Raw genomic sequence first — 57,671 nt, forward strand, 5'->3', positions numbered from 1 at the left:
CCGAAAATATGTTATACTGGAAATGTAAACGCATTTATTTCAAAAATAAAGAGAGATAAATTTAATTAACATTACGTTATTTTTCATACAGGGGGCTGGGCTAATTATGGTAACAAAAGAGCAGGTAGTGGAAGCATTGGAAGGGATTGTAGATCCGTTTATACATAAAACGTTAAAAGAAACAAATGCAATTAAAGAGGTAACAGTCAAGCCTGAGAAGGAACATGTAAGTGTTAAAATTGCAATTGTAAAGACAGGTACAGCGGAACAAATGCAGTTGCAGTCTGGAATTGTAAAGTTAGTAAAAGAACTTGGAGCAACAACAGTTGGACTTCGTTTTGCAGAATTTACAGAAGAGGAATTAGCTCAGTTTGCACCAACGCAAGAGGAAGAGAAAAGTGAATCCTTATTATCACCGAACTCAAATACAACATTTTTAGCAGTAGCAAGTGGAAAAGGTGGAGTAGGGAAATCGACTGTTTCAGTTAACCTTGCAATTGCTTTAGCTCGTTTAGGAAAAAAGGTTGGTATCATTGATGCGGATATTTATGGTTTTAGTGTACCGGATATGATGGGTATAGAAAAACGCCCAATCGTAAGAGGTGATAAGATAATACCAGTGGAGCGTCTAGGTGTGAAAGTAATCTCAATGGGATTCTTTGTAGAAGATAACGCACCTGTTATTTGGAGAGGACCGATGCTTGGGAAAATGTTAAATCACTTTTTCACAGAAGTAGAATGGGGTGATTTAGATTACTTAGTATTGGATCTACCACCAGGTACGGGTGATGTTGCTTTAGATGTGCATTCGATGTTGCCGGCTTGTAAAGAGATTATTGTAACAACGCCGCATCCAACAGCGGCATTTGTAGCAGCGCGCGCTGGAGCCATGGCTTTACGTACAGAACATAGTATTCTTGGTGTTGTTGAAAATATGGCGTATTTTGAAAGTAAAGCAACTGGTGAAAAAGAGTATGTGTTTGGAAGAGGTGGAGGAGATAAACTAGCTACGGAACTCCAAACGGATGTACTTGGCCGAATTCCACTTCAACAACCTGATTGGAATAAAGAGGACTTTGCGCCGTCAGTATATGAAGATACACATACAACGGGTCTTATTTATCGTACGATAGCTGAGACAGTTATTGATAAAACAGCTGTTACACAAAAATAAAGTAGTAATGAGTGGACAATATATACATTGTCCGCTCATTACTATAATTTTTATTGTTGTTCTTTGTTCCCATCTTGAGAACCGCCTTCACCACCTGCGCCTTTCTTATCAGACCCACCTTTTTCGGCTTTTTGTACACCTTTACTAATAATGTCAATCATCTTAGCTTGGAAGAGTGGACTTTCGGCAGTTTCGGTTAGTACTTGCTGTAAATATTGACGATATTCTTTACTCTTCATTGTTTGTAACATAATTTTCTCTACTTCAGGATTTTTCATAATCTCTATAACACCTGATTGGTATTCAGGATCTTTTAGTAAAGTTTTCATTAAGTTCGTTTGTTCTTTTCCCATACTTTTAGCAAATTTCGATGAGAACTCAGGGTCTTTAAAGAGCTTTTCCCAGAATTGTTGCCCTTTTTCAGATACCATCGCATCTTCAATCGTTTTCTTTACTACTGTTTCATCTAGTATGAGGGCTTGTTTCATTTTTTCATCAGTTAATACATCTTGGATCGCCTTTTTTCCTTGGTCGGTTTTTAAAATATCAACAATCATTTTTTTTGTTTGATCATAATCAAGTTCGGATTTTGCTTCTTTTTCTTGTGCACATGCCACTAGTGCTATAAATAGAAAAGAAGAAATCAAAACGAGCAGCATCCGTTTCATAAGTTGGAGCTCCTTTCAGCAAAGTTCTCTTTTTTTAATATAAATCTCTTTAAGGAATTTATACATTAACATGGCTAGCTTTTTGAAATTGTCATTGATACAATTCAATTAGAAATATAAGAATAATGGGGGATGTGTTGTGAATAGCCGCAAGTGGGTACGACTATTTTTTACGACGTTGTTTCTTGGTGGGATTAGCACAGTCTTTATTGGTTTTGTTTTAGAGTGGGACAAGTACGTTAAATTTTTTCAAAATTTTGACGGAAAGGAGATTCTAGCAGTTTCTTTTTGGTTGATGGGCGTAGGATTTATTTTTAGTGTTATAAGTCAAATGGGGTTCTTTGCATATTTAACGATTCATCGTTTTGGGTTAGGGATGTTTCGGTCATCTTCTTTATGGAATGCAGTGCAACTGTTCTTTATTGCGTTCGTATTGTTTGATTTCGTTTATTTAAGGTCAGTACTTATTGCAAATGGGGAAGTTTCGTTAGGGAATAACATACTTGTTGCTGGGATGTTATTTGTGTTTGGGGCAATTGTCGCTTACATAAAGAGTAAAGAAACGAATAAAAAAGCATTTGTTCCCGCTTTGTTCTTTATGGTTGTTGTAACAATTCTTGAATGGGTACCAGCGCTCCGGATTAATGATACAGATTGGTTATATTTAATGGTGATACCACTTCTATTATGTAATGCATATCAGTTACTTGTATTGCATCGTTTAATTGGACAAAAGAGTAAGTCAGTTTAATGAGAAGAGAATGGGTTTTTAATTAACCAGATTCTTATCGTCTGTAAACACTAGGATAAAAAAAGCTCTGCTATCTTAACGAAAGATAGCAGAGCTTTTTATGTGTGAAGAACCGTGTGGAAAGGAATTACTTAATATCTTCGCTTTTTGTACTTGTGTTGGAAATAAGTTGTGATACAGATGTTTGTTCATATCCGTCGCTCTTTAATTTTTGTAAGAGTAATGGTAAAGCCTTATTTGTTTGAAGGGCAGAATCAGAAGCATGTAATAAGACAATATCTCCACCCTTTAAATTGCTAGAGACGGTGGAAACGATTTTATTTACGCCGGGATTTTTCCAGTCATTTGAATTGTTACTCCAATGAACGATGGTGTATCCGAGTGATTCCGCTATTTTAAGAGTCGTTTTGTTAAAGTCGCCACTAGGTGGACGTAATAGCTTGACTTGTTTTACGCCAAGTTTTGTAAAAACATCTTGTGCCCGTAAAAGATCTCGTCGTATTTCATTTGCTTCTAGTGAAGTGTAGGACGTGTAATTATAACCCATACTACCAATCTCATGTCCATCTTTCATGATGCGTTCGACAATATCAGGGTGTCTTTCAGCCCATGCAGCAGAGAGAAAGAAGGTTGCATTCTTAATTTCTCTTTCTTTGAGTGTATTAAGGATTGGAATAGCTTTTTGGTCTCCCCAACTAATGTCAAACGTGAATGCAACTTGTTTTTTTGCAGTGTCCCCTTTGTAAATCACTTTAGGGCCGGTAGCAGTTGAAAAAGCAGATTCATGTGAATATGTTTTTAAAAAGAGTAGCCATGCTGTAAATAAGGAAAGTACGACTATTAAGCTAATGTGTTTAAATGTCCTTTTACTCGTAATAAAAAAGAAAAACATAATATTACGCCCCTTTGTCCAATCCTTTTCAGTTACATATATGCTTTAAATTTAAAAAAGAGAACAAGGGATTAACATCGTAAGTGGTGGATATAATGAGTGATAGAATTTTGTTTTTTGATGATACATTATTGAAAATTGAAAATGAGTGCGGTGTTTATCGGTACACGTAAGGAGTTATTGGGGTGATAATTTGCTTGGGATTATGTTGACGAAGGAAGAGAAAAAAGAAATGGAATACATACTGAAGAGAGAACTAGAGGAACTTTTATTTGATTTTGAAGATGAGCGTATACATAGCATTGTAAAAAAGGCGATGGAAGAAAGGTATAAAATCATTTTTTGTTTATTTCGGAGAGTTGCTAATAGGGAAGAATGTATTCGTTATGTAAGAAAAAGAATTTTTTATTAAAAAGTATTGACGTTAAGAGTAAGTATATGATAAATTAATAAACGTCGCTGATGCAGAAACGCAGAAAACGACAAAAAAGAAATTGAAAAACTTAGTTGACATCGAAAAATGAAGATGTTAACATAAGGAAGTCGCAAATGAGCGACCGAGTAGTTCTTTGAAAACTGAACGAAACAAACAACGTGAACGTCAATTTTTATTTTTAGATGCTAGACAAACTAACTTTATTGGAGAGTTTGATCCTGGCTCAGGATGAACGCTGGCGGCGTGCCTAATACATGCAAGTCGAGCGAATGGATTAAGAGCTTGCTCTTATGAAGTTAGCGGCGGACGGGTGAGTAACACGTGGGTAACCTACCCATAAGACTGGGATAACTCCGGGAAACCGGGGCTAATACCGGATAATATTTTGAACTGCATAGTTCGAAATTGAAAGGCGGCTTCGGCTGTCACTTATGGATGGACCCGCGTCGCATTAGCTAGTTGGTGAGGTAACGGCTCACCAAGGCAACGATGCGTAGCCGACCTGAGAGGGTGATCGGCCACACTGGGACTGAGACACGGCCCAGACTCCTACGGGAGGCAGCAGTAGGGAATCTTCCGCAATGGACGAAAGTCTGACGGAGCAACGCCGCGTGAGTGATGAAGGCTTTCGGGTCGTAAAACTCTGTTGTTAGGGAAGAACAAGTGCTAGTTGAATAAGCTGGCACCTTGACGGTACCTAACCAGAAAGCCACGGCTAACTACGTGCCAGCAGCCGCGGTAATACGTAGGTGGCAAGCGTTATCCGGAATTATTGGGCGTAAAGCGCGCGCAGGTGGTTTCTTAAGTCTGATGTGAAAGCCCACGGCTCAACCGTGGAGGGTCATTGGAAACTGGGAGACTTGAGTGCAGAAGAGGAAAGTGGAATTCCATGTGTAGCGGTGAAATGCGTAGAGATATGGAGGAACACCAGTGGCGAAGGCGACTTTCTGGTCTGTAACTGACACTGAGGCGCGAAAGCGTGGGGAGCAAACAGGATTAGATACCCTGGTAGTCCACGCCGTAAACGATGAGTGCTAAGTGTTAGAGGGTTTCCGCCCTTTAGTGCTGAAGTTAACGCATTAAGCACTCCGCCTGGGGAGTACGGCCGCAAGGCTGAAACTCAAAGGAATTGACGGGGGCCCGCACAAGCGGTGGAGCATGTGGTTTAATTCGAAGCAACGCGAAGAACCTTACCAGGTCTTGACATCCTCTGAAAACTCTAGAGATAGAGCTTCTCCTTCGGGAGCAGAGTGACAGGTGGTGCATGGTTGTCGTCAGCTCGTGTCGTGAGATGTTGGGTTAAGTCCCGCAACGAGCGCAACCCTTGATCTTAGTTGCCATCATTAAGTTGGGCACTCTAAGGTGACTGCCGGTGACAAACCGGAGGAAGGTGGGGATGACGTCAAATCATCATGCCCCTTATGACCTGGGCTACACACGTGCTACAATGGACGGTACAAAGAGCTGCAAGACCGCGAGGTGGAGCTAATCTCATAAAACCGTTCTCAGTTCGGATTGTAGGCTGCAACTCGCCTACATGAAGCTGGAATCGCTAGTAATCGCGGATCAGCATGCCGCGGTGAATACGTTCCCGGGCCTTGTACACACCGCCCGTCACACCACGAGAGTTTGTAACACCCGAAGTCGGTGGGGTAACCTTTATGGAGCCAGCCGCCTAAGGTGGGACAGATGATTGGGGTGAAGTCGTAACAAGGTAGCCGTATCGGAAGGTGCGGCTGGATCACCTCCTTTCTATGGAGAATTGATGAACGCAGTTCATCAATAAACGTTGACTTGTTTTGTTTCGTTCAGTTTTGAGAGAACTATCTCTCAAGTTTAAATGTATGTTCTTTGAAAACTAGATAACAGTGTAGCTCATATTTTTTTAATTTTAGTTTGGTTAAGTTAGAAAGGGCGCACGGTGGATGCCTTGACACTAGGAGTCGATGAAGGACGGGACTAACGCCGATATGCTTCGGGGAGCTGTAAGTAAGCTTTGATCCGAAGATTTCCGAATGGGGAAACCCACTATACGTAATGGTATGGTATCCTTACCTGAATACATAGGGTATGGAAGACAGACCCAGGGAACTGAAACATCTAAGTACCTGGAGGAAGAGAAAGCAAATGCGATTTCCTGAGTAGCGGCGAGCGAAACGGAATCTAGCCCAAACCAAGAGGCTTGCCTCTTGGGGTTGTAGGACATTCTATACGGAGTTACAAAGGAACGAGGTAGACGAAGCGACCTGGAAAGGTCCGTCACAGAGGGTAACAACCCCGTAGTCGAAACTTCGTTCTCTCTTGAATGTATCCTGAGTACGGCGGAACACGTGAAATTCCGTCGGAATCTGGGAGGACCATCTCCCAAGGCTAAATACTCCCTAGTGATCGATAGTGAACCAGTACCGTGAGGGAAAGGTGAAAAGCACCCCGGAAGGGGAGTGAAAGAGATCCTGAAACCGTGTGCCTACAAATAGTCAGAGCCCGTTAATGGGTGATGGCGTGCCTTTTGTAGAATGAACCGGCGAGTTACGATCCCGTGCGAGGTTAAGTTGAAGAGGCGGAGCCGCAGCGAAAGCGAGTCTGAATAGGGCGTTTAGTACGTGGTCGTAGACCCGAAACCAGGTGATCTACCCATGTCCAGGGTGAAGTTCAGGTAACACTGAATGGAGGCCCGAACCCACGCACGTTGAAAAGTGCGGGGATGAGGTGTGGGTAGCGGAGAAATTCCAATCGAACCTGGAGATAGCTGGTTCTCCCCGAAATAGCTTTAGGGCTAGCCTTAAGTGTAAGAGTCTTGGAGGTAGAGCACTGATTGAACTAGGGGTCCTCATCGGATTACCGAATTCAGTCAAACTCCGAATGCCAATGACTTATCCTTAGGAGTCAGACTGCGAGTGATAAGATCCGTAGTCAAGAGGGAAACAGCCCAGATCGCCAGCTAAGGTCCCAAAGTGTGTATTAAGTGGAAAAGGATGTGGAGTTGCTTAGACAACTAGGATGTTGGCTCAGAAGCAGCCACCATTTAAAGAGTGCGTAATAGCTCACTAGTCGAGTGACTCTGCGCCGAAAATGTACCGGGGCTAAATACACCACCGAAGCTGCGAATTGATACCAATGGTATCAGTGGTAGGGGAGCGTTCTAAGTGCAGTGAAGTCAGACCGGAAGGACTGGTGGAGCGCTTAGAAGTGAGAATGCCGGTATGAGTAGCGAAAGACGGGTGAGAATCCCGTCCACCGAATGCCTAAGGTTTCCTGAGGAAGGCTCGTCCGCTCAGGGTTAGTCAGGACCTAAGCCGAGGCCGACAGGCGTAGGCGATGGACAACAGGTTGATATTCCTGTACCACCTCTTTATCGTTTGAGCAATGGAGGGACGCAGAAGGATAGAAGAAGCGTGCGATTGGTTGTGCACGTCCAAGCAGTTAGGCTGATAAGTAGGCAAATCCGCTTATCGTGAAGGCTGAGCTGTGATGGGGAAGCTCCTTATGGAGCGAAGTCTTTGATTCCCCGCTGCCAAGAAAAGCTTCTAGCGAGATAAAAGGTGCCTGTACCGCAAACCGACACAGGTAGGCGAGGAGAGAATCCTAAGGTGTGCGAGAGAACTCTGGTTAAGGAACTCGGCAAAATGACCCCGTAACTTCGGGAGAAGGGGTGCTTTCTTAACGGAAAGCCGCAGTGAATAGGCCCAAGCGACTGTTTAGCAAAAACACAGGTCTCTGCGAAGCCGTAAGGCGAAGTATAGGGGCTGACACCTGCCCGGTGCTGGAAGGTTAAGGAGAGGGGTTAGCGTAAGCGAAGCTCTGAACTGAAGCCCCAGTAAACGGCGGCCGTAACTATAACGGTCCTAAGGTAGCGAAATTCCTTGTCGGGTAAGTTCCGACCCGCACGAAAGGTGTAACGATTTGGGCACTGTCTCAACCAGAGACTCGGTGAAATTATAGTACCTGTGAAGATGCAGGTTACCCGCGACAGGACGGAAAGACCCCGTGGAGCTTTACTGTAGCCTGATATTGAATTTTGGTACAGTTTGTACAGGATAGGCGGGAGCCATTGAAACCGGAGCGCTAGCTTCGGTGGAGGCGCTGGTGGGATACCGCCCTGACTGTATTGAAATTCTAACCTACGGGTCTTATCGACCCGGGAGACAGTGTCAGGTGGGCAGTTTGACTGGGGCGGTCGCCTCCTAAAGTGTAACGGAGGCGCCCAAAGGTTCCCTCAGAATGGTTGGAAATCATTCGTAGAGTGCAAAGGCATAAGGGAGCTTGACTGCGAGACCTACAAGTCGAGCAGGGACGAAAGTCGGGCTTAGTGATCCGGTGGTTCCGCATGGAAGGGCCATCGCTCAACGGATAAAAGCTACCCCGGGGATAACAGGCTTATCTCCCCCAAGAGTCCACATCGACGGGGAGGTTTGGCACCTCGATGTCGGCTCATCGCATCCTGGGGCTGTAGTCGGTCCCAAGGGTTGGGCTGTTCGCCCATTAAAGCGGTACGCGAGCTGGGTTCAGAACGTCGTGAGACAGTTCGGTCCCTATCCGTCGTGGGCGCAGGAAATTTGAGAGGAGCTGTCCTTAGTACGAGAGGACCGGGATGGACGCACCGCTGGTGTACCAGTTGTTCTGCCAAGGGCATAGCTGGGTAGCTATGTGCGGAAGGGATAAGTGCTGAAAGCATCTAAGCATGAAGCCCCCCTCAAGATGAGATTTCCCATAGCGTAAGCTAGTAAGATCCCTGAAAGATGATCAGGTTGATAGGTTCGAGGTGGAAGCATGGTGACATGTGGAGCTGACGAATACTAATAGATCGAGGACTTAACCATATAATATGAAGCAAATGTTATCTAGTTTTGAAGGAATATATATTTAAAATTCCTTTTGACATTCTCAAAAGAATGTGCATAATGATAAAAGTCTGGTAATGATGGCAGAGAGGTCACACCCGTTCCCATACCGAACACGGAAGTTAAGCTCTCTAGCGCCGATGGTAGTTGGGACCTTGTCCCTGTGAGAGTAGGACGTTGCCAGGCTTATATTATTCCGCAGTAGCTCAGCGGTAGAGCTATCGGCTGTTAACCGATCGGTCGTAGGTTCGATTCCTACCTGCGGAGCCATTATGCTTCCATAGCTCAGCTGGTAGAGTACTTCCATGGTAAGGAAGAGGTCACCGGTTCAAGCCCGGTTGGAAGCTTGGGAAAATTTTTTATTTTTTTTGGCCCGTTGGTCAAGTGGTTAAGACACCGCCCTTTCACGGCGGTAACACGGGTTCGAATCCCGTACGGGTCACCACTTTTGGAGGATTAGCTCAGCTGGGAGAGCACCTGCCTTACAAGCAGGGGGTCGGCGGTTCGATCCCGTCATCCTCCACCATATATTTTTAAATGTCGGAGGGGTAGCGAAGTGGCTAAACGCGGCGGACTGTAAATCCGCTCCTTCGGGTTCGGCAGTTCGAATCTGCCCCCCTCCACCATTTTCTTTAAAATAACCTGAAAGGGTTTATTTTTTTGAAAAGATAACCATACTAGTAAATATTAATGGGCTATAGCCAAGCGGTAAGGCAACGGACTTTGACTCCGTCATGCGCTGGTTCGAATCCAGCTAGCCCAGCCATTTACGAGCCATTAGCTCAGTTGGTAGAGCATCTGACTTTTAATCAGAGGGTCGAAGGTTCGAATCCTTCATGGCTCACCATTTTCGCGGAAGTAGTTCAGTGGTAGAATACAACCTTGCCAAGGTTGGGGTCGCGGGTTCGAATCCCGTCTTCCGCTTAATTACTAAGGGGCCTTAGCTCAGCTGGGAGAGCGCCTGCCTTGCACGCAGGAGGTCAGCGGTTCGATCCCGCTAGGCTCCATATAAATAGGGAAAGCTTACATCAAATGATGTAAGCTTTTTTTGTGTTTAAATTCCATTCCAAAAGGAAACTTTTCCATATATCGTTTAAAATGAAAAAAGGGGATTGAATAAGGGGGAGGTAATTATGAAAGTTGTCATTGCATCGGATTCATATAAAGAAAGCTTGAAAGCTATAGAGGTATGTGAAGCTATTGAAAGAGGCTTTGCAGCAATTTTTCCTAAAGCAGAGTATGTTAAAGTACCAATTGGAGATGGAGGCGAAGGAACGGTTGAATCTCTTGTTGGCGCTACAATGGGGAGAATTATATCACTTAATGTGACAGGGCCGCTTGGAGAGAGCGTGCAAGCCTTTTATGGTATGTCTAAAGATAAGAAGACAGCATTTATTGAAATGGCGGCAGCATCAGGATTACAACACGTTCCAACTGAAAAGAGAAACCCACTTATTACAACGACAAAAGGGACAGGCGAACTTATATTACATGCATTAGATCAAGGAGCCAAACACATTATTTTAGGGCTTGGAGGAAGTGCTACAAATGATGGTGGGGCTGGTATGCTATCTGCCTTAGGCGCAAGATTTATAAATAAGAAAGGTGAGATAATAGAACCCTCTGGAGGGACATTGCATTGGATAACCACTGTTGACCTTTCTAGGATTGATTCACGCCTGGAGGATATAAAGTTAGAAGCAGCATGTGATGTAGATAACCCTTTAGTTGGACTGAGCGGGGCGTCTTTTGTATTTGCGAGACAAAAAGGTGCGAATGTAGAGATGATGAAAGAGCTAGATGAGAATTTAAAACATTATGCTAATATACTTAAACAACATGTGTCTTTTGATGTATCTGAGATACCGGGTGCGGGGGCAGCTGGAGGAATGGGAGCTGCTGTCGTTGCAGTGCTAAAGGGACAGCTAAGAAAAGGGATTGAAATTGTATTAGATTATACAAATTTTGATAAGTGTATAGAGGGTGCCGATCTTATTGTAACTGGTGAGGGAAGAATAGATGAACAAACAGCTTATGGAAAAGCTCCTGTTGGTGTCGCGAAGCGGGCGAAATGTCGTCATATTCCTGTAATTGCTATTGGTGGATCTGTATCTCCGAACTATACAATTGTTTATGAAAAGGGAATTGATGCAGTGTTTAGTATTACGGCTAGTCCAATGACATTAGAAGAAGCATATAAAGCGGCAGAAGAGAATATCGAAATGACAGCAAAAAATATTGCAGCAGTGTGGAAACTAGCATCAGAAAAACGCTCCTAAATGTAGAAGCGTTTTTTAAATCCAGTTATTTGAGGATATTTTGTGTAATTCTAGGTGGTGATGGAGAAAAGAACTGATAAAAATATCAGCTGATAGAAAAGTTAGTTGGTTCATTAAGTTAACTTTATACATCGAATAGTTTAAAGATTGGGATTCTAACGTAAATATAAGTGAATAAAATGTATATCCATGCAGAAAAATGTCGAGTTGAGTCAGACTATATAAAAGATTTAAAATATTTAGTGAAGGCATAAAAGGGGGATACTATCTATGAAAAAAGAAATCTCAGTTATTGGAGTTCCAATGGATTTAGGACAGATGCGTCGCGGGGTTGATATGGGACCAAGCGCGATCCGTTATGCAGGGGTAATTGAAAGAATCGAAGAAATTGGATATAACGTAAAAGATATGGGAGATATATGTATAGAGAGAGAAAAAGAAATAGCTGAAAATACAAAGTTAAGAAACCTTACACAAGTTGCAACTGTATGTAATGAATTAGCAAGTAAGGTTGATCATATTATAGAAGAAGGTCGTTTTCCACTTGTATTGGGTGGCGATCATAGTATTGCTATCGGTACGTTAGCTGGTGTAGCGAAACATTATAAAAATTTAGGTGTTATTTGGTATGATGCACACGGTGATTTAAATACAGAAGAGACTTCACCATCTGGAAATATTCATGGTATGTCACTTGCTGCAAGTTTAGGATATGGGCATTCTTCACTTGTAGACTTATATGGGGCATATCCAAAGGTGAAGAAAGAGAACGTTGTAATTATCGGTGCACGTGCATTAGATGAAGGAGAAAAAGACTTTATTCGTGAAGAAGGCATTAAAGTATTCTCAATGCATGAAATTGATCGTATGGGTATGACGGCTGTTATGGAAGAAACAATTGCGTATTTATCTCATACTGATGGTGTTCATTTATCATTAGACTTAGATGGGCTTGATCCTCATGACGCACCAGGAGTTGGAACACCTGTAATTGGTGGTCTATCTTATCGCGAAAGCCACTTAGCGATGGAGATGTTAGCAGAAGCTGATATTGTTACATCTGCTGAATTTGTTGAAGTAAATACAATTTTAGATGAGAGAAACAGAACAGCAACAACAGCGGTTGCTTTAATGGGTTCTTTATTCGGTGAAAAACTGAAATAAATGTAAGAAAAGCAACTGTGAAGTTGCTTTTTTTATTGGAAAATAGGCGTATAATAACTTGTATTACACTGTTGGATAAGAAAGTTTGACATCTTACCAATTTAAGCTAAGGGGGCGTTTGTAATTGTCGTTTGTTTCATGTATGGTATAATTAACTAGTTGTTGGAAATACATACAGATAGAGCATAAAATAATATTTCAATATATGGATAGAATTGCTCGTAAGTAGGAGGAAGGGTTAGCATGCCTTTTGAAGATACGACCATTTTGAAATATCTTAGTACGGCATTAGATATTGCTGTTGTATGGTTTATTATATATAAGCTAATTCTTATAATCCGGGGCACGAAGGCTGTTCAACTTTTAAAAGGTATTACAGTTATTATTGTCGTTCGGATGATCAGTATTTTACTTGAATTGCATACGCTATATTGGCTAACGGAACAAGTATTAACGTGGGGATTCTTAGCTGTTATTATTATCTTTCAGCCAGAATTGCGAAGAGCACTTGAGCAGCTAGGACGAGGTAGCTTGTTTTCACGTGTGGGAACTCACGAGGACGATGAACCTGAAATTGTTGCAACAGCGATAGCGAAAGCAACGGAATATATGGGAAAACGTAGAATTGGTGCATTAATTACGTTGTCAAAAGAGACTGGGATGGGTGACTATGTGGAAACGGGTATTCCGCTGAACGCAAATATTTCATCAGAATTACTCATTAATATTTTTATCCCTAATACGCCTCTTCATGATGGAGCAGTAATTATGCAGGGAAGTACAATTAAAGCAGCAGCATGTTATCTTCCGCTATCAGAAAGTCCGTTTATTTCTAAGGAGTTAGGAACAAGGCATCGTGCTGCAATGGGAGTTAGTGAAGTTACTGATAGTATTACAGTAGTTGTGTCGGAAGAAACGGGGCAAATTTCTTTAACAAAAAACGGTGAGTTACATCGTGATTTGAAGACAGAACAGCTGAAGGATATGTTGTTAACAGAATTTAGTGGGAATGAAAAAACGACTTCTTCGTCTTTATGGAATTGGAGGAGAAAGCGTCATGGATAAGTTAATGGAGAATAATTGGTTTTTAAAAGGAATCTCATTACTATTGGCGTGTATGCTTTTTATGTCAGCAACTTTAACTGAAAAAAATACAACATCAAGTATATTACCTTTCGTAAATGAATCGAAAGAAACATTAACTGATTATCCCATTACCCTTAAATATGATGAAGAGAAGTATATTGTAAGTGGTATTCCACAAGGTGGAGTCAAGGTGAAGTTAGAAGGGCCAAAAGCAGCGGTTGCTACAGCAAAAGCAAAAAGCCAATTTAATATACCTGTTGATTTGCGGGATCGTCCAGAAGGAACTTATGAAGTTTCTTTAAAAGCAAATGGTCTCCCAGATGATGTGAAAGGGATAGTTCAACCAGCAACAATTAAAGTCACTCTTCATGAAAAAGCCAAAAAATATGTTCATGTAGATTTAAAATTATCAAATGAAGATCAGATGCCAGCAGGTGCTACTATTGAGAAATCAAGTATTAAGCCCGACACTGTTGAAGTCGTTGGAACAAAAGAAGAAATAGAAAGTATCTCATCGGCTAAGGCATATATCGACTTAAAAGGCGTTAATAAAACTGTTACAAAAACAGCAGACGTTACATTATACAATAAAGAAGGAAAACGTTTAAATGTAAAAACAAATCCATCTAAAATAAGTGTAACGGTGAATGTAGCGACACAAGCTACAGCAAATAACGTCGAAAAAACAGTTCCTTTAACATATTCGAAAAAAGGGAATTTACCAGAAGGTTTAGCTGTTACAAATATTAGTGTTGAACCAAAAGAAGTAACGATAGCAGGTCCAAAAGACATTTTGGATAATATACAATCTATAGAGGGGGTCGAGGTAGATCTTAGTCAATTGATGGATTCTACAACATTCGATGCCTCTGTTTTATTGCCAAAAGGTGTAACAAGTGCAAAACCAAATCAAGTGAAGGTTTCCGTAGGGGTACAAAAGGTAAAACAAACGAAAAGTAAAACTATTGATGGTATTCCGATTCAAAAAAATGGAATTCCGAATGATGTTACTGCTCAGCTACTTTCGCCACAAGATGGAAAGATAAGCGTTGATATTTCAGGAGAAGCAAGTATAGTAGATAAAATAGCAGCTGCTCAAATAACAGCAGCGATTAATCTGCAAAATGTATCTCCGGGGACGAATGATGTTTCTATTCAAGTGAGCGGTCCTGGTAATATTTCGATAGAAGCAAAACAAAAAAGTGCTAAAGTCACAATTGTGAAGAAAGAAAAGCCGGATAAAGAAGTACAAGGTAATATTGAACCACCAGATTCAAAAAACAATCAAGAAAATCAAACTGAAAAACCAAAAAATCCTGAACCGGATCCAGAAAAGGATCAGGAAAAAGATAAAAATAAAGAACAAGAACAAGAACAAGACAAAGAAAACGGCCAAGAAACGAGCCAAGAACCAACAGTAGATAATCAAAAAGAGCACGAAAAAGGAGCGAATAATAATGGGTAAATATTTTGGTACAGACGGAGTACGCGGGGTTGCAAATAAGGAATTAACACCTGAATTAGCATTCAAAATTGGACGTTTTGGCGGCTATGTATTAACAAAAGATACAGATCGTCCAAAAGTAATTATTGGTCGTGATACACGTGTATCTGGACATATGTTAGAAGGAGCTTTAGTAGCAGGTCTATTATCAACTGGAGCAGAAGTAATGCGTCTTGGTGTTATTTCTACACCAGGTGTGGCTTATTTAACAAAAGCTTTAGATGCACAAGCGGGTGTTATGATTTCTGCATCTCATAATCCAGTACAAGATAACGGAATTAAGTTCTTCGGTTCAGATGGTTTCAAATTAACAGATGAGCAAGAAGCAGAAATTGAAGCATTATTAGACAAAGAAGTTGACGAGTTACCACGTCCAACAGGTACTAACCTTGGCCAAGTGAGTGATTACTTTGAAGGTGGACAAAAATATTTACAATACATTAAACAAACTGTAGAGGAAGATTTCTCTGGTTTACATATCGCTTTAGATTGCGCACACGGTGCGACTTCTTCTTTAGCTCCATACTTATTTGCAGACTTAGAAGCTGATATTTCAACGATGGGAACTTCTCCAAACGGTATGAATATTAACGAAGGCGTAGGATCTACACATCCAGAAGTCTTAGCTGAATTAGTAAAAGAAAAAGGTGCGGATATCGGACTTGCTTTTGATGGTGATGGCGACCGTTTAATCGCTGTAGATGAAAAAGGAAACATCGTTGATGGCGATCAAATTATGTTTATTTGCGCGAAGTATATGAAAGAAACTGGTCAATTAAAACATAATACAGTTGTTTCAACAGTTATGAGTAACTTAGGTTTCTACAAAGCACTTGAAGCAAACAGTATTACAAGTGATAAAACAGCAGTTGGTGACCGCTACGTAATGGAAGAAATGAAACGTGGTGGATATAACCTGGGTGGAGAACAATCAGGTCACATTATCTTACTTGATTACATTACAACTGGTGATGGAATGTTAAGTGCACTTCAACTTGTAAACATCATGAAAATGACGAAAAAGCCATTATCTGAGCTTGCAGGTGAGATGACAAAATTCCCACAATTACTAGTAAACGTTCGTGTAACAGATAAAAAACTAGCATTAGAAAATGAAAAAATTAAAGAAATTATTCGTGTTGTAGAGGAAGAAATGAACGGAGACGGTCGTATTCTTGTTCGTCCATCTGGAACAGAACCACTTATTCGTGTAATGGCAGAAGCACCGACACAAGAAATTTGTGATGGGTATGTACATCGTATTGTAGAAGTTGTGAAAGCTGAAGTTGGCGTTGAATAATTAGCCGATTTTATTTAAAAGGAGCACAAAAAGTGCTCCTTTTTCATATGTTTTATAGACAATGAAAAAAATTTCATTGACGATTTATATTGTTTGTTATACGATGGTCTTGTTCTTTTTCTCAAAGGAAATATTGTAAATTATAAAAGCGCCAGAACTACAAGTAGTGTAGTTGACGAGGTGGAGTTTATCGAGATTTCGGCGGATGACTCCCGGTTGTTCATCACAACCGCAAACTTTTACTTAAAACATTAAGGTGACTTAGTGGACAAAGGTGAAAGTGTGATGAGAGAAGAGGAACGGATGAATACTAGCTGTATAAGTATATACGGACTTTAACCCAATCGAGAGGAAGGTGAAAGCCGTTACAAGCTTACAGGGCTAGCAATATGTAATCCGTTTTTTAGTATAAATAAAAATGGTATCGGACTATGTCGTTACATGTTCGCAGAGCAGTGTAAGCATTTGTAACGGCGACTAAACATGTGTGGAATCGTAGGATTTATTGGAGAGCAAGATGCAAAGGAAATTTTATTAAAAGGTTTAGAAAAGCTAGAATATCGCGGATATGATTCAGCAGGTATTGCAGTACAAGCAGAGAACGGTGTTATTGTATACAAAGAAAAAGGCCGTATCGCAAAACTTCGCGAAGTCGTAGAAGAGAATGTAGCAGCAAGCGTGGGAATCGGTCACACACGCTGGGCTACACATGGTGTTCCAAGCAAACTAAATGCGCATCCGCATCAAAGTACATCAAAACGCTTTACACTAGTTCATAACGGTGTAATTGAAAACTATGAGTTAGTGAAAAAGGAATATTTACAAGATGTAACGTTCGTAAGTGAAACAGATACAGAAATTATCGTGCAGCTTATGGAACAACAAGTAAGTACAGGACTAAGTGTAGAAGACGCGTTCCGTCAAACGTTATCTCTTTTACATGGTTCTTACGCAATTGGACTACTTGATGCTGAAAATCCAAACATGATTTATGTTGCTAAAAACAAAAGCCCGCTATTAGTAGGTGTTGGTGACAACTTTAATGTTGTGGCGAGCGACGCTATGGCGATGTTACAAGTTACAGATCAATTTATCGAGTTAATGGATAAAGAAATCGTAATTGTAACGAAAGAAAGCATTACAATTAAAAACTTACAAGGTGAAACGATTGAACGTGCACCGTTTACAGCGGAATTAGATGCAAGTGATATTGAAAAAGGAACGTATCCTCATTTCATGCTAAAAGAAATCGATGAGCAACCACTTGTAATCCGTAATATTATTCAAAAGTATCAAGGTGAAAATGGCGAGATTGAACTGGATGCAGATATCCGTAACGCAATTTTAGATAGCGATCGCATTTACATCATTGCATGCGGAACAAGTTATCATGCAGGTCTTGTTGGAAAGCAATTCATTGAGAAATTTGCGAAAGTACCAGTTGAAGTACACGTAGCAAGTGAATTCTCTTATAACATGCCATTATTAACAGAAAGACCATTCTTTATTTACATTTCACAAAGTGGTGAAACAGCTGATAGCCGTGCAGTACTTGTGCAAACAAATGAAATGGGTCATAAAGCATTAACGATTACAAATGTACCTGGTTCTACGCTTTCTCGTGAAGCTGATTATACACTTCCTTTATATGCGGGACCGGAAATCGCAGTTGCATCGACGAAAGCATACACAGCACAGCTTGCAGTACTTTCAATCTTAGCAGCTGACATTGCAAAAGCGAAAGGTGAAGTTCTTGATTTCGATTTAACACACGAATTAGGACTTGTAGCAAATGCAATGGTAGTACTTTGTGATCAAAAAGAAGAAATGGACGCATTAGCAAAACAATTTTTAGCAACAACGCGTAACTGCTTCTTCATCGGACGTAGTGTAGACTTCTTCGTAGGTTTAGAAGGTGCGTTAAAACTAAAAGAAATCTCTTACATCCAAGCAGAAGGATTTGCTGGAGGAGAATTAAAACACGGTACAATCGCTTTAATCGAAAACGGTACACCAGTGATCGCACTTGCTACACAAGAGCACGTAAACCTTGGAATTCGTGGTAACGTGAAAGAAGTAGTAGCACGCGGAGCTAACCCATGTATCATCTCAATGAAAGGCTTAGAAATGGAAGGTGACAGCTTCATATTACCAGCTGTACACGAAGCACTAGCACCGCTAGTAGCAGTAATTCCATTACAACTTATTTCATACTACGCAGCACTTCACCGCGAGTGTGACGTTGATAAGCCACGTAACTTAGCTAAATCTGTTACGGTTGAGTAGGAGCTTGGTAGAGTAACTAGTTTATTGTGGATTTAAAATAAAGTTGTGAAGCTTTGCCCCTTTGGATATTTTTATCTAAAGGGGTGTTTTTGTGTCGAAAAGAAAAAGAACAACTAAAATCGATAAGTGGCTTAAAGAGGGTAGTGAAGCAGATTATCAGCCTTGGCTTAAAATTTAAAGTGTTTCCTCATTAGGGTGTTCAACAAGATTAAAAGGTATAAAGACCGCCAGACAACAGGAATTTTTATCAGATTTGGAACGGAACTACTTTCATTTAACTGAATTTTCCGTTATCGTTTAGATATTCGTGAACAATTTCCTTTATTACCACAAGAAGAGGCGATTATTATTGCTGAAGAGCTTGGGATTAAACACCCAGCTGATCCAATTATTATGACAACGAACTTTTTATTAACAGTTAGTAAAGGTTGGGGTATTACAGTGGTGAAAGCTAAACACAGTTCTAAAGGGTTCAGCATATGGCAGAGGTTTTATCCCGCTATTTGCGGGCAGTAAGACTCCCCGCAATTCGGCGAATGCGAGGAAGTTAGGTGGGAGTCGGGCTGCCCGTAAAAACCCGATTGGTGGGGGCTAATAATCAGTGGGTGATGGAAACCACCCCCACTGATTAAAGTTTCACTTTATTGAACAAATTAGATTACTAGATATTACGAGGGGGTATTAATGAAAATGAAGGAAAAAACATATCTAAGTATAGAAGAGATTATTTCGTTACCAACCTTATCAAGTACAAACATAAGTGATGATGGAAAAAACGTAGCATTTGTCAAGAAAACAGCTAACTGGAAAGACAATACATATAGGAATCATGTATGGATATATGAAAAGGATAAGGTGCAGAGTTACCCATTAACAAATGGGAATATAGATAGTACACGCCCATTATGGTCTCCAAATTCTAGGGATATTGCATACCTTAGCCCAGTTGGTAATGGGAAAAATCAGATCTTTGTTAAGTCACTAGATGGTTATGGCGGTGTGCAAATTACTGATGTGGAAGAAGGAATCAGTACATTCAAATGGGAGCCTACTGGTAAAGGTTTTTATTATGTTGCACAGTTAAAAGAATGTGAGGAAATAAAGAAACGTAAGGAACTATATGGAGATTTCCACCATGTAGGTAAGGAACATCGGAATAATTGTTTATACTACATTGAAATAGAAAAAGTGATACAAAATGATAAAGAGGAACGAGAGGTTAGCGGTGTTTATCAATTAATTGAGGGTAAGGATTTTTATATACATAACTTTGACATTTCAAATGATGGGACAAAGGTTGTATGTATGGCTACACCAAGCCTAAACGATCATATGAATGGTGATCTATACATATTAGATGTTGAAGTTGGGGAACTACAAAAGATGAATATAGATAAGTTGTTGGGCGGGAGCGTTTGCTTTTCTCCTGAGGGCAGCAAAATATGTTACTCAGCAAGCATAAGAGAGAAGGAATACTATAGAAACCATATACAAGAAAGCACATTAGAGATATATGATATGAATACTGGAGAGGTAATTCAGCCTCTAACAAACTTTGATAGTACGGTTATGCCATTACAGTGGACAGCTAAGGGGATTTTAATTAGATGGCAGGATAAAACGAATTACCTTATTGGATTGCTATGTGAGGATGGCACTGTGGAAGTGTTAAGCGAAAAAGCAGATAGTTTTATAATGGATGCTTCTATAACAAGGGATGGAAATCATATATCCTATAATAAGGCTATAACAAATGAAACCTTTGAAGTCTATTTAGACGATGAAAAAATAACGAATGAGAATAGCTTTTTCAAAGGGAAGCTTAAAAGTAACAGGGAAATCATCTCATGGAAAAGTAGTGATGATCTTGAAATAGAGGGTGTTTTATCAACTCCAGTAGAGTTTGACGCAAATAAAAAATATCCCTTATTAGTAGTAATCCATGGTGGTCCAGCTTGGGCATCCTTTCCGATATTTTCAGACTGTTTTAATGAGAAATATCCTATTGAACAGTTTATCGAAAAGGGTTTTATCGTTTTAGAACCAAACTACAGAGGAAGTTCTGGTTATGGTAATGAATTCTTAAAAGCAAACTATAGAAAACAGGGAATCGCTGACTACGATGATATTATATCTGGAGTGGATAAACTAGTTGATCAAGGGATTGCAGATAAAGATAGAGTAGGAGTTATGGGATGGAGCAACGGGGGATATATATCAGCTTTCTGTTCTACATTTAGTAGTAGATTTAAAGCTATTTCAGTTGGTGGTGGAATTACTAACTGGAGTACCCATTATGTAAATACAGATATCCCTTACTTCATTAGAATGCATTTAGGAAATACTCCATGGAATGATCCAGAGATATATACTAAAACATCACCAATGACGTATATTAAATCAGCCTGTACCCCCACCTTAATCCAACATGGGGAAAAGGATGCAAGAATTCCAATTCTAAATGCATATGAGCTATATGAAGGATTAAGGGATATGGAAGTTGATACAGAATTAATTATATTTAAAGGAATGGCATATAGTTCTGACCAGCCAGGAATTCATGTGGCTATTATGAAGCAGAATTTGATGTGGTTTTCACACTATATTCTTGGAGAAAGTATGGAAGGTTTTAGGGTTTTATAATGGCTTGTTTTAGTCTTTAAGCTTTTTAGGTGCTTGAAATAAAGTCGTACACATTTATCTGGTTATATATGATTGAGTTTAACATTTCGGATAAGGCAAACTGTGAAATATTTTGGTGTAAATGAGAAAAGAGCCTGAATGTAGGCTCTTTCCTTATTTATATTTAAAAGATGAACTGTTCTTATGCAGTTTTACTTAATTTATATGCTTCACGGTTATTTTTTTTGAAAAGTTTTGGGAAAACATAACCATCTAATCCAATACGTCCAGCATTCTGTCCTGCAACTAAAATGAGCATAGTTAAAATAAGTAGGTTTGGGTTTACACTAACAGTTCCGCTTAATAAAAATGAAAGGTTCATTATGATGCCGAAAAATGCAGCTGTTTTTGTTAATCCACCTAAAATCAAACCTAGTCCTACTAAAATTTCTCCCCATTGAACTAAAAAGCTAAATAGGTCTGCGTTTGGAAGAACAAAATGTTGAAGGAAATCTGCCCACCAACCTTGTACTGCAGGGTGGTCACCTGATGCTTGAGCGATAGCTCCTTTTAGAAAACCACTTGCGTCAAAAGATTGTCCAAAAACTTTTCCTATTCCAGCAGCAAGCCATGCATATCCTATGTAAAGTCGTAAAAATAATAATATGAAAGTAGCGCGTTTATCAGTTCTTAAAAAATTGATAACCATTGAAATCCCCCCAATGTATTGTATTTACATGTTTATTATATATCCATTGTGAATAAGTTCACAATGGATAAAGTGTGAACAAAAATTATGATTTTTCATTTGTACATAAAGTATTTGGAAATTTATTTTTTGGAGGATGAATAATAAATGAGGGATGGGAGCTTTCCACTAAAATAGATAGCTCCCATATTAAACAGATTAATGCACGTTCTTTTAACTATTTACTATTAGTTTATCTTGTCTTTTCCTTATTATTTCTCTGGTTTTATATAAGGAACTACTTGCGCAGTAGCTCCTACAGAGGCACCACGAATAAAGTCTTGGTTTTCTAACGCCTTAAAATTCTCTGTTTTCCCGGTTAGCATGACACCTAAAATTTTTACTTGATCAAAGGGTTTGTTTTTGTTTGATTTTAAAAACTTTTGAAGGTCTTCGTCATGTCCATCGTCATCGTATTGTTTAAGTGAATCAACGAACTCTTTGTACGCTTCTTCAGGGGACTTATCTGGATTGAATCCGTAAACTGGCATACCAGCAGGCCCTTTACTTTCATCTCCAATTGGTGATGTCATATATAGCCATACAATGTTTAAGGTATCTGGAATTTTTTCTTTAATTTCTTGTAATGTATAGGGTTGATTGAATGAGAGAGCAACTTCCGCAACATAGTTGTTCATTTGTGAAACTTCACCTAATTCATTTTGGACACCATCATGGTATTCTTTAATAGCCGGATTATAAAATGTCGCGAATTTATTTTTAGTTTGTTTATCGTACTCATAGAACTCTGTATCGGACCAATAAAAGCCGGGCGTTAATTCATTGGTATCAATGTTGGTACGGAGCCAACCATAGGAACTTGTTAAAGTGTTCCATGGGACTACATAACCATTAATATTTTTAGAACGATTTGATATAATATTGCCTCCAAACATAGATGAATTACTCGTTACTTGAGAATCAATTTGTACATTCGGTTCTGCAATTGCGTTATGTAAAAAGAGATGTTCGTGAAGTTTCGTAGAACTTTTCGCTGCGAAGTAATTACCAATCTTATAAATTATAGGGATAAGCATAATTACAACGATCATAGAAGTAATAATGGTTTTGAGTAATTGTTTCCTTTTAGCTTTTTTTAATGCATCTTTTAAAGAAGTATCCATTAAGGTTTTCCTCCTACTCTTGAGTGAATTGTTTTACGTGCACGATGTAACTTTTGTTTGACGCTGTTCACTTGAATATCTAGTATTAGGGCGATTTCTTCATATGTAAAATCGTAATAATATTTTAAAAAGAAGGCCTCTTTATATTCTAGTTTTATATCTTTTAATAGATAGAAAATCTCATCTTTATTTAAAACAGCATCCAATTCTCGGTCTGTATATTGTAGTTTTGAATAAATCTCTTCAGTTAAATAGATGTTTTGCTGTTCTTTTTTTCTCTTTAAGTCAATGTATTCGTTTAGTGCGACTCTGAAAAACCATGGACGTATGTTACTCTCAGTTAGATTCTCTAGCAATGTATATACTTTATAGAAAGTATTTTGGATGATATCTTCTGCATCTTCTTTTATAGCCCCTTTCGTTAGTAATAGCTTGAACACTTCCTCTCCTAAATTGATAAGATAGGAGGTCAATATATTTTCTTTTCCCATCATTTTTCCTCCCTACATTTATACAACGAATAGGTAATGATAAATGTATACACTTAAATTAAAGTTTTGTTCTTTATACAAATAGAAAAGGCATATAACAATCATATGTTATATGCCTTTTCTAATATAGATTTAGTAATTTATTTAGGTAATGTAAATTTAGCTTTTTTACCTTGTGAAATATCTTTAGCTTCTTTATTTCTCATAGGTCCTAACTCAATCTCAAAGCTTTTATCTTTCCAAATCTTTTCATACTGCTCTTGATCTAAAATATATACTTGCAGTAACTCTCCAGATGTTCCTGTTTTGACTGAAGCGTTATAGTCGTAATTTAATAGCATACCTTCGCTAATTGTATATTGTGTACCATCATTAACTCTCAATGTAGAGCTTATAGGAGATAGTGCAACGTCTTGCGTATCTTTGTTATCAAGTTTGAATTTTACTGTTAATAGAACAATACCATTCTTGAAATTTGCAAATCGCGGAGCCTCGACGGAATTTGGTGTGAATTGAGCGAATTGATATCCATCTAATGTAACATTGACAGCACCTAATTCTTGACTGTTATTAATATCGGATTGTTCTTTTAGCATTTTTTTATCGCCCATGTTATTAGCAGTTACTTTATCTTGGTAGAAAGTTTTATCTGCTGCAACCTTTTCAGCGCCTTGTTTGTTTAAACTTAATGAAAAGTTTCCAGGGCTTCCGATTGGGGCATCAAATTTTCCTTTATTAGCTTGTGCAGTTGGGACTGAGACTGAGACTGTTGAGAGACTTAAAATTTTTGCTAGATCATCTTTTCCAAATGGATAAGCGATATAACCAGAAATGGTTTCTCCTGCTTTTACTAAATAATCATTTGTTGGAGCAAGCTTAGTTGGTAGCTGAACTATTTTTTACGCTATAGTTCACAAGAATAACTCCGCCCTCTGTTTGACGGTTAAATGGAATGTTAAAGTCCGTATGTAATCCATTTAATTCAACTAATGTATAGCTATTCATTGATACTGAAATATCTTCGGCTTTATGGACTTGTGGTTCCTTATTTTCAAAAAGAACTTTTGTTTTACCACCTGTTTCTTTTTCCATATAGGAAATCAGCTTGGAATAATCGCTGGAACTAGTAGCTGTATTTTCGGTCTTTTTATCTTCGGATTTTTTTTCTTCAGGTTTATTTTCTTTCGTTGTATCCGTTTTTTCTGTTTTGTTTTCTTTCGTTACATCTTCTTTTTGTTCTTTATTTGTCGTATCGCTTTGACCACAGCCAGTTATTACAAAAGCTGCTACGATTATTGTAGAAAATAAAGAAAGTAATTTTTTGACATGTTTCTTCCCCCTATTTGTTTAAAACTAGTTGAGTCTGTATAATCAGACCCTTTATACCTCTCACATTAGCCCCACGTTTTATTATAAGAAAGTGAACCAGTATTTACCAGTGTTTTTCTGATTGTTTTTATTATTTTGATATCTTAATGATTATTTTTAATAGAGACATAGTTAAAGCTTATATGTAGGTAAGTCACAATACTTTTCCTCTGAAAGAGAGGTGAGATTATCTTTTCTATTTTAAATATTTAATCTTTTTGGTACAGTAAATAATAGAGATATATTGAAGGGGGATAAAGAATAGATATGTGGATGAGCTTGTAATGATTAGAAATTAGATAGATGAATTTTTCTCTCACAAGTGAGGGTTTATTTAGCTATCTATAAATCATTCAAGGACTGCATATTTGGCTTGTACATTCCTTTTGTAAGGATAGATGCCTATTTTATGTATCTGTCTTTTTTTGCGGGAAAGTTTATATCTCTCTTATAAAATGTGCGTCCTTTCATTTGGAGGAGTATATGATGAATCAATTAAAAAATAAAGTAGCTGTTGTTACAGGTGTTAGTCGTTTAGATGGTATTGGTGCAGCGATTTGTAAAGAATTAGCTGAAGCAGGATACGATATATTTTTTACGTACTGGACGAATTACGATAAAGAGATGCCCTGGGGCGTCGATCCAAACGAACAAATACAATTAAAAGAAGAGCTGATAAAGAACGGTGTTGAAGTATCAAGTATGGAGTTAGATTTAACTCGGAATGATGCGCCGGAACAACTTATAAATAAAGTTACTGAACAAATGGGGTACCCTGATATATTAATTAATAATGCAGCGTACTCTACGAATAATGATTTCTCCAATTTAACTGCTGAAGAGTTAGATAAACATTATATGGTAAATGTTCGCGGCACTACATTATTAAGTAGTAAGTTTGCCCAAGGATTTGATAAAAAATCCGGCGGTAGAATTGTTAATATTACTTCGGGGCAATTTAAAGGGCCTATGGCTGGAGAACTAGCCTATGCAACGACGAAGGGAGCTATTGATGCTCTCACTAGTACTTTGTCAGCCGAGGTAGCCCATTTAGGTATAACTGTTAATGCAATTAATCCAGGTCCAACTGATACGGGATGGATGACAGAAGAGATAAAAAGAGGATTAAAACCGATGTTTCCTTTTGGTAGAATAGGCGAACCGAAAGATGCAGCAAGACTTATTAAGTTTTTAGTGAGCGAAGAAGCCGGATGGATTACAGGGCAAGTTATTCATTCAGAAGGTGGATTTAAGAGATAAATTTATAAATAAAAAGAAGGTATCTCATTTCAGTGAGATACCTTCTTTTTAATCTTTCTTCAATCTTCGTGCTATACCATTCCCTAATGACTGTAATCCTTGAACGAGAATGATTAAAATAAAGACTGTTGCATACATTACTTCAGGTTCGTAGCGTAAATGCCCAAATCGATATGCGAGATCACCAAGGCCTCCAGCACCTACAAGTCCGGCCATTGCTGTTGCACCGATTAAGCCAATCGTTGCGATTGTTAATCCGAGTACGAGAGATGGACGAGCTTCTTTAACCATAACGTGCCAAATGATTTTTAAAGTAGAAACCCCCATTGCTTGATATGCTTCAATAACACCACGGTCCACTTCCAGTAAAGCCGTTTCCATTAAACGAGCAATATAGGGAGCTGTGAATACGACAAGTGGTACGATAACACCTTGCACACCAATAGATGTCCCCATTAAAAATTTTGTAAAAGGTAAAATAAAGAATAATAGAATGATAAATGGCAGAGAGCGAATGACATTAATAATTGTATTAAGAATCGGATATACGATTTTATTCTCTAGTTGGCCACCAGGTCTTGTTAAAACGAGTGTTACACCGAGTGGTAACGCAATTAGAATAGAGATAAGTAGTGAAATAGATGTCATTTGAAATGTTTGAATTGTTGCTTCCCATATTACGTTACCCCACTCATCCAAAAAGGACTTGTTTCCCATAATCTGTTCTACCTCCTTCTACGATAATTCCTTGTTCTTGTAAAAATGATAAGGCACGGTGTACTTCACTTTTTTCACCTTGCATATGAACGACCAGTTTTCCATATGCCTCATGTTTTAACTGCGTAATATTGCCTGATAAAATATTAGGATATACGTGGAAACGTTTTGTAGCGATAGCTAACGCGGGTTCTCCTGAAGCGGTTCCTATAAATGAAAGTGTTACGATTTCTCCAGTACTTTGTAGCTCTTTCTGTACCTCTTCTGGAATTTTAGCTGCAAATGCGCTATTTACAAATTTCTTCGTTGTTACATGTTGTGGGTTTGTAAAAATGTCCTTCACTGTTCCACTTTCAACGACAGATCCATGTTCCATTACAGCAACTTGGTCACAAATACGCTGGATGACATTCATTTCGTGTGTAATTAGCAAAATCGTAATTCCGATTTCTTCGTTGATCTTTAATAATAAATCAAGAATAGAATCGGTCGTTTCCGGATCTAATGCGCTCGTTGCTTCATCACTTAATAAAACTTCAGGCTCATGAGATAGTGCGCGAGCGATCGCTACACGCTGTTTTTGACCACCAGAAAGTTCACTTGGATAGGCATCTTTTCTATTGAAAAGATCAACAATACGTAAATACTTTTCTACCCTTTTTTCAATTTCATTTTTGGGAAGACCAGATAGACGTAAGGGTAGTGCGATGTTTTCATAAACGGTAACGGTTTTAAGTAAATTGAATCCTTGAAAAATCATGCCGATCTTTTGTCTCGCTTTTGCGAGTTCTTTTGTCGATAAGGTTGTTAAATCTTGTTCGTTTACAATGATATTTCCTGTCGTTGGTTTTTCTAATAAATTTACACAGCGAATTAATGTACTTTTACCAGCGCCGCTATATCCGATGATTCCAAATACTTCGCCCTTTTTTACTTTAAGGGAAGTTGGTTTAAGGGCCTCAACATTCCCTTTTTTTGTTGTAAATACTTTGGAGACGTTTTTTAATTCAATCATTATAGTCAGCTCCTACCAAGACGGTAAAATAGAACCATCGAATTTTTTCTCAATGAAATCTTTTACTTCTTTAGATTGATAAGCTTTCTTTAACTTATTTACAACTGCATCATCTTTATTTTCAGTACGAACAACGACCCAGTTCACATATGGTGAATCTTTTCCTTCGCGGAAAATAGAATCTTTCGCTGGACTTAATTTTGCACCTAATGCAAAGTTTGTATTAATCGCAGCTGCCTTCACTTCACTTAGCTGCGTTGGTAATTGAGATGCCTCTAATTCAACAATCTTTAAATTTTTCGGATTTTCAATTACATCTTTTGCAGTCGCTTTTTCCGTAGCCTTTGGATCAACTTTTAAAACTCCTGCTTTTTCAAATAGCTTTAAAGCACGCAGCTCATTTGTTGGGTCATTTGGGACAGCAATTGCGTCGCCCTCTTTTAATTCTTTTACATCTTTTAAGTTTTTAGAGTATATACCCATAGGGAATGTTACTGTGGAAAATACTTCAGTTAATTTCATATTACGTTCAGTTTTAAATACGTCTAAATAAGATTTAGTTTGGTAGCTATTTACATCGAGGCTTTTTTCATCTAAAGATACGTTTGGTGCTACATAATCATTAAATACCTTTACATCGATTTGGAGGCCATCTTTTGCTGCAACTTCTTTCACCTTTTCAAAAATTTGTTCATGCGGTCCGCCTGTTACACCAACGGTAATCTTTTTCTCATCTAATGCTTTTACCTCTTTATCAGAACTAGCACCACATGCGCCTAACAATAATACAGCTCCACTTACAATACTTAATAATACCTTTTTCATTTATAATTCCTCCTTAATATGCGTTCCAAAATAAAAAGCACCTCTCAAAAATAAGAGAGGTGCCGAATAGACGAAATAGGTTCCTCTCTTATCTTCCAAAACGAAAATCGTTCTGCAGGAATTAGCACCTTAGCTTATACGTTATAAGCTCGGTTGCCGGGCATCATCGGGCCAGTCCCTCCGCCACTCTTGATAAGAGTATGTGTATTTAGTTTTTGAATATGGTACTAATAGTAAATCTTACAAAAAGAATTGTCAATGTTATTTTCTGAATATATTTTATTTTAAGGTAATGGAAACATTCCCTTTTTTATGTCCGGTCTCTACGTACGTATGAGCCTCTGAAATTTCTTCTAACGGGTAAGTTTTATCAATAACTGGCTTTAATTTTTCTTCTTCCGTTAGCATTTTTAGTAGAAGCATATCTTCTTTGCTCACTTTTGCCATCATTCCATTAACAGATACATATTTTCCATTGGGCGTTAATACTTTTTGACAAAGGGATTTTTTAATTTTTCCAACTGCATCAAATATAATATCGTAGCGTTCAGCTCGCCTTGTAAAATCTTCTTTCGTATAATCAATTACGTGATTAGCTCCTAAAGATTGCACGAGTTCAAAATTTGAATTACTACAAACAGCCGTAACGGTCGCTTCGAAATATTTAGCAAGTTGTACGGCGGCGGTACCTACTGATCCGGAGGCGCCATATATCAGCGCTTGTTGCCCTTTTTTTATATGCGCCTTTCGTAGGAAGTGTAATGCTGAAGTTCCGCCGAAAGGAATAACTGCAGCTTCCTCATACGTCACATTGGTAGGTTTTAATGATATCAATCCGCTTTCATGTACACATGTATATTCTGCATAACCACCGACATTAAGCTCTGTTAATGCGAAAACTTGGTCTCCTTTTTTAAATTGAGTTACATCTGTTCCTATTTCTTCGATTTCACCAGATAGCTCCACGCCGAGTATAGGTTTTCTTGGTTTTTTAAAACCTAATATAATCCGCATAGGAATCCAAAATAAAAGGGGGCTATTAAAGCCGCGCATTCTACAATCTCCAGTCGTTACACTTGTTGCGTGAATTTTAACTAATACTTCATTCTTTTTTGGAGTAGGTTTCTCTACATCTTGAAGTTTGAGAACATTAGGCGGCCCATACTTTGTGCAAATAATTGCTTTCATAATGACCTCCTGAATTTAGTTGTTTTTATTTACATCATATTTAAGTATTTCTTTAAACATGTTGTTATTCGAGAAATAAAGTTAAATAGAAATATTAAAAAGTATATAGATTTCAAAGGAAAATAGATGATATCCTTTTGGAAAGGAGGAGAAATTATGAAAAAACTTATTTTAACTTCTAGTATGATCCTTGCAGTTATTTTAGGTGCAGGGTGTAGTAATGAGAAAACAACAAAGACTGATGAACCGAAAAAAGAAGCCATGCAGAAAGAAAAAGAATTAGCAGCGAAGGATATTTTCAAGAAAACGAATGACGCTTTTAAAAATGAAGAACATGTAACGATGACATATGATGTAGAGATAAAAGCTGAAGGAACAGAGATGAATATACTAAAGGCTAAAATGCAATTAGAGCCAAAGAAAAAGAATTCTCGTTCTGAAATGAATATTTCTGGTACAGATGTTGTAGTGTATGCTGTGGATGGTAAAGTTGCTGGTCAGGTGAAAAATCCTAATACAGGAGAAGTTATATCTGTACCGGAGGAGCAATTTAATACTGGCGGGATGAAAGCAACTCAAGATATTGTAGATAATTTAGAAGTGCCAGCAGTAGTTTTAGATAAAATGAAGATGGAGAAAAGTGGAGACAAGTATAAACTGAAGTTCATATTAAAAGGGAAAGAAACAGAAAGTATGTTAGCTAGCATGGATGAAACGCAGAAGAAAATGCTACAAGCACAAAACGCAAAGATAGAAGAAGTAGATGCAGAATATATCATTACAAAAGATTTTAAATATGAATCAGCGAAGATAGATATGATTATGAGTAGTAATGGTGAGGATAAGGCACACATTATTACGAATGCAAAATATACATCGTACGAAAAGTTTGAGCCAATACAGCTGCCAGCAGTAAAGTAACAGTCTTGATGAGGGAGGGACCTAAAATAAAGGGTCGCTCTCTTTTTTGTTAATACTTTTTTAAGGAAAATAGGTAAAATATGAAGAGGAAGAACGTTAGAAAAGGAGAGTGCCATTTGAAAAAAAGAAAGATAGCAGTTGTTATTGTAGCGTATACAGTGTTGCTCGCGACTTCTATATATACATACAAAGAGCAACTAGAACATCCTATTATGAGCGATGTAGGAAAGTTGCTTCCAACGAAAATTAAACGTGTTGAAAATGCTGAGGATGAAAGTTCATTAAAAAAGTTAGTGCAAGATGCAAATGTTTCTGGAGAGAAGATTTCTATTGCAGGTATGCAACATAGCCAAGGCGGGCAGACGTATTATCCGAACGGTACGATGCTTGATATGAAAGGGTATAATGAAATATTAGAATTCGATCCGGAGAAGAAGAGGATTAGGGTGCAAAGCGGTGTCACATGGAATGACATTCAAAAGAAAATCAATCCATATGGTCTTGCAGTTCAAGTGATGCAATCTCAAAATATTTTTACTGTTGGTGGTTCATTAAGTGTAAATGTACATGGGCGTGATATTCGTCATGAAGCATTGATAGATACAGTAGAGTCGTTCAGATTGTTAATGGCAGATGGTACAGTGCGTAATGTAAGTAGAGAAGAAAATGCTGATTTGTTTCCGTATGTAATTGGGGGATATGGATTGTTTGGTGTGATTTTAGATGTGACGCTACAGTTAACAAACGATGAATTGTATGAAACGCATACGAAGGTACTAGATTATAAAGAATACTCTTCATACTTTAAGAATAAAGTGCGAAGGGACGAGAATATACGTATGCATTTAGCACGTATTTCTGTTGCCCCAAATTCATTTTTAAAAGAAATGTATGTGACAGATTATGTACTAGCAGAAGATCAACAGAAGTTGAAAGAGTACAGCAAATTAAAAGAAGAAAATATTATAGCTGCGCCGAAATTCTTACTTGGATTATCACGTTATAGTGACTGGGGAAAGGGCGCATTTTGGGATATACAAAGAAGTTATTTTGAACGTACAGATGGTAAGTACGAAACTCGAAATAACGTAATGAGATCTGATAGTGCTTTTATGGAATACGATAATCCAAACTTGACCGAAGTTTTACAAGAGTACTTTGTACCGATAGATGGTTTTGCAGAGTATATAGATGATTTGCGAAGCGTTTTAAATGAAGAGGAATTAAACCTTCTTAACATTACAATCCGCTATGTAGAAAAGAATGAGAATGCGGTGCTATCTTATTCGAAAGATGATATGTTTGCGCTGGTGCTTCTAATTAATCAAGGGCGTTCTGAGGATGAAATAAAGAAAACAAAAGTGGTCATTCAGAAGATGATTGATGTTACTTTAAAGCATAATGGAAGTTATTATTTACCGTATTATTCTTATCCGGAAAAGGAGCAACTAAAGAAAGCATATCCTCGCATAGAAGAATTCCTTCAGAAAAAGAAGGAAGTAGATCCAGAGGAAAGGTTTGTGAATTTATTTTATAAGGAGTATAGCAAATGACATATAGAAGATTTGTGGCCTCACAAAGCATTATTATGATGGCGGGTAGCATGGTATTTCCTTTTTATATACTATTGCTTCGAAATGTTGGAAATAGTTTCTCGCAATTTGGCTGGGCGTACGGTTTATTTGCCTTAACTTCAGCTCTAGTATATCCGTTAGTTGGAAGAACCTCTGATAGGATAGGTGATAGAAAGTTATTAATTATATACGCATGGTCCATGGCTATATTAATGCTTTGTTTCCCTATTGCAACAGAAGTTTGGCATGTATACATTCTCCAAATTTTAATGGGTATTTTAGGTGCTGTGCAGCGTAATACGGAGAAGACATCGTTAGCACGAAAGGTAGCGCATAAGGAAGCTGGTTACGAAATTGGAAAATACCATGTATGGACATCAATTGGTGGCGGAGTAGCTATAATTGCAACTGGTTACCTAGTGGATTTCTTTACGATAGGGACTATTTTTTACATTGCTTCAGTTTTATATGTAGTGAGTGGAATTGTATTAAGTAGCAAAAAAATATAATCATACCCATTTTTACCTGATTACCCTTTATTTGTTATACTTATGGAGAAGACAAAAGAAAAGGGGACATTGCCTTTGATGAAATTTATAGTTTTAGCTATTCTCACTTTATTTTTGATTCCATGGACTAGAAGCGGTAATAAAATTCGCGCGGTGGATAAAGGAGGAAATGAGAAAGTTGTAAAGGGTAAGAAATCATCTATTTTAGTTATTCCTGTTTTATTTTGGATAGGTATTGCAATCTATGAATATTTTTGGCTAATTGATGATCGAGCAGATTCTATTCTTACTCATTATTCTGTTGCAGTAGCGATTTTAATTGGGCTTGTTTTATTCTCACAAGAGCAGGTAGGGAAATTAGAAGGTACGTTAAAAGGACTTCTAATGTTTGTTTTACTCGCAAGTTACGGCTATTTTGGTTATTTGCACGATATAGTAATCTCGCAAAAGAAATATGATTCGGTCGTGAAGGTAGAGAAAGATATTTCGGAGCCATTTACTGAAAATGACCAACCGTTTACAGTTCCGCCTAAAACAGCGGAAAATAAAATGAAAAAGGTATTTGGTGATATTCCGAAAGTAGCTTATTTTGAGCTAGGGGAATTAACGCCACAAATGGTAAATGGTGAAGCCTTGTATGTAGCACCGATAGAAGTTTCGGGATTTTTTAAAGCACGTAAAGCGGAAACAATTCCAGGTTACGTAACAATGTCAGGTACAAATCCTGATGCGGAAGCGAAATTACATCTTGGATATAAAATGAAGTATGTACCAAGCATGTTTTTCAGTAATAAATTAGAACGTGTCGTTCGAAAAGCAGAGCCAGATTTAGTTTTTAAAGGGAAACCAAAATTTGAAGTTGATGATAAAGGAAAACCGTATTATACAATGACATACGGTGAGTTTATTTCAGGAAGATCAGGGTTTGAAGTAGAAGGCGTTGTCGTTGTTGATGCACAAACAGGTGATGTGAAACGATATGATAAAGGGAATGCACCTAAATTCGTTGATGGTGTATTAAATCATGAAACAGCATCTACGTTAAATACGTACTTCGGAAAATATATTCACGGATTTTGGAATACGAAATTCTCACAAACTGACATGAAGATTCCGACTGAGTGGGGGACGAAGGAAGGCGTTACGCCAATCTTCGGAAAGGATGGTAAACTGTATTACTTTACAGACTTTACCTCTCCGAAAGAAGGAGTAGATTCTGCCCTCGGTTACTCATTAGTTGATGCACGTACAGGAAAGTTGTATTACTATAATGGAAAAGAAGTGAAGGGAATTATGGACGGTTCGGCTGCTACAGAAGTAGTGGATAATTCCTTTAAGAGAGAGAAATGGCATGGAACAATGCCGGTTATTTATAACGTATATGGTAAACCTTCTTGGATTGTACCGGTTATTGATGACGGGGGATTAGTACGTGCTCATACTGTTATATATGCTTCTAATGCAAAAGTGTTTGCAACAGGTTCAACGCAAAAAGAAGCACTTGAGAATTATAAAAATGCGCTGAGTGGAAGTGGTGATTCATTTAGACCGACTTCAAATGGGAAAGAAGCGCAAAAAGAAGGTACTGTACAACGTGTGTATAAAGAAAAATCAGGTGAAAATACGATTGTGTACGTACTATTAGAAAACGAGCAAAAAGTATTCATGGTACCGGCGAAGAAATTCCCATATGCAATGTTTACAGAAGTAGGAGATCCAATTCAAATCACATATTTAGACACAGGAGAAATGATGGCATCTGTATCTAAATTTACAAATAGTAATTTGAAAAAGTAAAGCGATAGAGATTCTATCGCTTTTTTTACATTATTAAACAGGAAAATACGGTATACTTGACGTATATTTATGTTGTAACTATAATTGTTACGGTTAAGTAGTTATATGAAAGGGTGAATGGAAAAAGTGAATGAAGTTAATCACGAAGTATATAAACCTGTAAAGACAAACAGGTTATGGATGATTCTTGTATTAGGGACACTTACGGCAATTGGGCCATTATCTATTGATATGTATTTGCCTTCTTTACCAAAGTTAACGGATGATTTACAAACGGGTGCATCCCTTGCGCAGCTTACATTAACTGCTTGTCTGCTTGGGCTTTCAGTGGGACAGTTATTTGTTGGTTCAATTAGTGACATTTACGGAAGACGCAAACCTCTTATTATCGCTCTTATTATTTATGTTGCTTCTTCTTTACTTTGTGCTGTTGCACCATCTATTTGGAGTTTAGTACTTTTACGTTTCTTACAAGGTGCTTCAGGATCTGCTGGTATCGTTATATCACGTGCAATGGTACGTGATATGTATTCGGGTTCTGAAATGACGAAGTTTTTCTCACTGCTTATGCTAGTAAACGGAGCAGCACCTATTTTGGCACCGATTATTGGAGGGCAATTATTACAGTTCACATCATGGCGCGGCGTTTTTATCGTTCTTGGAGCAATTAGTGTATTCATGCTAATATCATCTACTTTCGTATTACGTGAAACATTACCTCCTGAAGAAAGAGAGACAGGTGGTTTGTCGGGAACGCTGGCGACATATGGAAAGCTTCTGAAAGATCGTTTATTTATGGGTTATGCATTGTCGCAAGGATTAGTAACAGCTGCAATGTTTGCTTATATTTCTGGTTCACCGTTCGTGTTGCAAAATATATACGGGGCATCACCACAACAGTTTAGTTTGTTCTTTGCAATTAACGGTATCGGTATTATTATTGCTAGCCAAGTTACTGGCCGCTTAGCAGGGAAAGTGAATGAGAAGACATTATTTGTTTCCGGTATTGTTATTGCGGCTGTTGGCGGTCTATCGTTACTACTTACAATCGTATTAGGAATAGGTCTAATCGGTGTTTTATGCTCGCTATTTCTCGTTGTATCAAGTGTTGGGGTTGTATCAACAACTGGCTTCTCGTTAGCGATGAGAAATCAAAAACAAGCAGCAGGAACAGCATCAGCTTTACTAGGTTTATTACAGTTCATTTCAGGAGCGCTTGTTGCACCGCTAGTAGGTATTGGCGGAAGTAATACAGCACTTCCTATGGGTGTTGTTATAGCTCTTTGTGAAATTGGTGCTGTGTTATGCTATTTATTCATGGCAAAAAGAAGTGAACAGCAGTTTGAACTGCAACAAAAACAAAATTTAGAGGCTTAACAAAAAAGAGCTGATTCAAACATTTCTCTGAATCAGCTCTTTTTTTCATTTCTTTGAAATAACTCATACATATTATTCATGATCGAATCATATAAGAAAGCAAGTTTATCCCATACCCAGCGGTTACTGTCGACCTCTTTCTCCCCGCAGTCAATAATATCAGTATGATCTGTAATTCTATATGCCCTCTCAACGATAATAGGAGCAATCTTCGGTATGCGTGGAATTTCTTTTAAGACATCTGCAAAATTTCCAATGTAGACATGACCGATAATCTCGATTGTTAATGATTTATCCGATATATTTAGCACAGTATGAAATTGATTTGTATGTTGTTGTTTTAAATATTGGGCTAACTTAAATGGAGCATGTTGCTTTTTTAATACGCGGCGAAGGTTTTCTGTGTTTTCAATATGAAGTGATCTTTCACGAATAAGGACACGAATATCTTCTCCCATAAAAGGTATTGTATTGTACATAGGTGATTCTCCTTAAAAACTTAACTACGCTTGCGTTATGCATATGTAAGTCTAGCATGGTTTGTTCTCTATGTGTGCTTACAGTTTTGTAAGGTAGAGTGGTGAAGTTACTTGCATAAAGTGACGATAATGTGACAAAAATGTGTGTATATTTATTAAGAGATCATCTTAAGTGCAAAATTTAGGACGTTCTCGGTATAATAAAACAAGTGGAGATAAGAGAAACTGTAATTCGTAGTAGATGTAGATAAAAGGAGAATAAGAGATGAAGAAGGTTTTCGGTATTGCAATGCTTGGGGGTATGCTCCTTCTAGCGGGATGTAATGGAAATAAAGACACGAAAGATACGAAGGAACCGAAAGAAAAGGTAGAGCAATCTACTGAACAGACAGAAGATACGAAAGTGTATCGTGAGGTACATGAAAAGTATGATGCGAAGATGAACAAGGAAATTAATAAAGCGTTACAGTTATTTGAAGTGGCAAAAGAAAAGGGCGGTAAGGAAATAACTAATGCTAAATTTAAGGAAGACGTGCAAAATGTAACAACGGGCATGTTAGAAGATATAGATCATATGCGTAAAGAAATTCATGTACCGAAGTCGAAAGAACAAGAACATGAAATGTATGTTGGTTTCTTAAATGAATCAGAACAAGCGATGAAAAAATTACAGAAGTTAGCTAAAGAAGAAGATTCATCGTTGATTCGTGATATAGAAATTAATTTTTCAACAGCATCGACATACTATAAACGTTTTCAAACAGAAACGAAAAAATAACCTTGCGCATGCGCAAGGTTATTTTTTCTTCTTACCATCTCCGTCTTCATCCTCGCATACTAATACCTTCTGCTCTTCGTGAAATTCTGAAATTGTTTGTCCAGTAATATTATCGAAGGGTGTATAAAAAGAAGTGATACGTTTCTTTTTAATGAAGAGTTTATAGAAACCAATGATAACGAGTATGACAATTGTTAATGGCAATCCTATAGTAGCCAGAAGTAAGGGATCCATCTTATAACTCCTTTAAAGTAATTACCTTTATTATAAGTTAAAGTAGTGATTTTAAGAAATAACGCCATCAAAAACTGATTTTTCTAAATATATCCAATTAGATTGACTTTTCATTTTTTCAGAATTATAATTCAAAATATACAATTTGAACCAAATAATAATATAGCAATTTACTTATCCAGAGAGGTAGAGGGACTGGCCCTATGACACCTCAGCAGCGGGTTCTGTAATAGAACACCGTGCTAATTCCAGCAAGCAAGGCTTGAAAGATAAGTGATGGGCATAGTTTTATTAAGCCTTGATCTTATTTTTTAAGATCAAGGCTTTTTGTGTTTTAAGAAGTGGAAAAGGAGTAATAGGAACAAATATGTCAATAAAACAAAGTAAATTCATTTGTTTAGGGGGTTATTGAAGTGTATGTTATTAAAAAACTATCGGTTATGGTGTTTACGCTATGGGTCATTACGACAGTAACATTTTTAATTATGCATATTATTCCAGGGGATCCATTTTCGTCAGATGCGAAAATCTTTCCTGAAGAAGTGATACAAAACATGAGAGCTAAGTATCACCTTGATGAACTGTTATGGAATCAGTATGTTGCTTATTTGGATGGGGTAGTTCATTTTGATTTTGGTGAATCTGTTCAATCAACAGGTCAAGATGTATCGGAAATTATAACAACTGGTTTTGGACCGTCGGCAATTATTGGTTTACAAGCACTTGTTATTTCATTGTTAGTCGGAATTGCCGCAGGTACATTTGCCGCGCTATATCATGGGAAAGTGATTGATTATAGTGTGAGCTTGCTTGCGATTCTCGGTATTTCTATTCCTAGTTTTATTTTAGCGCCACTATTTATACAAGTATTCGCCATCCAATTTGAATTACTACCAGTGGCGTCGTGGGGAACGTTTGAGCATACTGTATTACCTTCTTTCGCATTAGCGCTCGGGCCAATCGCAGTTATTACAAGATTTGTTCGCTCTAATATGATTGAAGTGTTGCAGAGTGATTATATTAAGCTAGCGAGAGCGAAAGGTATACCAATTAAGAAAATCATTATAAGACATGCTCTTCGAAATGCAATTGTTCCGGTACTTACATTTGTTGGCCCATTAATGGCTGGACTTTTAACAGGAACTTTCGTTATTGAAAAAATCTTTTCAATTCCTGGTTTAGGAAAATATTTTGTAGATAGTATTTTTAACCGAGATTATCCGGTAATTATGGGAACAACCATTTTCTATAGTTCGCTATTAATTGTATGTATTTTTATTACAGATATCATTCATCGTATTGTTGATCCGCGTATTCGTTCTATTACGTAAGGAGGGGAATGTTTAAATGGGGGCTTATGAAATTAATGACCAGTTATTAACGAATGAAGAGAAAAAAGAATTAACGATAAATAAAGATCAGCAAACGATTAGCCGAAAAAAGGAAGTGTTTCGCAAGTTTATATCAAACCCTATAGCAGTTTTAGGGGCAGTGACGTTATTACTAATTATTGTTTTCTCGCTTATTGGCGAAAGTTTAACGTCATTTACTGCGAGTGAACAAGTAAAAGAAGCAACTAATTTACCGCCTAGTAGTGAGCATTGGTTCGGAACAGACGATTTAGGGAGAGATATTTGGGCGCGTACTTGGGCTGGTGGGAAAATTTCATTAACAGTTGGATTGGTAGCGGCAGCTCTTGATATAGGGCTTGGTGTACTTATCGGAGGTTTTAGTGGATATGTGAGAGGGCGTAATCGTCTTGGAACGTTAATTGATGAGTGGATTATAAGAGGGATTGAAGTGTTATACGGTATCCCATATTTATTAATTGTTATTTTACTATTAATCGTTATGAAACCAGGACTTTTTACAATTATAATCGCCCTTGCGTTAACGGGATGGATTGGCATGGCACGTCTCATTAGAGCACAAGTCTTGTCTTTAAAGCAAAGAGAATTTGTTATCGCAGCAGAGCGATTAGGTACACCTCATATGAAAATTATATATGGGCATTTAATTCCAAACTTAACAGGGATTATTATCGTAAATTTATCATTTACAATTCCAGCAGCTATTTTCTCAGAATCATTTTTAAGTTTTATCGGACTTGGAGTACAATCACCAGCAGCGAGCTGGGGCACGATGACGAACGATGCACTCGGGACATTACTAAGCGGAGAATGGTGGCAACTTTTCTTCCCGGCAATCATGATTGCACTAATCATGTTCGCATTTAATGCGATTGGTGATGGTTTGCAAGATGCGATTGATCCGAAAATCGTAAAACGTAATCGAAAGGAGAAAAAACATGGCACAAATCTTATCTTTAGAAAACGTAACGTTGGCCGTTGAAAAAGAGAATAGTAAGCAAGCAATTGTGAAGCATGTTTCCTTTTCTATTAACGAAGGTGAAATAGTTGCACTTGTTGGAGAAAGTGGTTCAGGAAAAAGTGTTACAGCACAATCAATTATCGGCTTAAATCAAGAATCGATTCATATTGATGATGGAAATATATCTTTCCAATCAAAGGAATTAACGGATTTACAAGAATCAGAATGGAATCAAATTCGCGGGAAAGATATTTCCTTTATCTTTCAAGACCCGCTTTCATCTTTAAATCCGACGATGAAGGTGGGAAGACAAATTACAGAAGTAATTGTGCAGCATGAAAAGAAATCGAAAAAAGAGGCAAAAGAAATTGCAATTAACTTACTAAATGATTTAGGGATACATGAAGCAGAGAAACGCTTTGAACAATATCCGTATCAGTTGAGCGGAGGTATGAGGCAGCGTATTTGTTTAGCAATTGCGTTTGCATGTCATCCGAAGCTCGTTATTGCAGATGAACCTACAACGGCGTTAGATGTAACAATTCAAAAACAAATTATGGGGTTATTAAAAGAGCGAAAAGAAAAACAAAATACTAGTATTTTATTAATTACTCACGATTTGGCACTTGTGCGTGAAATAGCTGACCGAGTAGTTGTTATGTACGGGGGGCGCATTGTTGAAAAAGGAACGATTCAAGAAGTAATTGGCTCTCCTAAGCATCCTTACACGAAAAGCTTATTGCAAGCAATTCCAAATATGGATGATTCAGAAAAGGTACTTAGAGCAATTGAGGGAACAACACCTTCAATTGAAACGTTAAATAGTTTTGGATGCCCGTTTGTGAATCGTTGTCCAGTAGCGATAAAAGAATGTATTCATCGTTTCCCAGAGAGAACAACATATTCTGAGGAGCATAGTTCACATTGCTGGCAGCATATTCTGGAGCATAATAAAGCGAAATCAAAAGAGAAGGTGAATGCTTCATGACGACAGATTTAATAGCTGTAAAACAAGTCACAAAAACATATGGAAGTAAAAATAAAGAAATTGCGGCGCTAAAAGGTATATCACTTTCTATTCCGAAAGGAACAACTCTTGGCATTATCGGAGAAAGTGGTTCAGGAAAAACAACACTTGGTAAGCTCATAGCTGGGATTGAAAAACCAACGTCTGGTGAAATTGATTATAACGGTCAAGTTGTTCACACGCTGAAGTCAGCTAATAAGCGGAATTTCTTACAGAAAGTACAGTTTATTTTTCAAGATTCCACAGCTGCATTAAATCCGCGCTGGAAAGTACGCGATAGCGTAACGGAAGGATATATTTCATTCGGTTTAGGCGATAAAGGATTGAAAGATAAAGTCGCAGGTGATGCACTAGAGCGTGTTGGATTAGATAGACGATATATTGATCGTTATCCCCACGAATTTAGCGGTGGACAACGTCAACGTATTGCCATTGCAAGAGCGCTATTATGTGAGCCAGAAGTATTAATCCTTGATGAACCAATTTCAGCATTAGATGTTTCACTGCAAATCCAAATTGTACATTTGCTGCAAAAGATTCAAAAGGAACAAGGCTATACATATTTATTTATCGCACATGATTTACCGATGGTTCACTATTTATGTGAAAAAGTGGCTGTCTTATACAAAGGAGAACTTGTTGAATTTGGAAATACTGAAGAAGTATTCCGTAATCCACAACATTCTTATACAAAAACATTATTAGCATCAACACCAAAAATTTCAGGTTAAAGGAGAATGTAGGATGAAGAAGTTTTTACTGTTTGTCATTATGACTGTTTTAGCAATTACTTCCGTTGCTTGCGGTAAGAAAGAGACGCAAAAAGCGAGTGCTGGTAAGGGTGAAGGAGATCGATTAGTAACGAATATTAGTAGTGATCCGTATACACTTGATTCTGCCATTGCGACAGATAGCACGTCAGGTTATATAATTGGGCAGTTGTTTTCAAGTTTATATACGCAAGATAGTGACGGGAAATATCAAAATGAATTAGCAGAGAAAGAAGAAGTAAATGCTGATGGAACTGAATATACAATTCATTTAAAGAAAGATATTAAATGGTCAGATGGTTCTCCTATTACAGCAAATGATTTTGAGTTTGCATGGAAGCGATTATTAAATCCGAAAACGGGTTCTATGAATGCGACAGAAATGTATTTTATTAAAGGTGCAGAGGCATATAATACTGGAAAAGGTGAAGAAGGACAAGTTGGTATTCAAGTGGTTGATCCTCAAACATTAAAGGTAACACTTGAGCACCCAGTTGCTTCTATTAAACAAAAATTAGCAAGTTCATTATTTATTCCATTATCTAAAAAATCAATTGATGATAACAATAAATTAAAAACAGATCCAAAAGAGTTAATTACGAACGGACCATTCACGTTAAAAGAATGGAAGCATAACCAAGCAATTACAGTACAAAAAAATAAAGAATACTATGATAAAAAGGTAACATTAAAAGAAATTGAGTTTCGTATTATTCCAGATTCTAAAACAGCGTATCAATTGTACAAATCAAAAGAATTAGATTTATTAAGTGGCTTACCACAAGAGATGATTGAGAAAGAAAAAGGGAATAAAGAATATAAACGTGTTGCGGGATTCTCATCTTATATTTACTCGTTTAACGTAGAAAAAGAGCCGTTTACAAATGCGAAAGTACGTAAAGCATTTTCATTAGCGGTTGATCGTAAGTTTATCGTTGAAAAATTGTATAAAAATAATGCACAAGAAGCATATGCATTCGTTCCAGAAGGGGCAAAAACACAAGGTGGTCGTGATTTCCGTAAAGAAAAAGGTGATTACATAAAATTTGATTCAGCGGAAGCGAAAAAATTATTAGAAGAAGGTATGAAAGAACAAGGATGGTCTACATTACCTGAAGTAACATTAAAATTCACTACAGATACACAACATAAAAAAGTAGCAGAAGCAATGCAAGAAATGTTTAAGAAAAATCTTGGAGTAGATATTAAATTAGAAAATAAAGAATGGAAGAGTTACATCGACACATATAAGCAAAGTGATTTCCAATTAGCTTATATGGGATGGGGCGGCTCTCTATTAGATCCAATTACTAAACTAGATTTATATGCAGGTGATGGTCCGAATAACTATGCAAAATGGCATAATAAAGAATTCGACGCTTTAGTAAAAGAAGCAGAAGTTGAACAAAACGAGGATAAGCGTTTTGACTTATTGCATAAAGCGGAAGATATTATGTTTGATGATACACCGTTAATCCCAGTTATTTTCCCAAGTGCTTCATATTTACAAAAATCATCAGTATCTGGCGTCCAATTCATTATCGGTTCTAGTCCAGAACTAAGATACGTAAAAATTAAAAAATAAAGAAGTAGGCAACCGCCTACTTCTTTATTTTATTTCGCGTTTATATTCTTTTTTCGTTCCATCAGAAAAGACAACTTCTAAATCGAATTTTTGGTAGTCTTTATCAAGTTTGAACACATTTACTACTTGATCGATTACTTCTTGGTCAGGAGTATCTTTATTAAATTTCAGCTCTTGTAGAAGAGGGCTTAATTTCGTAATAGCCTCGTCACCTGTGAACTTTACATCTGTTTTATGGTCTTCAATTTTTGCTTCCATTTTCTTATCCGCGGCTACATTTTTATAATCAGCTTCGTAGTCTTTCTTCGTATCTTGATAGTCTGTTTTTAAATCAAATTCATTAAAGTTTAGTTTTAAATCTGCAGGAGCCTCATTTTTTGCTTCTTCAGTTGTCTTTTTATTAGAAGTTGTATCTTCTTTTGCAGGAGCTTTACATCCTGTTAATGCAGGTACTAGCATAAGAGCTAATAAAGCTGATAGTAAAATTCTCATTATAAATTCCTCCTTATGTAACTTCTTTCTATACAAGTTTTTCCCAATTTCATGTAATTATGTATGTGTTGAAAATAAATTATTTTCTCATAGCTTTAAGGGTTAATCCGCAATTTAAATCAAAAATGATTTGTATGTATATGGTAAATTGAAGTTGTAAGGAGGTACTGAAATGCATGAAGAATATAAAGAGATGATAAAAAAAGCGATTGAATATATAGAGAATCATTTACATGAAGAGCTTACAACAGAAAGAGTGGCATTTCACGGTGCAGTATCGATGTACCATTTTCATCGTATTTTTCAAAGTTATATCGGGATGAGTGTAACGGATTATGTTCGTAAGAGAAGATTAACTCATGCTGCACAGGCTTTAGTATCGACTGAAAGAGCAGTCATTGATATTGCAGTGCAATATGGCTTTTCCTCACAAGAGGCATTTACTAGAGCTTTTAAAAGAATGTTTCAATTACCACCAAAAAAATATCGAAAGTATTTCCAGTCATTTTATATAGAAAGAGAGGGCGTTTCAATGGAAAAAGGTATACCGAAAGGATGGGTATTAAGTGGAAGTCATCCTGCTGAATATGAGATGGGTTTAGATTACGAAGTTGTTCATCAAGGAAAAGTATCTGCATATATAAAAGGAAAAGAGAACGTTACACACGGAGGGTTTTCAACATTAATGCAAATGTTCCGAGCGGATAAATATGTAGGTAAGAGATTACGTTTAACAGCATTTATTAAGAGTGAGAGTGTAAGAGACTGGGCGGGATTATGGATGCGAGTAGATGGAAAAGATACAGAGCCACTTGCTATGGATAACATGCAAAATCGCCCAATCAAAAATACGAATAACTGGCAATCGTACTCGGTTGTATTAGATATAAAAGAAGAAGCACTTGGTATTGCATTTGGTGTTTTATTATCAGGAGAAGGTTGTGTGTGGCTAGATAGTATTCGATTTGATGAAGTGGATGAAAAAATTCCTTCAACAGATTTGGCAGAAAACTTTTATGAAACACTCCTAGAAGAGCCGGTGAATCTGCAATTTGAAGAAATAGAAAATTAAAAAGTAAGGAGAAAAGATATGCTCGAATATGTAAAACTAATAAGTATTAGTTTAGTAGTATCGTCTTGTATTATGGCAATTAACTATTTAATTAGCTATCTTTGGTCAGGGCATATACCTTCTTTGACGTGGAGAACATATTTGATGTTTATGGTTATATTTATGATGAGTTTTGGTTCAATACAAAAAGAGAGCTATGAAGAGAGTTGATAATCGTCCTTTTAGTCTTCTTAGTATTAATACATATGTATTTATCACTGCATTGGAAAAACAGGTTTGCCGTTCGGGATTATTTCCCGCAACATACGCAGCAAATGGTTATTACACAATAATATTTGGTGGAGTTAATTTAGAGAAAAATATTATTTCGTTATTATTTATTATACTAGTTACATAATTGGTAGCGGGAATCGCTATAGGTATAAAAGGAATAGTAAAGGGAAGAGGTTTTGTAGCTAAAGACGTATAAAGTAAAAAAGGTATCCTTCATGTGGATACCTTTTTTACTAGCGTTTGTTATTTTGCAACTTCTGTCCACTTGTAGTTAAATTCACCGCCGAAGTCAGTTGTTACAAGTCCTTTAATAAATCCGCGTTGTAAGTAAGAACGACCTTGTTGGTATAAAGGAGCGACAGCACCATCTTGTAATAAGATTTTTTCAGCTTGCTTCATTGCTTCAAAGCGTGCTTTTTCATCACCAGCTAAATCAGTTTTTACTTTACGAATAAGCTCGTCGTACTCTTTGTTAGAGTATTTATCGAAGTTATAAGCGCTATCTGTTGTGAATAGATCTAAGAATGTAATAGGATCCGCGAAGTCAGGGCCCCAGCCATCGATTCCGATTTCGTAATCACCACTTAATAGTAGTTTTAACTGTTGTTTACGTGGTTGAGGCTTTAAGTTCACTGTTAATCCATCTAGATTCTTTTCTAGTTCACCTTTTAAATATTCGCCAGTCTTTTTAGCTAAAGCATTATCACTTGTTAATAGTTCAATTGTTACTTTGTCAGTACCAAGTTCTTGTTTCGCTTTTTTCCAGTTTTCTTTTGCTGTTTTCACATCATCTTTAACTAGGTTTCCGTTTTCTTTACGGAAGTCGTTGCCATCTGGACTCTTTGCGAACTTCGCAGGAACCATTCCTTCGGCTGGAATTGCACCGTTATTTAAAATTGTTTCTACGTAAGCCTTTTTATTCATTGCTCCGTTAATAGCAAGACGTGCATGTTGATTCTTTAATACTGCATTTTTTTGATTCAGTCGTAAGAATTGAATACCTACTTCAGCGCGTTCTTTGAAGTTTGCATCGTTTTTATATTTATCAACAAACTCCGCAGTTAAAGCAACACGATCAATTTGTCCTGAATCATATAAGTTAACTTCTGTAGACTTATCTTTAACGACATTGAAGTTGATTTCTTCTAGTTTTACAGTTTTAGCATCCCAATAGTTAGGATTCTTTTTCAATTGGAAGCTTTGTTCGTGTTTCCAGTTATCTAATGTGAAAGCACCGTTGTAAATTAAATGATTCGTTTCTAAACCGTATTTATCACCTTGAGATTTTAAATATTCTTCATTAATTGGTAAGAATGTTGAAAATGTTGTTAAGCTTAAGAAGTAGGGAACAGGGCGCTCCAGTTGTACTTCTACAGTTTTATCATCAAGAGCTTTAACACCTAATTGGTCGATCGCTGCTTCTTTTTGGTTTATTTGTTTCGCATTTTTTATATCAAAGAATAAGAATGCATATTCAGCAGCTGTTTCAGGATTTACGGCACGTTGCCAAGCGAAGACAAAGTCTTTTGCTGTAACAGGAGTACCGTTTGACCATTTTGAATCACGAAGATGGAAAGTATACTTTGTTTTATCTGGACTAATGTCAACCGACTCAGCAACACCAGGAATCGGTGTATTATCTTCTCCCATTGCATATAAACCTTCAAAAACATTTCTCATTACGTTCATGGATTCCCCGTCCGTTGCTTTTGCAACATCCATTGTTGGGATTTCTGAAGCGAATGATAAGTTAATCGCTTGTTTATTAGGTGCTTTATCGTTTGCTTTCGCTCCGCTTGCATTATCTTTATTTCCTCCGCAAGCTGTTAGTAGTAGACTTACCCCTAAAACAGATGCAACAACAGGTACAACTTTTTTCTTCTTCATTGTTCTTTCCTCCCTAAATGTGTTGTTCGTAACGTCATAATGTCCATGTCTTGAAGTGTAGCTATAGAAGAAGAGAAAACCTATTATAAATATGTGTATATAGGTAATCGGGTGTTCTATATGTATATACAAGTTGAACTATAATCTATCGTTATATGTTTCAACTTAGTAGACATTACATTTTGATGGTAAAATATTTCGTTTCTTTGATTATTTAGAATATTAACACTAGAGAGAACTATATGTCAATAATAAAAAGTGGAGTGTTAATTTCTTGGAATAATATATTAAAAAAGCAGATTTCCTCGTATTAGGGAATCTGCTTTTAATATATTTTGCTAAAAAAACAATGGGTGTGGGTGGGAACACGATGATCCAAGTTGCATTTTATCCCGCATTAACGGGCAGTAAGATCCCCACCTCAAAATTCAGTGAAAGCAAAGAAGTTAGGTGGGGGATCAACTGCCCGTAAAAGCCCGATTGGTTCAACTAATAATCAGTGGGGGATGAAGAACCCCCACTGATTAAAGTTTCACTTTATTTTTCAATTTTTGCCCATTTGAAGTTTAATTGACCAGCAAAGTCTACTTGCACAATGCCTTTTACAAAGGATCGCTCTAAATAAGATTCTCCCTTTTGGTAAAGAGGAGCGATAACAGAGTCTTTAAATAATATTTTTTCTGATGCTAGTAACGCTTCCCAGCGAGCTTTTTCATCACCAGCCAAGGTAGTTTTAACTTTTTCAATTGTGTCATCAAACTCTTTATTAGAGTAATGATCTAAGTTGTAAGGGTTATTCGTTGTAAACAATTCAAGGAATGTAATTGGATCAGCAAAGTCAGGACTCCAACCGTCAATTCCAATTTCGTAATCACCTTTTAATAAGAGTGAAACTTGTTGTTTACGTGGTTGCGGTTTTATATTTACTGTTAAGCCATCTAAATTCTTTTCTAGTTGTCCTTTTAGGAACTCACCAGTTTTCTTCTCAAGGTCACCATCACTTGTTAATAATTCTAATGTTATCTTTTCAGAACCAAGTTCTTTTTTTGCTTTCTTCCATAATTCTTGTGCAGATGTTGTATCAACTTTTGTTAAATCGCCGTTTGCAGTACGGAAGTCTTTTCCATCAGGCCCTTTTGCAAAGTTTTTTGGAACGAGACTAAAGGTTGGTGTAGAGCCATCATTTAATAACGTATTTACAAAGGATTTTCGATCAATAGTTTGATCAATCGCTTGGCGCGCAGAAACGTTTTGAAGTACTTTGTTTTGTTGATTCATACGTAAAAATTGTACGCCTACGTTCGGACGTTCTTTAAAGTTAGCATCCTTTTTATATTTATCAACGAAGTCAGATGTTAGTTTTATACGGTCTAATTGTTTGGATTCGAATAAATTTACTTCTGTCGATTTCTCTTTCACAACGTTGAAATTGATTTCTTCGAGTTTGACATTATCTTTATCCCAATAGGTAGAGTTTTTCTTAAATTTAAAGCTTTGTTCATGCTTCCAATCGTTTAGTGTAAAAGCTCCGTTGTATAAGATTTTATTATCTTCTAAAGCGTACTTATCACCTTGTGCTTTAAAGAATTCCTCGTTGATTGGTAGAAATGTTGGGAATGCCGTTAAGCTAATAAAATACGGAACAGGGCGCTCTAATTCTACTTCAAACGTATGGTCATCAACTGCTTTTACACCAAGTTGATCGGCTGGAAGCTCTTTACTATTAATTTTTTTAGCGTTTTTAATATCAAAGAATAAAAAAGCATATTCAGAGGTTGTTGCTGGATCAACAGCTCTTTGCCAAGCGAAGACAAAATCTTTCGCTGTAACAGGAGTACCGTTTGACCATTTTGAATCTCGTAAATGGAATGTGTATTTCGTTTTATCGCCACTTACTTCATGAGATTTTGCAACACCTGGGACAGGTTTGTTACCTTCACCAAGATTATACAAACCTTCAAATACGTTTCTCATTACTTGACCAGAATCAGTATCTGTAGCACGAGCCGTATCCATTGTTCGAATCTCAGTAGGTGAAGATAAGTTTAAAACTTGTTTACTAGGTGCCTCATCTTTTGCATTTGCTCCGCTCGCTTCGTTTTTATAACTACCGCAACCAGATAATAAAATACTTACTCCTACAACTGATGCAATACCGGGTACAAACTTCTTTTTCATTTGATTTTCCTCCTAAATAGTTAATAAGATTGGATGATGATGAGGGAAATGAAAAACAAAAAATCCCTCTTTTCGTATTGAGAAAGAGGGATTTCTACGTACAAGTTATGCACCCGTATATAAACGAAGTCCCTCATTCTATCTTTCAAGCACAAAGCTTGCAGGAAGTGGCACAGTATTCAAAATGAACCTGCTGCCGAGGTTTCAAAGGGCCAGTCCCTCCACCTCTCTTGATACAATGAGTAAACAAATAAATTTTATTAATTTTTGTGTTTCTTTGATAATTCAAAATATTACACCTTAGATAATGAAGTGTCAATCGAATGAAATATAGTTTAAATTTTCAGTTTTATTAAAAGTAAAAAAACCACTGCATATGGCAGTGGTTTCCTTACTAGAAGTTAAAGTTATCTGGATCTGGACCAACGCGATGATTTTCATTTAAAGCTTGAATTGCTTTCATATCATCCGAGCTTAATTCAAAATCGAAGATGTTTGCATTTTCAATAATGCGGTGTTCTTTAATAGACTTAGGGATTGTTACAACTTCATTTTGTAGATCCCAACGTAAAATAACTTGTGCAGTCGATTTATTATATTTTGTAGCGATTTCTTGTAATGTTGGGTGATTAAGTAGCTGCCCCTGCATTAATGGTGACCAAGCTTCAAGTTGAATGCTATGTTCTTTACAGAAAGCATGTAGTTCTTCTTGTGCCAAACGTGGGTGGTATTCCACTTGGTTAACCATTGGTTTAATTTCTGCAATTTCAAATACGTCTTGCAGATGATGAATATGGAAATTACTCACACCGATAGCACGAACACGACCATCTTTATAAAGCTGCTCTAAAGCTTTCCATGATTCAGTGTATTTTCCTTTTACAGGCCAATGTACTAAATATAGATCTAAATATTCTAGACCTAATTTTTCTAATGTAGTTTCAAATGCTTGTAATGTTGACTCGTAACCTTGATCACTATTCCACACTTTTGAAGTGATGAATAAATTTTCACGAGGAATACCAGATTCTTGAATTGCCTGTCCAACGCCTTCTTCGTTTTTATATATGGCAGCAGTATCGATACTACGGTATCCATTTTTAATAGCTGCTTTTACAGAATCGATTACTTCTGATCCGTCTTCTACTTTAAAAACACCTAAGCCGAACCAAGGCATTTTCACGCCGTTATGTAATGTTGTGTAGTCGTTTAAACTTGTTAAAGTCATATTAATTCCCCCTAGCTTTTTTATTGGTCGCTTCAACTGCTTGTTGAATGACTTCTGAAAAATTATTTTCATATAGAACTTTTAAGCCTTCAGCCGTTGAACCTCCTGGTGTTGTTACTTGTTCGCGGAGCATAGCTGGATCCTGATTTTGCTGGAGCATAGCGGCAGAGCCAGCAATCATTTGAATGACAAGGTGTTTTGCTGTTTCCTCATCAATACCATAGCTTTTCGTTGCTTCAATTAAACCTTCAGCAAAGTGATAGAGAAAAGCAGGTGCACTACCAGTAACTGCGGTAAGTTGGTGAACTTCCTCTTCGGTACAAAACTGTGAGGTACCAATACCTTTTAAAAGAAGTTGTAACGTTTCATGATGTCTTTCATCTACGGAATTTCCCGTCGTGTATAAGGAGATAGACTTTCCAATGCCAGCAGCTGTATTAGGCATAATCCAGGCAACAGGTGTGTTTTCTGGGAGTCTAGCTTCTAAATAAGATGGGCCAATGCCAGCAGCTACTGTTACAACAAGTTGATTTGATATTAACGGAGATAACTCTGCTAATAGCTCTTCATGTGCAGAAGGCGGCATTGCTAAAACAATCGTATCTACAGATTTAATATGCTGCTTCCAATCCGTTGTAATCGAGAGATCATATTGAGTTTGTAATTGTGTTAGTTTTTCTCTGTTACTTCGGTTGGAAACAATAATTTCTTCGATGTATTCTTTACTTGTTGTAAGTAGTCCAGCAAATATAGCTTCTGCCATACGACCGGCACCAATAAATAAAATTCGATGTTTATTAGGCATATCCTTTATTCCTTTCTGATGAGAATATGTTATAAAAAACGATACCATTTTTAAGAGAATTTTGTAAAAAGAAACGGCTTATAGTAGAGGGAATACAATTGGAGAGAGGGCAGGTTATATAAAAAGGGCTATGAAGATTATTATATTTGAAAAATAGTTATAATCAAAAATCCCTGAAGCATTTATGCTTCAGGGATTGATAAATTATAAGCTTATGCTTTCGTCATACCAAGCAATACAGCGCCGCCGATAATTAAAACACTACCTAGTGCAATAAAGATCAATTGACGTTTTGTTTTCTTTTCACCTAAGAAGACAATCGCACCGAATGTTGAGATAACGATTCCAGTTTGAGATAATGGGAAGCTTGTTGCTACTCCAACACGTGGTAATGAAAGAAGTAAGAATAAGTTTCCTGTTCCCCATAGTAAACCAGATAAAGCATTACGCATTGCATATTTGTTAAATGGTTTATGTTTAGATGTCAGTACAACCGCACCAACAAACATACCAACTGCCTGTGGTAAAATAGCAGACCAACCATCAATGTTATACCAACGAATAATAATTACATATACAAGATAACCGAAAGTAGAAACAATTAAAGTAAGAAGTCCCTTTTTCAGTTGTCCTGGTGGCTGTGCATTTTCTTTATCATCTAGTGATGTGAATACAACACCAACTACGATTAATAGGATTGCAATCGTTCCCAGAACAATCGTTGTAGTAGTAGTCCACTCACGAAAAGCGATAACGCCAAAGATAGAAGTTGCAACAAGTTGCATACCAGTAGAAATAGTTACAGTAGTTGAAACACCTAGTTTTTCAACTGTTTTTAATTGGTTTACTTGTCCTAAAGCCCAGAATAAACCTGAAATAAAGCCAACAATCAAGATTGTCATTGTTAAAGTTGGTTGAGTAAATACATACATAGTTGTTGCGAAGAATAGAGCACCGATTGTCATACCTACCGTTTGGCTATATGCACCACCGCCCATTTTTACGCTTACTAATAAGATGTTTCCCCATGCGATTGCAGGAAGAAGCGCTAATAAAATGTCCATTACAAGACTCCCTTCGGTTTTCTATACCAATATAATTACATATCGTTCTAACGATCGGTAATGCCCCACTAATAGAGTAGAAGATTACCGATCGCTAAAACAGGATGAAGAATTCACGATATAAATGCGTTTTCATTTCTTCATTTTTTGAAACACTTTCATATAATAACAGGAAATTACCTATTTTAGAAAGTGAATTCAAATAAAATGTATATTTAAATAAGAGGTAAAATTCAGTCATTAATCAAATCATTTTATTTTTCGGGAAATAAAAAGCAACTTTTGTCGAAAGTTGCTTTAAGAAGTAGTAATTCTGCTATTAATGAGTTGAATACATAGTAAGAATAGAAGGGACATACTAATCGTTATGATTACAAGTGTCCAAGCTAGTTGCATATTACTTGCATCAATAGCCATATAAATCGCCGTTGGAATCGTCTGAGTTTTGCCAGGTATATTTCCTGCAAACATTAAAGTTGCACCAAATTCACCAAGTGCGCGAACAAAGCTTAAAATCATACCACTTAGTAACGCAGGAAATGCAAGCGGGAGTGTGACATGTAGAAAAACTTGGTATTCACTTGCACCAAGATCGCGCGCGCCATCTTCAATTTGTACATTTGCGATAGAAAATCCTGTTTTTGCTGATTGGTACATGAGCGGAAATGCAACAACTGTAGAAGCAATGATAGCAGCAGTAGATGTAAACATAATGGACTGCTGAAATAATGATTCAATCCACTTTCCAATGGGACTGTTATTTCCGAAAATGATAATTAGAAAAAAGCCGATAACAGTTGGTGGAAGCACCATTGGTAATAAGAAAATAGTTTCTAGTAGTACTTTATATCGCCACGAGGAGCGCGCTAATGCTCGTCCAATAATCGTTCCCAAAATTGTAACGATAATGGTGGCGCACGCAGCTACTCGTAAAGATAGAAAGACAGGTGACAAAATTGTATCAAAGCTCATAGCAATTATGGCAGGAGTGTAAATCCATATTTCTTAAAGATAGATTGTGCATCTTTTGACTGTAAATATTCATAGAATGAAGTCGCCTCTTTCTTATGCTTAGATTCCTTTATAACACCTAAAGGATAGTGGATTGGCTCATGAGAATTAGCCGCTGCCGCCTCTACAATTTTCACCTTGTCTGAAACGAGAGCGTCTGTTTTATATACAATACCAGCATCAACATTACCTGTTTCTACATATGTTAACACTTGGCGAACATCTTTTGTAAATACGATTTTCTTTTGAACGTCATTCCAAAGATTTTCATGTGTGAGAGAAGCTTTTGCATATTTTCCTGCAGGTACGGATTCGGGTGTACCAAGTGCGATTTTCTTGATTTTCTCATCTTTTAAATCTTGAAATTTTGTAAGAGAACTATCTTTTGGAACGACTAGAACTAGTTCATTTCCAAGAAGGTTTTTCCCTTCTTTTTCATTAATGAATCCTTTTTTAACAAGGGTTTGGAATTTATCTTCTGCTGCAGAGAAGAATAAATCAGCAGGCGCACCTTGTTCAATTTGTTGTTGAAGTGCACCAGAAGCACCGAAGTTAAAAGAAAGCTTAATGTTTGGTTCTTTTTCTTTATATTGCTGTTCAATTTCTTTTAATGCATCTTGTAAACTTGCAGCCGCTGATATAGTCAGCTCCACTGATTCTCCCTCTTTAGCAGCTGACTTTTCTTCGCTTGAACAAGCTACACTGAATATAAGAAGAAAAGAAAGTATAAGTACCCCAATGGATCGTAATGTAAATTTGTTCATAAAAAATCCCCCTTCGTTTACTAAATTAATTATAACTAATTATAACTAAATATAACTAGTTATAATTGAATATAATTTGAACGATATAGTTGTTTTTAAAAACTAGGAGAAATATTCTTTTCTTTGTTACAATGAAGGGAGAAAGTGAGGAATCGTCTATGGATCATCATTCCTACACAACGGAAGAAGTAGCAAAGCGATTAAAAGTATCAAAATTAACTGTATACGACCTAATTAAAAAAGGAGAACTTCCTTCTTATAGGGTTGGTAGACAAATGCGTATTGATGCAGCGGATTTAGAACAATATATCAAGCAAATGAAAACAGGTAAGGTGCAATTTACTTCTGTAAAGAAGTACGAAATTAGTAGTTCGAATACACGCATCATTAGTGGTCAAGAACTAACGTTAGATATGTTGGCAAAACATATAGAAAATCGTCTGCCAAATTCTAATATATTAAGAGCATATCAAGGTAGTTTAACGAGTTTAGTGAAGATGTACCAAGGAGAAGGAAGCGTCGTTAGCTTGCATTTATTTGATGGCGAAACAGGTACATATAATGTTCCGTACGTAAAGCGTATTTTAGTTGGACAACCATATATTATGATTAATTTATTAGCAAGAAATGTTGGGTTTTATGTGCAAAAAGGGAATCCACAAAATATAAAAACATGGGCTGATTTAGCTCAGTCATCTATACGATTTGTAAATCGAGAAAAAGGTTCTGGTATTAGGGTGTTAGTGGATGAGCAATTGCGAATTCAAAAATTAAGTAAAGATATTAACGGGTATGAATGGGAAGAATCGAATCATCTTGGTGTTGCCTCGCAAGTCGCGAATGGAAAAGCTGATGTTGGGGTAGGTTCAGAAAAGTTTTCCCAAATTGTGAACGTAGACTTTATTCCGATAATGAAAGAGCAGTATGATTTAGTACTTCTGAAGAATAAAGAAAATGAGGAACTTATTGAGGTTATAAAAGGGATTTTGCAATCTGAAGAGTTTCACAATGAATTAAAAGCAATTGGTGGATATGATATAAGCAAAACAGGCCAAATTATATATGAAACAAACTAAAAGGCTGCTTGTCTATAAGACGAGCAGCCTTTTCTATATATAAAGGGGGTTGGGGAAACAAAGTGTTAAACAAGACTTTGAGCAAGTGCGTAAATGAAAGCCGTAAGAAGAGCTGCTCCACTTGCAAGTCCGATAAAGTCTGATTTGTTGAAAGTAATGTTGTTCATTATAATCTCTCCTTATTTGTTTAATGTAGTTGCAACTGCTTTTGCATCGATAAGTGCGGATAGCACCATGCCCATTGTATTGAAAAATTTGTTTGTTTTCATTTTGTTCATCATGCGTATCCGCTCCTTTTCGAATTTTTGTTGCCCTGCCTCATGTCTTAATTATAGGGGAGATGATGAATTACAACTATCGAATTAGCTTACGGAAGACTTACACTTTTGTAAGAAAAAAAGACATTCGTGTAAGAATGTCTTTTAAAGCATATTGATGTGATGATGCTCTTTAATTGTTTTTAAAAAGCTTCGCATCGAATTGGTCATGTAACTATCTTTACGGCGTATGAAAACAGTTGAAATACTACCGTATTTCTCGGGAATCGGATGACAGTGTACTTTACCTGCTGTAGAAAGATGCTGAACGGCAGACTGTGGTACGAGTGTAATTCCAAGACCGAGTGCAACACTGTTTAATATTGTTTCTAATATGTTAAATTCCATAATTCTTTTTGGTAGCAAACCTTCATCTTTAAGCCATCGTTCTAGCTTGGAACGGTACCCACATCCTTGATTAAAAACGAGTAGGGGCGTCGTAGTAAATTCTTCTATATGAAAAGCTTTATTTTGTGTAACAAGCATTAATTTCTCGGTACTAACATCGTATTGTTCAATTAGTGGGTGTTTTATTGGTCCTGATATAAAAGCACCATCTAATTGATGATCGAGTACTTCTCTAATAAGTTCTTCCGTTAGACCGGCTTGTAATGATAAATCGACATTTGGATAGCTTTTATAGTAAGAAGACAAAATGGTAGGTAATGTACTTACTGTTTCAACTGTACCGATTTTTAATATACCAGATGGTGTTTCACCATCTAAAAATACTTGTTTTAGCTCGTCAACATCTTGCAAAATTTTATTAACATAGACGAGCATTTTTCTACCTTCAGCTGTTAAAGTCATGCCTCGTTTATGACGGTAAAAGAGCGGTGTTTTTAATTCGTTTTCTAACTGTTTAATACGTGCTGTTACATTTGATTGTACGTAATTTAATTCTTTTGCTGCGCTACTTACACTACCTCGGTCAGCAACGCTCTGGAAGATTTGTAAGTCTCGTAATTCCATTGTATGCTCCCCCTTGATGTTAACTATCATTATAAATGATAGTTAACATCATTTTGAATCATTTTACGTGATATATTTTTTCTTTTACAATTCTCTTTGTGCAAATAGAAAGAAGTGAGGGATTGCGGTGAGAAGAAGTCAAATGATAATAGGTGCGTTGGCATGTTTAATTGCAAGTATGTCATGGGGAGCGATGTTTCCGGTTGCTGATCATGCGCTAGAATACATAGATCCGTTTTATTTTTCGTTTATTCGTTATGGGGCGGTAGCAATTGTACTGATTGTATTATTGCTAATGAAAGAAGGAAAGAAAGCATTTCGCTTAGAAGGAAGAGGAAAGTTACTCATCTTTTTTGGAACAATGGCGTTTACCGTATACAATGTATTAATTTTTCTAGGACAAATGTTAATGGGAAAATCAGGTGTAATGGTAGCTTCTATTATGGAGGCGCTTATGCCGATGATTTCAATTTGTATTTTATGGGGATATAAAAATATAAAGCCGAAGAAGTATATGATAACGAGCATGATTATCGCGTTTGTAGGGGCTGTATTTGTTATTACGAAAGGTGATATGAGTTTCTTTTTAACATTGAAAGATAATATGTTTTCACTAGCATTTATATTTGTTGGTGTTGTAGGCTGGGTTATTTATACGATGGGTGGTCAAACGTGTAGCGATTGGTCAACATTACGTTATTCAACATTAACTTGTGTATTTGGGACAGCAGTTACAGGAATTATAACTATGATCATTACCTCACTTGGATATGTATCAGTTCCAAGTATGGGAACGATTTCTGTTGTGAAGTATGATTTGTTATTTATGATGACATTACCAGGTATCGTAGCACTACTTGCTTGGAACTACGGTGTGAAAATCTTATCATCAATTAATGGTATTTTATTTATTAACTTTGTGCCAATTACTACTTTAGTTATTATGATGATGCAAGGATATAAAATAACGACATTTGATGTATTAGGAACATTATTTGTTATTGCAGCGCTTATTCGTAATAATGTTTGTCAGAGAAAAGAAGAAAATATAAATAAACAAGTTTTACAAGAAGAGCAATTGCGTCAAGCTGTTTAATAGGCAACTGGAGGATTTTTACATGTTAGAAAGTTTATTGTTTTTCTTTGCTGCTGGAGTTGCCTGCGAGCTTGCAGCAATTAATCGAAATGGTCGTAAGAATATAAAACAACAAGCTGAACTGATACAGCTTTTAAAAGAATTGAAGGAAAGAAAAAATTAAAAAGACGACCGGCATAGACGGTCGTCTTTTTCTATATAAAGTGAAACTTTAATCAGTGGGGATTTTGTTCATTCCCCACTGATTATTAGCCCTCACCAATCGGGCGTTTACGGGCAGTGGATCTCTCACCTAACTTCTTTGCTACAGCCGAA

At 37.1% G+C, this 57,671-nt stretch carries 48 protein-coding genes, 9 tRNA genes, 3 rRNA genes, 4 pseudogenes and 3 riboswitches; of the genes and pseudogenes, 42 read left to right on the plus strand and 22 right to left on the minus strand.

The features are described 5' to 3' along the window. The first annotated feature begins 106 nt into the window (after positions 1-106). Positions 107-1,174 (plus strand): Mrp/NBP35 family ATP-binding protein, encoded by a 1,068-nt coding sequence (locus MHI07_RS00855; protein ID WP_002159599.1) that lies wholly within the window; start codon positions 107-109, stop codon positions 1,172-1,174. 50 nt (positions 1,175-1,224) lie between these two features. Here MHI07_RS00855 and gerD read toward each other — a convergent pair whose 3' ends face one another. Continuing rightward, positions 1,225-1,842, minus strand: a complete 618-nt coding sequence (gene gerD, locus MHI07_RS00860) for a spore germination protein GerD (protein WP_078180865.1) — start codon at positions 1,840-1,842, stop codon at positions 1,225-1,227. 139 nt (positions 1,843-1,981) lie between these two features. Here gerD and kbaA point away from each other — a divergent pair, with 139 nt between their 5' ends. Further along, on the plus strand, positions 1,982-2,593 hold the full coding sequence (gene kbaA, locus MHI07_RS00865) for a KinB signaling pathway activation protein KbaA (RefSeq protein ID WP_016103304.1): 612 nt from the start codon (positions 1,982-1,984) through the stop codon (positions 2,591-2,593). Positions 2,594-2,720: 127 nt separating this feature from the next. Here kbaA and pdaB read toward each other — a convergent pair whose 3' ends face one another. Further along, a complete protein-coding gene (gene pdaB, locus MHI07_RS00870; RefSeq protein WP_002063440.1) occupies positions 2,721-3,485 on the minus strand; it encodes a polysaccharide deacetylase family sporulation protein PdaB in 765 nt (254 codons plus the stop codon). Between the two features lie 193 nt (positions 3,486-3,678). Between pdaB and MHI07_RS00875 the strand changes: the two genes are divergently transcribed. The 22 genes and pseudogenes from MHI07_RS00875 to MHI07_RS00980 all read left to right on the plus strand — a co-directional run bounded on the left by MHI07_RS00875 (position 3,679) and on the right by MHI07_RS00980 (position 21,024). Then, positions 3,679-3,897, plus strand: a complete 219-nt coding sequence (locus MHI07_RS00875; RefSeq protein WP_033710542.1) for a hypothetical protein — start codon at positions 3,679-3,681, stop codon at positions 3,895-3,897. A gap of 224 nt (positions 3,898-4,121) precedes the next feature. Continuing rightward, a 16S ribosomal RNA gene (locus tag MHI07_RS00880) occupies positions 4,122-5,673 on the plus strand. A gap of 146 nt (positions 5,674-5,819) precedes the next feature. Beyond that, positions 5,820-8,741, plus strand: a 23S ribosomal RNA gene (locus MHI07_RS00885). 91 nt (positions 8,742-8,832) lie between these two features. Continuing rightward, positions 8,833-8,948: ribosomal RNA gene (gene rrf / locus MHI07_RS00890) — 5S ribosomal RNA — on the plus strand. Together the 16S, 23S and 5S rRNA genes with 9 tRNA genes alongside form the textbook arrangement of a ribosomal RNA operon. Before the next feature lie 9 nt (positions 8,949-8,957). After that, positions 8,958-9,032, plus strand: a tRNA-Asn gene (locus MHI07_RS00895). A gap of 4 nt (positions 9,033-9,036) precedes the next feature. Next, a tRNA-Thr gene (locus tag MHI07_RS00900) sits at positions 9,037-9,109 on the plus strand. 23 nt (positions 9,110-9,132) lie between these two features. After that, a tRNA-Glu gene (locus MHI07_RS00905) sits at positions 9,133-9,207 on the plus strand. 5 nt (positions 9,208-9,212) lie between these two features. Beyond that, positions 9,213-9,288: transfer RNA gene (locus MHI07_RS00910), tRNA-Val, on the plus strand. Between the two features lie 16 nt (positions 9,289-9,304). Further along, positions 9,305-9,388 (plus strand) — tRNA-Tyr (locus tag MHI07_RS00915). Positions 9,389-9,453: 65 nt separating this feature from the next. Further along, positions 9,454-9,528: transfer RNA gene (locus MHI07_RS00920), tRNA-Gln, on the plus strand. A gap of 5 nt (positions 9,529-9,533) precedes the next feature. Beyond that, positions 9,534-9,609, plus strand: a tRNA-Lys gene (locus MHI07_RS00925). Positions 9,610-9,614: 5 nt separating this feature from the next. Continuing rightward, positions 9,615-9,686: transfer RNA gene (locus MHI07_RS00930), tRNA-Gly, on the plus strand. Between the two features lie 10 nt (positions 9,687-9,696). Next, a tRNA-Ala gene (locus MHI07_RS00935) sits at positions 9,697-9,769 on the plus strand. Between the two features lie 126 nt (positions 9,770-9,895). Then, a complete protein-coding gene (locus MHI07_RS00940) occupies positions 9,896-11,041 on the plus strand; it encodes a glycerate kinase (protein WP_131232305.1) in 1,146 nt (381 codons plus the stop codon). Positions 11,042-11,311: 270 nt separating this feature from the next. After that, positions 11,312-12,205, plus strand: coding sequence for an arginase (gene rocF, locus MHI07_RS00945; RefSeq protein WP_002113337.1), 894 nt, complete (start codon positions 11,312-11,314; stop codon positions 12,203-12,205). Positions 12,206-12,448: 243 nt separating this feature from the next. Next, positions 12,449-13,270: a diadenylate cyclase CdaA gene (cdaA, locus tag MHI07_RS00950; RefSeq protein ID WP_002159595.1), complete on the plus strand. Its 822-nt coding sequence runs from the start codon at positions 12,449-12,451 to the stop codon at positions 13,268-13,270. Further along, positions 13,263-14,756, plus strand: a complete 1,494-nt coding sequence (locus MHI07_RS00955) for a CdaR family protein (protein WP_340821458.1) — start codon at positions 13,263-13,265, stop codon at positions 14,754-14,756. Before cdaA ends, MHI07_RS00955 begins: the two co-directional genes overlap by 8 nt. Further along, complete coding sequence (gene glmM / locus MHI07_RS00960) at positions 14,749-16,095, plus strand: phosphoglucosamine mutase (RefSeq protein ID WP_002113341.1); 1,347 nt, start codon at positions 14,749-14,751, stop codon at positions 16,093-16,095. The genes MHI07_RS00955 and glmM overlap by 8 nt, the downstream gene beginning before the upstream one ends. 285 nt (positions 16,096-16,380) lie before the next feature. After that, a pseudogene (locus tag MHI07_RS00965) lies at positions 16,381-16,566 on the plus strand (hypothetical protein). 12 nt (positions 16,567-16,578) lie between these two features. Next, a complete protein-coding gene (gene glmS / locus MHI07_RS00970) occupies positions 16,579-18,381 on the plus strand; it encodes a glutamine--fructose-6-phosphate transaminase (isomerizing) (RefSeq protein ID WP_002159592.1) in 1,803 nt (600 codons plus the stop codon). Positions 18,382-18,472: 91 nt separating this feature from the next. After that, positions 18,473-18,819, plus strand: a pseudogene (locus MHI07_RS00975) (TnsA endonuclease N-terminal domain-containing protein); the annotation flags it as partial. Positions 18,820-19,065: 246 nt separating this feature from the next. Continuing rightward, entirely contained in the window at positions 19,066-21,024 is a 1,959-nt protein-coding gene (locus MHI07_RS00980; RefSeq protein WP_340821461.1) for a S9 family peptidase, read from the plus strand. Positions 21,025-21,205: 181 nt separating this feature from the next. Here the strand turns inward: MHI07_RS00980 and MHI07_RS00985 are convergent, their stop codons facing one another. From MHI07_RS00985 to MHI07_RS01000, 4 genes and pseudogenes are all read right to left on the minus strand, one after another. Continuing rightward, the gene (locus tag MHI07_RS00985; protein ID WP_002159590.1) at positions 21,206-21,712 is read right to left on the minus strand and encodes a DoxX family membrane protein; all 507 of its coding nucleotides are present in this window, start codon (positions 21,710-21,712) and stop codon (positions 21,206-21,208) included. Between the two features lie 251 nt (positions 21,713-21,963). Then, positions 21,964-22,875, minus strand: coding sequence for a sigma factor regulator N-terminal domain-containing protein (locus MHI07_RS00990; RefSeq protein ID WP_002159589.1), 912 nt, complete (start codon positions 22,873-22,875; stop codon positions 21,964-21,966). Further along, positions 22,875-23,366 (minus strand): RNA polymerase sigma factor, encoded by a 492-nt coding sequence (locus MHI07_RS00995; protein ID WP_002159588.1) that lies wholly within the window; start codon positions 23,364-23,366, stop codon positions 22,875-22,877. Before MHI07_RS00995 ends, MHI07_RS00990 begins: the two co-directional genes overlap by 1 nt. A 140-nt stretch (positions 23,367-23,506) precedes the next feature. Further along, a pseudogene (locus MHI07_RS01000) lies at positions 23,507-24,458 on the minus strand (DUF5068 domain-containing protein). 759 nt (positions 24,459-25,217) lie between these two features. Between MHI07_RS01000 and MHI07_RS01005 the strand changes: the two are divergent. Then, positions 25,218-25,994 carry an SDR family oxidoreductase gene (locus MHI07_RS01005; protein ID WP_002159586.1) on the plus strand — a complete coding sequence of 259 codons (777 nt, stop codon included), beginning with the start codon at positions 25,218-25,220 and terminating at the stop codon, positions 25,992-25,994. Positions 25,995-26,042: 48 nt separating this feature from the next. Here MHI07_RS01005 and MHI07_RS01010 read toward each other — a convergent pair whose 3' ends face one another. The 4 genes from MHI07_RS01010 to MHI07_RS01025 form a co-directional block, all read right to left on the minus strand. Next, positions 26,043-26,711, minus strand: a complete 669-nt coding sequence (locus MHI07_RS01010) for a methionine ABC transporter permease (protein WP_340821466.1) — start codon at positions 26,709-26,711, stop codon at positions 26,043-26,045. Beyond that, positions 26,686-27,726, minus strand: coding sequence for a methionine ABC transporter ATP-binding protein (locus MHI07_RS01015; protein ID WP_078180253.1), 1,041 nt, complete (start codon positions 27,724-27,726; stop codon positions 26,686-26,688). Before MHI07_RS01015 ends, MHI07_RS01010 begins: the two co-directional genes overlap by 26 nt. Positions 27,727-27,738: 12 nt before the next feature. Further along, a complete protein-coding gene (locus MHI07_RS01020) occupies positions 27,739-28,551 on the minus strand; it encodes a MetQ/NlpA family ABC transporter substrate-binding protein (RefSeq protein ID WP_340821470.1) in 813 nt (270 codons plus the stop codon). Positions 28,552-28,636: 85 nt separating this feature from the next. Then, positions 28,637-28,750: riboswitch (SAM riboswitch) on the minus strand. 80 nt (positions 28,751-28,830) lie between these two features. After that, entirely contained in the window at positions 28,831-29,739 is a 909-nt protein-coding gene (locus tag MHI07_RS01025) for an NAD(P)-dependent alcohol dehydrogenase (RefSeq protein ID WP_002159583.1), read from the minus strand. Positions 29,740-29,895: 156 nt separating this feature from the next. On the opposite strand from MHI07_RS01025, the gene MHI07_RS01030 reads away from it, so the two are divergent. The 5 genes from MHI07_RS01030 (at position 29,896) to MHI07_RS01050 (ending at position 35,917) form a co-directional block, all read left to right on the plus strand. Continuing rightward, positions 29,896-30,660 carry a hypothetical protein gene (locus tag MHI07_RS01030; RefSeq protein WP_340821474.1) on the plus strand — a complete coding sequence of 255 codons (765 nt, stop codon included), beginning with the start codon at positions 29,896-29,898 and terminating at the stop codon, positions 30,658-30,660. 116 nt (positions 30,661-30,776) lie between these two features. Beyond that, positions 30,777-32,213, plus strand: a complete 1,437-nt coding sequence (locus tag MHI07_RS01035) for an FAD-binding oxidoreductase (RefSeq protein WP_078173573.1) — start codon at positions 30,777-30,779, stop codon at positions 32,211-32,213. Further along, entirely contained in the window at positions 32,210-32,743 is a 534-nt protein-coding gene (locus MHI07_RS01040) for an MFS transporter (RefSeq protein ID WP_002113356.1), read from the plus strand. The genes MHI07_RS01035 and MHI07_RS01040 overlap by 4 nt, the downstream gene beginning before the upstream one ends. 78 nt (positions 32,744-32,821) lie before the next feature. Continuing rightward, entirely contained in the window at positions 32,822-34,540 is a 1,719-nt protein-coding gene (locus MHI07_RS01045; RefSeq protein WP_340826858.1) for a DUF3981 domain-containing protein, read from the plus strand. A gap of 117 nt (positions 34,541-34,657) precedes the next feature. Next, entirely contained in the window at positions 34,658-35,917 is a 1,260-nt protein-coding gene (locus MHI07_RS01050) for a multidrug effflux MFS transporter (RefSeq protein ID WP_002159578.1), read from the plus strand. 32 nt (positions 35,918-35,949) lie between these two features. Here the strand turns inward: MHI07_RS01050 and MHI07_RS01055 are convergent, their stop codons facing one another. Continuing rightward, positions 35,950-36,396 carry a hypothetical protein gene (locus MHI07_RS01055; RefSeq protein WP_340821478.1) on the minus strand — a complete coding sequence of 149 codons (447 nt, stop codon included), beginning with the start codon at positions 36,394-36,396 and terminating at the stop codon, positions 35,950-35,952. A gap of 265 nt (positions 36,397-36,661) precedes the next feature. Between MHI07_RS01055 and MHI07_RS01060 the strand changes: the two genes are divergently transcribed. After that, positions 36,662-37,174: a hypothetical protein gene (locus tag MHI07_RS01060; RefSeq protein ID WP_002113360.1), complete on the plus strand. Its 513-nt coding sequence runs from the start codon at positions 36,662-36,664 to the stop codon at positions 37,172-37,174. 18 nt (positions 37,175-37,192) lie between these two features. On the opposite strand, the gene MHI07_RS01065 is transcribed toward MHI07_RS01060, so the two are convergent. Beyond that, entirely contained in the window at positions 37,193-37,408 is a 216-nt protein-coding gene (locus MHI07_RS01065) for a DUF3951 domain-containing protein (RefSeq protein ID WP_000371385.1), read from the minus strand. A 171-nt stretch (positions 37,409-37,579) separates the two neighbouring features. Further along, positions 37,580-37,684: riboswitch (SAM riboswitch) on the plus strand. A gap of 137 nt (positions 37,685-37,821) precedes the next feature. On the opposite strand from MHI07_RS01065, the gene MHI07_RS01070 reads away from it, so the two are divergent. Genes MHI07_RS01070 through MHI07_RS01090 form a run of 5 tightly spaced genes read left to right on the plus strand, consistent with a single transcriptional unit; the run spans position 37,822 to position 43,121 of the window. Further along, positions 37,822-38,739, plus strand: coding sequence for an ABC transporter permease (locus MHI07_RS01070; RefSeq protein WP_340821482.1), 918 nt, complete (start codon positions 37,822-37,824; stop codon positions 38,737-38,739). Positions 38,740-38,755: 16 nt separating this feature from the next. After that, entirely contained in the window at positions 38,756-39,760 is a 1,005-nt protein-coding gene (locus MHI07_RS01075) for an ABC transporter permease (RefSeq protein ID WP_002202037.1), read from the plus strand. Further along, positions 39,717-40,727 (plus strand): ABC transporter ATP-binding protein, encoded by a 1,011-nt coding sequence (locus MHI07_RS01080; RefSeq protein ID WP_088077261.1) that lies wholly within the window; start codon positions 39,717-39,719, stop codon positions 40,725-40,727. Before MHI07_RS01075 ends, MHI07_RS01080 begins: the two co-directional genes overlap by 44 nt. After that, positions 40,724-41,497, plus strand: coding sequence for an ABC transporter ATP-binding protein (locus tag MHI07_RS01085; RefSeq protein ID WP_070127835.1), 774 nt, complete (start codon positions 40,724-40,726; stop codon positions 41,495-41,497). The genes MHI07_RS01080 and MHI07_RS01085 overlap by 4 nt, the downstream gene beginning before the upstream one ends. 13 nt (positions 41,498-41,510) lie before the next feature. Further along, on the plus strand, positions 41,511-43,121 hold the full coding sequence (locus MHI07_RS01090; RefSeq protein WP_340821489.1) for a peptide ABC transporter substrate-binding protein: 1,611 nt from the start codon (positions 41,511-41,513) through the stop codon (positions 43,119-43,121). 24 nt (positions 43,122-43,145) lie between these two features. On the opposite strand, the gene MHI07_RS01095 is transcribed toward MHI07_RS01090, so the two are convergent. Continuing rightward, positions 43,146-43,613 carry a YusW family protein gene (locus tag MHI07_RS01095; RefSeq protein ID WP_340821491.1) on the minus strand — a complete coding sequence of 156 codons (468 nt, stop codon included), beginning with the start codon at positions 43,611-43,613 and terminating at the stop codon, positions 43,146-43,148. Positions 43,614-43,785: 172 nt separating this feature from the next. Between MHI07_RS01095 and MHI07_RS01100 the strand changes: the two genes are divergently transcribed. From MHI07_RS01100 to MHI07_RS01110, 3 genes and pseudogenes are all read left to right on the plus strand, one after another. Continuing rightward, positions 43,786-44,685, plus strand: a complete 900-nt coding sequence (locus tag MHI07_RS01100) for a helix-turn-helix transcriptional regulator (RefSeq protein WP_002113371.1) — start codon at positions 43,786-43,788, stop codon at positions 44,683-44,685. Between the two features lie 18 nt (positions 44,686-44,703). Further along, on the plus strand, positions 44,704-44,895 hold the full coding sequence (locus MHI07_RS01105) for a hypothetical protein (protein WP_340821494.1): 192 nt from the start codon (positions 44,704-44,706) through the stop codon (positions 44,893-44,895). After that, a pseudogene (locus tag MHI07_RS01110) lies at positions 44,882-45,154 on the plus strand (hypothetical protein). Before MHI07_RS01105 ends, MHI07_RS01110 begins: the two are co-directional and overlap by 14 nt. Positions 45,155-45,201: 47 nt before the next feature. Here the strand turns inward: MHI07_RS01110 and MHI07_RS01115 are convergent. The 7 genes from MHI07_RS01115 to modA form a co-directional block, all read right to left on the minus strand. Continuing rightward, the gene (locus MHI07_RS01115) at positions 45,202-46,845 is read right to left on the minus strand and encodes a peptide ABC transporter substrate-binding protein (RefSeq protein WP_340821496.1); all 1,644 of its coding nucleotides are present in this window, start codon (positions 46,843-46,845) and stop codon (positions 45,202-45,204) included. 537 nt (positions 46,846-47,382) lie between these two features. Further along, the gene (locus MHI07_RS01120; RefSeq protein WP_340821498.1) at positions 47,383-49,023 is read right to left on the minus strand and encodes a peptide ABC transporter substrate-binding protein; all 1,641 of its coding nucleotides are present in this window, start codon (positions 49,021-49,023) and stop codon (positions 47,383-47,385) included. A 135-nt stretch (positions 49,024-49,158) separates the two neighbouring features. Further along, positions 49,159-49,263: riboswitch (SAM riboswitch) on the minus strand. A gap of 154 nt (positions 49,264-49,417) precedes the next feature. After that, positions 49,418-50,251 carry an aldo/keto reductase gene (locus tag MHI07_RS01125; protein WP_335470192.1) on the minus strand — a complete coding sequence of 278 codons (834 nt, stop codon included), beginning with the start codon at positions 50,249-50,251 and terminating at the stop codon, positions 49,418-49,420. 1 nt (position 50,252) lies between these two features. Then, positions 50,253-51,056, minus strand: coding sequence for a pyrroline-5-carboxylate reductase (proC, locus tag MHI07_RS01130; RefSeq protein ID WP_002113376.1), 804 nt, complete (start codon positions 51,054-51,056; stop codon positions 50,253-50,255). A 212-nt stretch (positions 51,057-51,268) separates the two neighbouring features. Next, positions 51,269-52,120 carry a GRP family sugar transporter gene (locus MHI07_RS01135; protein ID WP_016103329.1) on the minus strand — a complete coding sequence of 284 codons (852 nt, stop codon included), beginning with the start codon at positions 52,118-52,120 and terminating at the stop codon, positions 51,269-51,271. Positions 52,121-52,417: 297 nt separating this feature from the next. Next, the gene (gene modB, locus MHI07_RS01140; protein ID WP_002151307.1) at positions 52,418-53,092 is read right to left on the minus strand and encodes a molybdate ABC transporter permease subunit; all 675 of its coding nucleotides are present in this window, start codon (positions 53,090-53,092) and stop codon (positions 52,418-52,420) included. A 5-nt stretch (positions 53,093-53,097) separates the two neighbouring features. Beyond that, a complete protein-coding gene (modA, locus tag MHI07_RS01145) occupies positions 53,098-53,895 on the minus strand; it encodes a molybdate ABC transporter substrate-binding protein (protein ID WP_340821506.1) in 798 nt (265 codons plus the stop codon). A 131-nt stretch (positions 53,896-54,026) separates the two neighbouring features. On the opposite strand from modA, the gene MHI07_RS01150 reads away from it, so the two are divergent. Continuing rightward, positions 54,027-54,971 carry a substrate-binding domain-containing protein gene (locus tag MHI07_RS01150; RefSeq protein WP_033710535.1) on the plus strand — a complete coding sequence of 315 codons (945 nt, stop codon included), beginning with the start codon at positions 54,027-54,029 and terminating at the stop codon, positions 54,969-54,971. A gap of 65 nt (positions 54,972-55,036) precedes the next feature. On the opposite strand, the gene MHI07_RS01155 is transcribed toward MHI07_RS01150, so the two are convergent. Both MHI07_RS01155 and MHI07_RS01160 read right to left on the minus strand, forming a co-directional pair. Then, positions 55,037-55,138 carry a DUF3948 family protein gene (locus MHI07_RS01155; RefSeq protein ID WP_016103331.1) on the minus strand — a complete coding sequence of 34 codons (102 nt, stop codon included), beginning with the start codon at positions 55,136-55,138 and terminating at the stop codon, positions 55,037-55,039. Between the two features lie 255 nt (positions 55,139-55,393). Next, the gene (locus tag MHI07_RS01160; RefSeq protein ID WP_016103332.1) at positions 55,394-56,260 is read right to left on the minus strand and encodes a LysR family transcriptional regulator; all 867 of its coding nucleotides are present in this window, start codon (positions 56,258-56,260) and stop codon (positions 55,394-55,396) included. 127 nt (positions 56,261-56,387) lie between these two features. Here MHI07_RS01160 and MHI07_RS01165 point away from each other — a divergent pair, with 127 nt between their 5' ends. Then, positions 56,388-57,356, plus strand: a complete 969-nt coding sequence (locus MHI07_RS01165; RefSeq protein ID WP_215572269.1) for a DMT family transporter — start codon at positions 56,388-56,390, stop codon at positions 57,354-57,356. A gap of 22 nt (positions 57,357-57,378) precedes the next feature. Beyond that, positions 57,379-57,519, plus strand: a complete 141-nt coding sequence (locus MHI07_RS01170) for a YrzO family protein (protein ID WP_002151322.1) — start codon at positions 57,379-57,381, stop codon at positions 57,517-57,519. Positions 57,520-57,671 lie beyond the last annotated feature (152 nt).

Origin of the sequence: Bacillus sp. FSL H8-0545, assembly GCF_038006105.1 — a bacterium.
In the GTDB taxonomy this organism is placed as follows: domain Bacteria; phylum Bacillota; class Bacilli; order Bacillales; family Bacillaceae_G; genus Bacillus_A; species Bacillus_A cereus_U.

Coding starts and splice junctions, on each gene's coding strand:
- MHI07_RS00855 (WP_002159599.1), top strand. CDS start 107: ATGGTAACAAAAGAGCAGGTAGTGGAAGCATTGGAAGGGATTGTAGAT.
- gerD (WP_078180865.1), bottom strand. CDS start 1,842: ATGAAACGGATGCTGCTCGTTTTGATTTCTTCTTTTCTATTTATAGCA.
- pdaB (WP_002063440.1), bottom strand. CDS start 3,485: ATGTTTTTCTTTTTTATTACGAGTAAAAGGACATTTAAACACATTAGC.
- MHI07_RS00940 (WP_131232305.1), top strand. CDS start 9,896: ATGAAAGTTGTCATTGCATCGGATTCATATAAAGAAAGCTTGAAAGCT.
- rocF (WP_002113337.1), top strand. CDS start 11,312: ATGAAAAAAGAAATCTCAGTTATTGGAGTTCCAATGGATTTAGGACAG.
- cdaA (WP_002159595.1), top strand. CDS start 12,449: ATGCCTTTTGAAGATACGACCATTTTGAAATATCTTAGTACGGCATTA.
- MHI07_RS00955 (WP_340821458.1), top strand. CDS start 13,263: ATGGATAAGTTAATGGAGAATAATTGGTTTTTAAAAGGAATCTCATTA.
- glmM (WP_002113341.1), top strand. CDS start 14,749: ATGGGTAAATATTTTGGTACAGACGGAGTACGCGGGGTTGCAAATAAG.
- glmS (WP_002159592.1), top strand. CDS start 16,579: ATGTGTGGAATCGTAGGATTTATTGGAGAGCAAGATGCAAAGGAAATT.
- MHI07_RS00980 (WP_340821461.1), top strand. CDS start 19,066: ATGAAAATGAAGGAAAAAACATATCTAAGTATAGAAGAGATTATTTCG.
- MHI07_RS00985 (WP_002159590.1), bottom strand. CDS start 21,712: ATGGTTATCAATTTTTTAAGAACTGATAAACGCGCTACTTTCATATTA.
- MHI07_RS00990 (WP_002159589.1), bottom strand. CDS start 22,875: ATGGATACTTCTTTAAAAGATGCATTAAAAAAAGCTAAAAGGAAACAA.
- MHI07_RS00995 (WP_002159588.1), bottom strand. CDS start 23,366: ATGGGAAAAGAAAATATATTGACCTCCTATCTTATCAATTTAGGAGAG.
- MHI07_RS01005 (WP_002159586.1), top strand. CDS start 25,218: ATGATGAATCAATTAAAAAATAAAGTAGCTGTTGTTACAGGTGTTAGT.
- MHI07_RS01010 (WP_340821466.1), bottom strand. CDS start 26,711: ATGGGAAACAAGTCCTTTTTGGATGAGTGGGGTAACGTAATATGGGAA.
- MHI07_RS01015 (WP_078180253.1), bottom strand. CDS start 27,726: ATGATTGAATTAAAAAACGTCTCCAAAGTATTTACAACAAAAAAAGGG.
- MHI07_RS01020 (WP_340821470.1), bottom strand. CDS start 28,551: ATGAAAAAGGTATTATTAAGTATTGTAAGTGGAGCTGTATTATTGTTA.
- MHI07_RS01025 (WP_002159583.1), bottom strand. CDS start 29,739: ATGAAAGCAATTATTTGCACAAAGTATGGGCCGCCTAATGTTCTCAAA.
- MHI07_RS01030 (WP_340821474.1), top strand. CDS start 29,896: ATGAAAAAACTTATTTTAACTTCTAGTATGATCCTTGCAGTTATTTTA.
- MHI07_RS01040 (WP_002113356.1), top strand. CDS start 32,210: ATGACATATAGAAGATTTGTGGCCTCACAAAGCATTATTATGATGGCG.
- MHI07_RS01045 (WP_340826858.1), top strand. CDS start 32,822: ATGAAATTTATAGTTTTAGCTATTCTCACTTTATTTTTGATTCCATGG.
- MHI07_RS01050 (WP_002159578.1), top strand. CDS start 34,658: ATGGAAAAAGTGAATGAAGTTAATCACGAAGTATATAAACCTGTAAAG.
- MHI07_RS01055 (WP_340821478.1), bottom strand. CDS start 36,396: ATGTACAATACAATACCTTTTATGGGAGAAGATATTCGTGTCCTTATT.
- MHI07_RS01060 (WP_002113360.1), top strand. CDS start 36,662: ATGAAGAAGGTTTTCGGTATTGCAATGCTTGGGGGTATGCTCCTTCTA.
- MHI07_RS01065 (WP_000371385.1), bottom strand. CDS start 37,408: ATGGATCCCTTACTTCTGGCTACTATAGGATTGCCATTAACAATTGTC.
- MHI07_RS01075 (WP_002202037.1), top strand. CDS start 38,756: ATGGGGGCTTATGAAATTAATGACCAGTTATTAACGAATGAAGAGAAA.
- MHI07_RS01080 (WP_088077261.1), top strand. CDS start 39,717: ATGGCACAAATCTTATCTTTAGAAAACGTAACGTTGGCCGTTGAAAAA.
- MHI07_RS01085 (WP_070127835.1), top strand. CDS start 40,724: ATGACGACAGATTTAATAGCTGTAAAACAAGTCACAAAAACATATGGA.
- MHI07_RS01090 (WP_340821489.1), top strand. CDS start 41,511: ATGAAGAAGTTTTTACTGTTTGTCATTATGACTGTTTTAGCAATTACT.
- MHI07_RS01095 (WP_340821491.1), bottom strand. CDS start 43,613: ATGAGAATTTTACTATCAGCTTTATTAGCTCTTATGCTAGTACCTGCA.
- MHI07_RS01100 (WP_002113371.1), top strand. CDS start 43,786: ATGCATGAAGAATATAAAGAGATGATAAAAAAAGCGATTGAATATATA.
- MHI07_RS01105 (WP_340821494.1), top strand. CDS start 44,704: ATGCTCGAATATGTAAAACTAATAAGTATTAGTTTAGTAGTATCGTCT.
- MHI07_RS01115 (WP_340821496.1), bottom strand. CDS start 46,845: ATGAAGAAGAAAAAAGTTGTACCTGTTGTTGCATCTGTTTTAGGGGTA.
- MHI07_RS01120 (WP_340821498.1), bottom strand. CDS start 49,023: ATGAAAAAGAAGTTTGTACCCGGTATTGCATCAGTTGTAGGAGTAAGT.
- MHI07_RS01125 (WP_335470192.1), bottom strand. CDS start 50,251: ATGACTTTAACAAGTTTAAACGACTACACAACATTACATAACGGCGTG.
- proC (WP_002113376.1), bottom strand. CDS start 51,056: ATGCCTAATAAACATCGAATTTTATTTATTGGTGCCGGTCGTATGGCA.
- MHI07_RS01135 (WP_016103329.1), bottom strand. CDS start 52,120: ATGGACATTTTATTAGCGCTTCTTCCTGCAATCGCATGGGGAAACATC.
- modB (WP_002151307.1), bottom strand. CDS start 53,092: ATGAGCTTTGATACAATTTTGTCACCTGTCTTTCTATCTTTACGAGTA.
- modA (WP_340821506.1), bottom strand. CDS start 53,895: ATGAACAAATTTACATTACGATCCATTGGGGTACTTATACTTTCTTTT.
- MHI07_RS01150 (WP_033710535.1), top strand. CDS start 54,027: ATGAAGGGAGAAAGTGAGGAATCGTCTATGGATCATCATTCCTACACA.
- MHI07_RS01155 (WP_016103331.1), bottom strand. CDS start 55,138: ATGAACAACATTACTTTCAACAAATCAGACTTTATCGGACTTGCAAGT.
- MHI07_RS01160 (WP_016103332.1), bottom strand. CDS start 56,260: ATGGAATTACGAGACTTACAAATCTTCCAGAGCGTTGCTGACCGAGGT.
- MHI07_RS01170 (WP_002151322.1), top strand. CDS start 57,379: ATGTTAGAAAGTTTATTGTTTTTCTTTGCTGCTGGAGTTGCCTGCGAG.